General features: G+C 74.3%; 52 protein-coding genes and 2 pseudogenes (2 of these 54 only partly in view). 14 read left to right on the top strand and 40 right to left on the bottom strand.

Annotated elements, in window-relative coordinates; genetic code table 11:
- On the bottom strand, positions 1–2,291 hold the 5' portion of the coding sequence (locus ACTWQH_RS13150) for an ATP-binding protein (RefSeq protein ID WP_443286650.1). 238 nt of this gene lie to the left of the window's left edge; only the first 2,291 of its 2,529 coding nucleotides appear in the window; it begins with the start codon at positions 2,289–2,291; the stop codon falls past the left edge of the window.
- Positions 2,292–2,528: 237 nt separating this feature from the next.
- Here ACTWQH_RS13150 and ACTWQH_RS13145 point away from each other — a divergent pair, with 237 nt between their 5' ends.
- A complete protein-coding gene (locus tag ACTWQH_RS13145; RefSeq protein WP_443286649.1) occupies positions 2,529–3,902 on the top strand; it encodes an ABC transporter ATP-binding protein in 1,374 nt (457 codons plus the stop codon).
- Positions 3,903–3,920: 18 nt separating this feature from the next.
- Here ACTWQH_RS13145 and ACTWQH_RS13140 read toward each other — a convergent pair whose 3' ends face one another.
- Both ACTWQH_RS13140 and ACTWQH_RS13135 read right to left on the bottom strand, forming a co-directional pair.
- Positions 3,921–4,796 (bottom strand): hypothetical protein, encoded by an 876-nt coding sequence (locus ACTWQH_RS13140; RefSeq protein WP_443286648.1) that lies wholly within the window; start codon positions 4,794–4,796, stop codon positions 3,921–3,923.
- Positions 4,797–4,809: 13 nt separating this feature from the next.
- Positions 4,810–5,217: a hypothetical protein gene (locus ACTWQH_RS13135; RefSeq protein ID WP_443286647.1), complete on the bottom strand. Its 408-nt coding sequence runs from the start codon at positions 5,215–5,217 to the stop codon at positions 4,810–4,812.
- Positions 5,218–5,318: 101 nt separating this feature from the next.
- On the opposite strand from ACTWQH_RS13135, the gene ACTWQH_RS13130 reads away from it, so the two are divergent.
- Positions 5,319–5,828, top strand: a complete 510-nt coding sequence (locus tag ACTWQH_RS13130) for a protein-tyrosine phosphatase family protein (RefSeq protein ID WP_443286646.1) — start codon at positions 5,319–5,321, stop codon at positions 5,826–5,828.
- On the opposite strand, the gene ACTWQH_RS13125 is transcribed toward ACTWQH_RS13130, so the two are convergent.
- Positions 5,825–6,556: a vWA domain-containing protein gene (locus tag ACTWQH_RS13125; protein WP_443286645.1), complete on the bottom strand. Its 732-nt coding sequence runs from the start codon at positions 6,554–6,556 to the stop codon at positions 5,825–5,827. The two genes, ACTWQH_RS13130 and ACTWQH_RS13125, sit on opposite strands and share 4 nt — an antisense overlap.
- A gap of 89 nt (positions 6,557–6,645) precedes the next feature.
- Between ACTWQH_RS13125 and ACTWQH_RS13120 the strand changes: the two genes are divergently transcribed.
- On the top strand, positions 6,646–7,761 hold the full coding sequence (locus ACTWQH_RS13120) for a hypothetical protein (protein ID WP_443286644.1): 1,116 nt from the start codon (positions 6,646–6,648) through the stop codon (positions 7,759–7,761).
- Here ACTWQH_RS13120 and ACTWQH_RS13115 read toward each other — a convergent pair.
- Positions 7,685–8,482, bottom strand: a complete 798-nt coding sequence (locus ACTWQH_RS13115; RefSeq protein WP_443286643.1) for a hypothetical protein — start codon at positions 8,480–8,482, stop codon at positions 7,685–7,687. The genes ACTWQH_RS13120 and ACTWQH_RS13115 overlap by 77 nt on opposite strands.
- A 186-nt stretch (positions 8,483–8,668) precedes the next feature.
- Here ACTWQH_RS13115 and gabT point away from each other — a divergent pair, with 186 nt between their 5' ends.
- Positions 8,669–10,018 (top strand): 4-aminobutyrate--2-oxoglutarate transaminase, encoded by a 1,350-nt coding sequence (gene gabT / locus ACTWQH_RS13110; RefSeq protein WP_443286665.1) that lies wholly within the window; start codon positions 8,669–8,671, stop codon positions 10,016–10,018.
- A gap of 230 nt (positions 10,019–10,248) precedes the next feature.
- Here the strand turns inward: gabT and ACTWQH_RS13105 are convergent.
- Both ACTWQH_RS13105 and ACTWQH_RS13100 read right to left on the bottom strand, forming a co-directional pair.
- Positions 10,249–10,633: pseudogene (locus tag ACTWQH_RS13105) on the bottom strand (hypothetical protein); the annotation flags it as partial.
- 135 nt (positions 10,634–10,768) lie between these two features.
- Complete coding sequence (locus ACTWQH_RS13100; RefSeq protein ID WP_443286642.1) at positions 10,769–11,596, bottom strand: hypothetical protein; 828 nt, start codon at positions 11,594–11,596, stop codon at positions 10,769–10,771.
- Between the two features lie 171 nt (positions 11,597–11,767).
- Between ACTWQH_RS13100 and ACTWQH_RS13095 the strand changes: the two genes are divergently transcribed.
- The gene (locus ACTWQH_RS13095) at positions 11,768–12,835 is read left to right on the top strand and encodes an adenosine deaminase (RefSeq protein ID WP_443286641.1); all 1,068 of its coding nucleotides are present in this window, start codon (positions 11,768–11,770) and stop codon (positions 12,833–12,835) included.
- Positions 12,823–13,527, top strand: coding sequence for a glycerophosphodiester phosphodiesterase (locus ACTWQH_RS13090; RefSeq protein WP_443286640.1), 705 nt, complete (start codon positions 12,823–12,825; stop codon positions 13,525–13,527). The genes ACTWQH_RS13095 and ACTWQH_RS13090 overlap by 13 nt, the downstream gene beginning before the upstream one ends.
- Before the next feature lie 137 nt (positions 13,528–13,664).
- Here the strand turns inward: ACTWQH_RS13090 and ACTWQH_RS13085 are convergent, their stop codons facing one another.
- The gene (locus ACTWQH_RS13085) at positions 13,665–15,098 is read right to left on the bottom strand and encodes a gamma-aminobutyraldehyde dehydrogenase (RefSeq protein WP_443286639.1); all 1,434 of its coding nucleotides are present in this window, start codon (positions 15,096–15,098) and stop codon (positions 13,665–13,667) included.
- A 475-nt stretch (positions 15,099–15,573) separates the two neighbouring features.
- On the opposite strand from ACTWQH_RS13085, the gene ACTWQH_RS13080 reads away from it, so the two are divergent.
- Together ACTWQH_RS13080 and ACTWQH_RS13075 are read left to right on the top strand one after the other, a co-directional pair.
- Positions 15,574–16,335, top strand: coding sequence for an ABC transporter ATP-binding protein (locus ACTWQH_RS13080; protein WP_443286638.1), 762 nt, complete (start codon positions 15,574–15,576; stop codon positions 16,333–16,335).
- Positions 16,317–17,531 carry a hypothetical protein gene (locus tag ACTWQH_RS13075; protein ID WP_443286637.1) on the top strand — a complete coding sequence of 405 codons (1,215 nt, stop codon included), beginning with the start codon at positions 16,317–16,319 and terminating at the stop codon, positions 17,529–17,531. Before ACTWQH_RS13080 ends, ACTWQH_RS13075 begins: the two co-directional genes overlap by 19 nt.
- A 43-nt stretch (positions 17,532–17,574) precedes the next feature.
- Here ACTWQH_RS13075 and ACTWQH_RS13070 read toward each other — a convergent pair whose 3' ends face one another.
- From ACTWQH_RS13070 to rpsB, 13 genes are all read right to left on the bottom strand, one after another.
- Entirely contained in the window at positions 17,575–18,276 is a 702-nt protein-coding gene (locus tag ACTWQH_RS13070; RefSeq protein ID WP_443286636.1) for a response regulator, read from the bottom strand.
- A 40-nt stretch (positions 18,277–18,316) separates the two neighbouring features.
- Positions 18,317–19,582, bottom strand: coding sequence for a sensor histidine kinase (locus ACTWQH_RS13065; RefSeq protein ID WP_443286635.1), 1,266 nt, complete (start codon positions 19,580–19,582; stop codon positions 18,317–18,319).
- A 28-nt stretch (positions 19,583–19,610) separates the two neighbouring features.
- On the bottom strand, positions 19,611–20,441 hold the full coding sequence (locus tag ACTWQH_RS13060; protein ID WP_443286634.1) for an ABC transporter permease: 831 nt from the start codon (positions 20,439–20,441) through the stop codon (positions 19,611–19,613).
- Entirely contained in the window at positions 20,438–21,454 is a 1,017-nt protein-coding gene (locus tag ACTWQH_RS13055; RefSeq protein WP_443286633.1) for an ATP-binding cassette domain-containing protein, read from the bottom strand. Before ACTWQH_RS13055 ends, ACTWQH_RS13060 begins: the two co-directional genes overlap by 4 nt.
- Positions 21,455–21,648: 194 nt before the next feature.
- A complete protein-coding gene (locus tag ACTWQH_RS13050; RefSeq protein WP_443286664.1) occupies positions 21,649–22,680 on the bottom strand; it encodes an ABC transporter ATP-binding protein in 1,032 nt (343 codons plus the stop codon).
- A gap of 56 nt (positions 22,681–22,736) precedes the next feature.
- Complete coding sequence (locus tag ACTWQH_RS13045; RefSeq protein ID WP_443286632.1) at positions 22,737–24,416, bottom strand: ABC transporter permease; 1,680 nt, start codon at positions 24,414–24,416, stop codon at positions 22,737–22,739.
- On the bottom strand, positions 24,392–25,492 hold the full coding sequence (locus ACTWQH_RS13040) for a thiamine ABC transporter substrate-binding protein (protein ID WP_443286631.1): 1,101 nt from the start codon (positions 25,490–25,492) through the stop codon (positions 24,392–24,394). The genes ACTWQH_RS13045 and ACTWQH_RS13040 overlap by 25 nt, the downstream gene beginning before the upstream one ends.
- Positions 25,493–25,671: 179 nt before the next feature.
- Positions 25,672–26,799 carry a 23S rRNA (adenine(2503)-C(2))-methyltransferase RlmN gene (rlmN, locus tag ACTWQH_RS13035; protein WP_443286630.1) on the bottom strand — a complete coding sequence of 376 codons (1,128 nt, stop codon included), beginning with the start codon at positions 26,797–26,799 and terminating at the stop codon, positions 25,672–25,674.
- Between the two features lie 39 nt (positions 26,800–26,838).
- Complete coding sequence (locus ACTWQH_RS13030) at positions 26,839–27,843, bottom strand: phosphatidate cytidylyltransferase (RefSeq protein WP_443286663.1); 1,005 nt, start codon at positions 27,841–27,843, stop codon at positions 26,839–26,841.
- A gap of 55 nt (positions 27,844–27,898) precedes the next feature.
- Positions 27,899–28,456 (bottom strand): ribosome recycling factor, encoded by a 558-nt coding sequence (gene frr, locus ACTWQH_RS13025; protein WP_443286629.1) that lies wholly within the window; start codon positions 28,454–28,456, stop codon positions 27,899–27,901.
- 46 nt (positions 28,457–28,502) lie between these two features.
- Positions 28,503–29,240 (bottom strand): UMP kinase, encoded by a 738-nt coding sequence (gene pyrH / locus ACTWQH_RS13020; RefSeq protein ID WP_443286628.1) that lies wholly within the window; start codon positions 29,238–29,240, stop codon positions 28,503–28,505.
- Between the two features lie 235 nt (positions 29,241–29,475).
- Complete coding sequence (gene tsf / locus ACTWQH_RS13015) at positions 29,476–30,312, bottom strand: translation elongation factor Ts (RefSeq protein ID WP_443286627.1); 837 nt, start codon at positions 30,310–30,312, stop codon at positions 29,476–29,478.
- Positions 30,313–30,363: 51 nt separating this feature from the next.
- Positions 30,364–31,314 (bottom strand): 30S ribosomal protein S2, encoded by a 951-nt coding sequence (gene rpsB / locus ACTWQH_RS13010; protein ID WP_443286626.1) that lies wholly within the window; start codon positions 31,312–31,314, stop codon positions 30,364–30,366.
- A gap of 403 nt (positions 31,315–31,717) precedes the next feature.
- Here rpsB and ACTWQH_RS13005 point away from each other — a divergent pair, with 403 nt between their 5' ends.
- The 5 genes from ACTWQH_RS13005 (at position 31,718) to ACTWQH_RS12985 (ending at position 36,809) form a co-directional block, all read left to right on the top strand.
- A complete protein-coding gene (locus tag ACTWQH_RS13005) occupies positions 31,718–32,101 on the top strand; it encodes a YraN family protein (RefSeq protein WP_443286625.1) in 384 nt (127 codons plus the stop codon).
- On the top strand, positions 32,101–33,729 hold the full coding sequence (locus ACTWQH_RS13000) for a YifB family Mg chelatase-like AAA ATPase (protein ID WP_443286662.1): 1,629 nt from the start codon (positions 32,101–32,103) through the stop codon (positions 33,727–33,729). Before ACTWQH_RS13005 ends, ACTWQH_RS13000 begins: the two co-directional genes overlap by 1 nt.
- Positions 33,726–34,886, top strand: a complete 1,161-nt coding sequence (gene dprA / locus ACTWQH_RS12995) for a DNA-processing protein DprA (RefSeq protein WP_443286624.1) — start codon at positions 33,726–33,728, stop codon at positions 34,884–34,886. The genes ACTWQH_RS13000 and dprA overlap by 4 nt, the downstream gene beginning before the upstream one ends.
- A 223-nt stretch (positions 34,887–35,109) precedes the next feature.
- Positions 35,110–35,946 carry an RNA polymerase sigma factor WhiG gene (gene whiG / locus ACTWQH_RS12990; protein ID WP_443286623.1) on the top strand — a complete coding sequence of 279 codons (837 nt, stop codon included), beginning with the start codon at positions 35,110–35,112 and terminating at the stop codon, positions 35,944–35,946.
- Between the two features lie 224 nt (positions 35,947–36,170).
- Positions 36,171–36,809 (top strand): TetR/AcrR family transcriptional regulator, encoded by a 639-nt coding sequence (locus tag ACTWQH_RS12985; protein WP_443286622.1) that lies wholly within the window; start codon positions 36,171–36,173, stop codon positions 36,807–36,809.
- An 84-nt stretch (positions 36,810–36,893) separates the two neighbouring features.
- Here the strand turns inward: ACTWQH_RS12985 and ACTWQH_RS12980 are convergent.
- The 18 genes and pseudogenes from ACTWQH_RS12980 to nsdA all read right to left on the bottom strand — a co-directional run.
- Positions 36,894–37,358 (bottom strand): annotated as a pseudogene (locus ACTWQH_RS12980) (peptidoglycan DD-metalloendopeptidase family protein); the annotation flags it as partial.
- A gap of 122 nt (positions 37,359–37,480) precedes the next feature.
- Positions 37,481–37,813 carry a DUF2469 domain-containing protein gene (locus ACTWQH_RS12975; RefSeq protein ID WP_443286621.1) on the bottom strand — a complete coding sequence of 111 codons (333 nt, stop codon included), beginning with the start codon at positions 37,811–37,813 and terminating at the stop codon, positions 37,481–37,483.
- Between the two features lie 28 nt (positions 37,814–37,841).
- Positions 37,842–38,594 (bottom strand): signal peptidase I, encoded by a 753-nt coding sequence (gene lepB / locus ACTWQH_RS12970; protein ID WP_443286620.1) that lies wholly within the window; start codon positions 38,592–38,594, stop codon positions 37,842–37,844.
- A gap of 35 nt (positions 38,595–38,629) precedes the next feature.
- A complete protein-coding gene (lepB, locus tag ACTWQH_RS12965) occupies positions 38,630–39,574 on the bottom strand; it encodes a signal peptidase I (RefSeq protein ID WP_443286619.1) in 945 nt (314 codons plus the stop codon).
- A complete protein-coding gene (gene lepB / locus ACTWQH_RS12960) occupies positions 39,474–40,703 on the bottom strand; it encodes a signal peptidase I (RefSeq protein ID WP_443286618.1) in 1,230 nt (409 codons plus the stop codon). Before lepB (ACTWQH_RS12960) ends, lepB (ACTWQH_RS12965) begins: the two co-directional genes overlap by 101 nt.
- Positions 40,696–41,445, bottom strand: coding sequence for a signal peptidase I (lepB, locus tag ACTWQH_RS12955; RefSeq protein ID WP_443286617.1), 750 nt, complete (start codon positions 41,443–41,445; stop codon positions 40,696–40,698). Before lepB (ACTWQH_RS12955) ends, lepB (ACTWQH_RS12960) begins: the two co-directional genes overlap by 8 nt.
- Positions 41,446–41,479: 34 nt before the next feature.
- Positions 41,480–41,827 carry a 50S ribosomal protein L19 gene (gene rplS, locus ACTWQH_RS12950; protein WP_443286616.1) on the bottom strand — a complete coding sequence of 116 codons (348 nt, stop codon included), beginning with the start codon at positions 41,825–41,827 and terminating at the stop codon, positions 41,480–41,482.
- Positions 41,828–41,976: 149 nt separating this feature from the next.
- The gene (gene trmD, locus ACTWQH_RS12945; RefSeq protein ID WP_443286615.1) at positions 41,977–42,807 is read right to left on the bottom strand and encodes a tRNA (guanosine(37)-N1)-methyltransferase TrmD; all 831 of its coding nucleotides are present in this window, start codon (positions 42,805–42,807) and stop codon (positions 41,977–41,979) included.
- 25 nt (positions 42,808–42,832) lie between these two features.
- Positions 42,833–43,360, bottom strand: coding sequence for a ribosome maturation factor RimM (gene rimM / locus ACTWQH_RS12940; RefSeq protein ID WP_443286614.1), 528 nt, complete (start codon positions 43,358–43,360; stop codon positions 42,833–42,835).
- Between the two features lie 120 nt (positions 43,361–43,480).
- Entirely contained in the window at positions 43,481–43,720 is a 240-nt protein-coding gene (locus ACTWQH_RS12935) for an RNA-binding protein (protein ID WP_443286613.1), read from the bottom strand.
- Between the two features lie 3 nt (positions 43,721–43,723).
- Positions 43,724–44,203, bottom strand: a complete 480-nt coding sequence (gene rpsP, locus ACTWQH_RS12930; protein WP_443286612.1) for a 30S ribosomal protein S16 — start codon at positions 44,201–44,203, stop codon at positions 43,724–43,726.
- A 229-nt stretch (positions 44,204–44,432) separates the two neighbouring features.
- Positions 44,433–45,026 (bottom strand): hypothetical protein, encoded by a 594-nt coding sequence (locus ACTWQH_RS12925; protein WP_443286611.1) that lies wholly within the window; start codon positions 45,024–45,026, stop codon positions 44,433–44,435.
- 190 nt (positions 45,027–45,216) lie between these two features.
- A complete protein-coding gene (proS, locus tag ACTWQH_RS12920) occupies positions 45,217–46,632 on the bottom strand; it encodes a proline--tRNA ligase (RefSeq protein ID WP_443286610.1) in 1,416 nt (471 codons plus the stop codon).
- A 57-nt stretch (positions 46,633–46,689) separates the two neighbouring features.
- Entirely contained in the window at positions 46,690–48,231 is a 1,542-nt protein-coding gene (gene ffh / locus ACTWQH_RS12915; RefSeq protein WP_443286609.1) for a signal recognition particle protein, read from the bottom strand.
- A gap of 161 nt (positions 48,232–48,392) precedes the next feature.
- Positions 48,393–50,969, bottom strand: coding sequence for a [protein-PII] uridylyltransferase (locus ACTWQH_RS12910; RefSeq protein WP_443286608.1), 2,577 nt, complete (start codon positions 50,967–50,969; stop codon positions 48,393–48,395).
- Between the two features lie 68 nt (positions 50,970–51,037).
- Positions 51,038–51,376, bottom strand: a complete 339-nt coding sequence (locus ACTWQH_RS12905; RefSeq protein ID WP_443286607.1) for a P-II family nitrogen regulator — start codon at positions 51,374–51,376, stop codon at positions 51,038–51,040.
- On the bottom strand, positions 51,373–52,635 hold the full coding sequence (locus tag ACTWQH_RS12900) for an ammonium transporter (protein WP_443286661.1): 1,263 nt from the start codon (positions 52,633–52,635) through the stop codon (positions 51,373–51,375). Before ACTWQH_RS12900 ends, ACTWQH_RS12905 begins: the two co-directional genes overlap by 4 nt.
- A 386-nt stretch (positions 52,636–53,021) precedes the next feature.
- Positions 53,022–54,587 carry a transcriptional repressor NsdA gene (gene nsdA, locus ACTWQH_RS12895; RefSeq protein WP_443286606.1) on the bottom strand — a complete coding sequence of 522 codons (1,566 nt, stop codon included), beginning with the start codon at positions 54,585–54,587 and terminating at the stop codon, positions 53,022–53,024.
- Between the two features lie 266 nt (positions 54,588–54,853).
- On the opposite strand from nsdA, the gene ACTWQH_RS12890 reads away from it, so the two are divergent.
- Positions 54,854–55,534 carry a bifunctional DNA primase/polymerase gene (locus tag ACTWQH_RS12890; RefSeq protein ID WP_443286605.1) on the top strand — a complete coding sequence of 227 codons (681 nt, stop codon included), beginning with the start codon at positions 54,854–54,856 and terminating at the stop codon, positions 55,532–55,534.
- A gap of 67 nt (positions 55,535–55,601) precedes the next feature.
- Here ACTWQH_RS12890 and ftsY read toward each other — a convergent pair whose 3' ends face one another.
- Positions 55,602–56,247 carry the 3' portion of a signal recognition particle-docking protein FtsY gene (gene ftsY, locus ACTWQH_RS12885; RefSeq protein WP_443286604.1) on the bottom strand. It continues 569 nt past the right edge of the window, so 646 of the gene's 1,215 nt are visible here — the last part of the coding sequence; its start codon lies beyond the right edge, outside the window; the stop codon is at positions 55,602–55,604.

The raw sequence follows: 56,247 nt of genomic DNA, 5'->3' as shown, positions 1-56,247 counted from the left end.
GTGTCCTCGGTCCACTCCGTGCCCCAGGCGCGGGCGAAGTGCTCGGCGTCCCAGGTGGTGATGCCGGAGAACGCCATCCGGCAGCCGACCGCGCCCAGCAGCCCGGTGCGCAGCTCCTTCGGCACGTCGTCGAGGGTGCGCAGCGCCAGCACCGCCCCGGCGTTGTTCGGGCGCAGCTGGGTGAGGCCGCGCACCGTGCCGCGGGTGACGGCGGAGGTGGCGTCGTCGAGGATCAGGCAGACGAACCGGGAGCGGTCGGGACGGGTGACGGCGGCGGCGGTGAACTGGGCCAGCAGCAGCCGGGTGACGATGCGGGCCGCCTCGGTGTGCCCGGTGGGCGGCAGGTCCACGCGCACCCGCATGGGGTGGGCCAGGGCGTCGGCCAGCGAGAACGGCCGGCCGCGGCGCGCGCCTTCGCCGCCGGAGAACCCGGCGCGGTCCAGCAGCGCGAGGAGGTCGGCGAGGTGCGGGCCGAGGTCGTCGGGCCGCTCGGTCTGGCGGGCGCGGGCGTCCAGCTCCCGCTCCTGGTCGAACGCCCCGGCCAGGCGCAGGTCCTCGCGCAGCGTGGCCAGTATGGCCGGGGCGCCGTCCAGCATGGCGCGCAGCTCGGGAACGCCGGGGAGCTGTCGGTAGGCAGCGTGGTAGGGGCCGATGAGCTGCACGAGGACGGCGGCGGCCTCGCGCGGCTCGACGCGGCTGCCGCCGACCAGGGACTCGGCCAGCAGGCGCGCGGCCTCGTCGGTGTCGGTGGCGCCGCCGTACGGGTCGAGGTGGTAGCCGGGCCCGCGGGCGCCGTCCGGGTCGCCGATGTGCAGGACGACGTCGAAGGCGTCGTCGGGCCCGAGCGCGCTGCGGGCGGTGCCGACGGCGACGACGGCGGCCTGGCCGGTCAGCGCCTGCAGGCACATCGCCTCGGTGACGGGCCGGATGACGCGGCCCGTCTTGCCCGATCCGGGCGGGCCGACGGCCAGCAGCGAGGTGCCGAGCACGGCCGGGTCGAGGGCGATCTCCTCGCCGCGGTAGGCGTAGGGGTTGCGCTCCTCGTCGGGCGCCTGGCCGATCCTGACCTGGCGGGTGAGCAGGTCGTGCTGGGCGGTGCGCGCCGCCAGGTCCCGGGACCCCGAGGGGTGGGGGAACGCCGCGGCGCCGCTGGCGGCGGCCTCCTCCGCGAAGCGGTCCAGCTCGGTGGGGCGGGCGCGCACCTCCTGCCAGCGGCGGTCGATGCGGGCGTAGTCGAGGTCGCTCATGCGGCCCTCGCGCAGTTCCTCGGCGAGCCGGGCGGCGGCCTCGGGGTGGCCGACGGCGTTCAGGTCGGCGACCTCGAACGGCGGAGCCGCGGGGGCGGATCCGCCGGGAGGCACGGCCGAGAGGCCGGCGTCGTCGCCGTGGCGGCGCCGGCGCAGCTCGGCGCGGAACTCCAGCCACGCGGGCCGCCACCGGCCGGCCCAGGCGGCGAGGGCAGCGAGCAGGGCGGTGTAGAGGAGGTAGTAGAGGTTGTAGGTGACGGTGTACTGGGTGGTGTCCTCGGGCTTCCACCAGGTGTCGGGGACGACGGCATACAGCGGTTCCAGCCAGAAGGTCCAGTTGCCGTTGAAGCACGCCGTCCAGACGACGCCGCCGGCGAGCAGAGCCAGCAGCGGGCGGCGGTGGCGGCCCACCCACCAGAAGCGGTCGAGGACGCTCCGCACGATCCGCCGCGCGGGCGCGGGGGCGTAGCGGCGCCAGACCTCGTCCCAGTGGCCGAGCCTGCCGGTGACGCAGGCCAGGACGACGGCGAAGAGCACGGTGTAGACGTCCTCGGCCCGGCGGCGGGCGACGAAGAGGTCGTCGGTGGGCATGCCGGGGCGCCAGTCGTCGGGCAGCTTGCCCCAGCTCGGCGGGGTCACCCAGTCCAGCGGCCTGATCCACCATTCGAAGAACAGGACGTTGTTCCGGCACAGCCACCACACCAGCCAGCCCAGCAGCGCCGCGAGCACCGCGCCGCCGACGAGTTCGCGGTCGCCGAGCCGGTCGGGGTCCTCGGGCGGCTTCGGCACGTGGTTCTGCCGCCAAACGCCGGGGCTGGCGGGCGGGCGCGGCGCGCCGAGCCAGCGGACCAGGGGCGGCGTGTCGGGGGCCGTCTCGGGGGCCGTCTCGGGTGACCGCCGGGGCATCGGCGGCACGTCACCGGGCCGCGGCACCGGCTGTGCGCCCTCGCGCCCCTCACGCGCTCCCCGCGCACCATCCCAGCTCATCTCCGCCCCATCCGCGCCGCGTTCGCGCTCTGCCACGTCCTGACGTGCCGTCTTCACCGCCGCCACCTGCCCTTCTGACCAGGCCGGGGGCGGCGCGTCCGGTCCCGCTCAATCTAGTGCAGCGGCACGCCGGTTGCCCCGATCGGGCGGCCCGGCGGGGGCGCCCGGGGGCGTGCTTGTCGAACGTGATCGAATATGCAGTCCAGCAACCTGTGCATACCCGTTCCCCTGGGACATCTGGTGCGCTACGTTCCTTCGCACCGCTGGCTCAAAGGGGACCCTGGGCAGAACGTCATGACTCGTGCCATCTCATTGCGAGAAGTCACCAAGATTTACCCACGAAACGTGGTCGCCGTCGACCGGCTGTCGCTGGACATCGAGCCGGGCGAGTTCGTCGTGCTGCTCGGACCCTCCGGCTGCGGAAAATCGACGGTGCTGCGGATGATCGCGGGGCTGGAGGACATCACCTCGGGTGAGCTCTATCTGGACGGCGAGTACGCCAACCTCGCCCCGCCCGGGGAGCGCGAACTGGCCATGGTCTTCCAGCACTACGCCCTCTACCCCAACATGACGGGCCGTCAGAACATCGGCTTCCCGCTGCGCATCGAGTCGCCGCACGAGGACAACAGCCCGCGCGTGGACGAGGCCGCCCGGATGCTCGGCATCGAGGAGCTGCTGGACCGCTACCCGGCGCAGCTCTCCGGCGGCGAGCGGCAGCGCGTGGCCATGGGGCGGGCCATCGTCCGGCGGCCCAAGGCGTTCCTGCTGGACGAGCCGCTGTCCAACCTGGACGCCAAGCTCCGCAACCGGCTGCGCGCCGAGATCGCCACCCTCACCCGGCACCTGGGCGTGACGACGGTCTACGTCACGCACGACCAGGCGGAGGCGATGTCGCTGGGCGAGCGGGTGGCGGTCATGCGGGACGGCGTGCTCCTCCAGACCGGCACCGCCCGCGACGTCTACCGGCTGCCCGACAACCTCTTCGTGGCGGCGTTCGTCGGCACCCCGCGCATCAACCTGCTGCGCGCCACCGTGCACGCCCCTCTCGGCGGCAGGCTCAGCATCGACTTCGGGAAGCAGCGGATGGAGCTGCCGGAGCCGCTGAGTCCGGACCACCAGCTGCTGCGGATCCAGATGGGGCGGCAGATCACGGTGGGGCTGCGCTCGGAGGCGGCGCGGATCGCCTCCCCGCAGGAGATGCGGTCGAGCGAGGCGCTGGTCAACGGGGTGGTGCAGCACGTGGAGTTCCAGGGCCACGAGTCGCTGGTGCACGTGAGCACCGGCGCCCACCCGGCCGACGTGGAGGGCCTGGAGTCGCCGCGGCCGCCCACCCGCCGGGCGCGCTCGCGCCGCAACGGGCGCAACGGCACCGGCGGGCGCCTGGGCCGCCTGTTCGGCTGGGCCTCCTTCGACCGCTCCGCCGAGAACGGCCACTCCGACGCGACCGTCTCCACGCTGGAACGCCCGTCCTCGCCGCAGCTTCCGCCGCCCGCGCCCACCCCGGGCCGCATCACCGACGGGCTGGTGCTGCGCGCCCCCACCGACCTGCACCTGCGGCTCGGGGAGCGGGTGCCGCTGCTGCTGGACCTTGACCAGCTGTACGTCTTCGACAGCGACGGGGACCGCATCTGCCCGGCGCCGGAGCACTCCCCCACCCTGCACGGGTGAGGCCGCCCGCCCCCGCGGTCACGCCCCCTTGCGCGTGCGGGCGGTGATCCCCCGCCCCCGCCGCCTGGGCCACTCGCCGCCCAGGCGACGGCCCAGCCGGTCCAGGTTCACGTCCACCGTCGCCTCGACGAGGTCGGCGTAGACCTCGGCGGCGACGCGGCCGCGCCGGTGGGACGCCAGCCCCGCGCCCAGGCCGATCAGCGCGGCGGGCCACCAGACGACGCCGAGCGCCAGGTACAGCACGGCCCACCCGCCCAGCGTCATCGCCTCGTCAAGACGACGCCTGCTCTCCGCGAGGGTGCCCCGGGTCTCCTCCGGCAGGATCAGCCACAACCGGGACCACAGGGACGGCAGATCGAGCCCGTACTCGGCGTCGATCCGCACGCCGGGCGCGAGGAGGCGGTCCCCCATCCAGGTGGGGCGGCGCGGGCTCATCAGCGCGATGGCGTTGCGGCGGGCGGCGGCCTCCGCCACCGCCTCGTCGTGGCCCGCCGGGTCGCGCTCGGCGTCCTCGTACGCCGTGTGCGCCGCACGCCACCGCTCGGCGCGGCGCTCGGTCAGCCGGGTCGCGAGGCCGGCCAGGGGGCGTGGCCACTCGCCGCTCATGGCCCGCTCCACCGGCCCGGCCAGGCCCTGCGCGAGCAGGCCGAGCGCCGTCGACAGCGGCAGCAGTGCCACGAGCACGAGGGCGGTGCGCGCGCCGACGTTCTGGCCCTCGGTCTGGGTGGTCAGCTCGTTGACGCCGTCCCAGACCGCCTGCCAGTCCGCCCAGTTCCGCTGCCGGAGGGTGAGGGCGACGGCGGCGACGCCGGCGTAGAACAGCCCCGGCAGCACCAGGAGCGCGAACCACCGGTCGGCGAACTTCCGCCCCAGCTCGGCCAGGAACCCGTTCATGGCGCTCCCCGGCTCAGTCGTCGGCCATGAGCCGCAGCGCCCTCCGGTGAACCTCGCACTCCGGCACCGGCTCGCTGGGGCCGCGCCGCTCCACGCGGCTGCACCCGCCGTCGGGGCAGACGTAGTCGCCGGAGACGGGCCGGCCGGGGCCGCCGACGGCGGTGGGCAGCGGGAACCGCGAGCCGCTCCGCTCCGAGTCGTGGGGCGGGGCGCCGGCGGCGAGGAGCGCGTCCTCGTCGTCCGGCACCAGCAGTCCGGCCGCCACGAGCAGCGGCGTGATGTCCTCGCCCTGCCGGGCCGCCCGCGCGATCCGCTCCAACTCGGCCCGCCGCCGCTGCCCGGCCGCGCCCCGGGTGAGCCGCCGCAGCGCCGGCAAGTCCGCGCAGAACTGGGCCCGTAGGTCCTCTGGTGTCAGCTCCACCCGGTGATGGTACGGGTTCGCGGGGACGGGGAACGGCAAGGGGAACAGCAGCGGGCCGGTGGCCGTTTGACCACAGGGGCCAGCGGAGCGAAGGAGCGTGGGTGAGGGCACGCAACAGGGGGCGCGACGCGCCCGAGCCGCGGGCGCCGTGGGACGAGATCACGCCGGGGCTGTGGATGGGTGGGCATCGGTGGGCGGACGACGACGGCGGGGTGCGGCCCGTGGTGGTGAGGGCCGAGTTCGACCTGGTGATCAGCCTGTTCACGCGTCCGGGGCACGGGCCGCCCGACGGCGTGGAGCACCTGGTGGCCGAGATGCCCGACGACCCGCTGACGGCCCGGCAGATAGACCGCGTGCGGGAGCTGGCGCGCACGGCGGCGAGCGCCTCGCGGGCGGGCCGCGTCACGCTGGTGCGCTGCCAGTACGGGTACAACCGCTCCGGCCTGGTGGTCGCGCAGACCCTCATCGAGCTGGGCATGGACGCCGCCTCGGCGATCGACCTGATCAGGCGCCGCCGCTCCCCGTGGGCGCTGCACAACCTCATCTTCGAGCAGTACCTGCGCACCGGTCTCGACATCGCCGCGCTGCTGGCGGGGCTGGAGGAGCGCTAGGCGGGCGCTTGCGCGGGCTTGGCGACGCCGAGCCGCCTGGCCTCGCGCAGCCACTCGGGGAACTCCGCCATCAGCCGGTCGTACAGCTCGGCGTCGGGGATGGCGCGCGGCTCGTCTCCGGCGGCGAAGAAGCCGGCGTTGTCCAGCGTGCGGCCGGTGAGGGTGTCGAGCCTGCGGAGGTAGGCGAAGCTGTCGTCGCCGAAGCCCACGAACTGCCAGAACAGCGGCAGCCGGGAGGCCTCGGTCAGCAGCCGGGTGGTGGCCGACCGGTTGTCGGGGGAGCCGTCGGTCTGGAAGACGACGAGGGCGGGGGTGGAGGCGCCGGAGGCCTGGAAGTGGTCGATGACGGCGCGCATCGCCTTCTCGTAGAACGTGCGGCCCATGTGGCCGAGGGAGTCGTGGAGGGCGCTGATCCGGCCCTCGTGGCGGCCGAGTTCGACCTGGTGGGTGTCGACCTCCGTGGAGAAGAAGACGACGGGGACGACGCCGTCGTCGTCGAAGTGCGCGGCCAGGCCCAGGACTTGCTCCGCCAGACGCTGGACCGTGCCGTCGCGGTAGAAGCGGCGCATGGAGCCGGAGCGGTCGAGCACGAGGTAGACGGCGGCGCGCTCGCCGCGCATGCCGTGCTTGTCGAGGGTGGTCCCGGCCGACTTGTAGAGGCTGACGAGCCCCGGCGCGGTGGCCGCGACCTTTTCCAGGGTGATCGCCGAGGCGGCCGGGTTGTCCATGGCGCAAGCCTGTCACGAATCGGGCCGGGGGTGTCAGTGCCGGGTGGCAGAGTGGAACCCGTACGGTCGATGTGTTGATGGGGGCGGCGATGCGCGTCTTGTTCAAGGGCGAACTCTGGGTGCACTACGGGCAGTTCTATGTCGAGAGCCGAGGCGGCCGGTGCGGCACGGACCTCCCGGAGTCCTTCGCCGGCCAGCGCAACGGGCTGTGCGGCGCGGCCGCGCCCGGTCTGCTCTTCCTCATCACCGGGCTGCACACGGGCAAGGTCGGTCTCGCCGTCGAGCTGCACGAGCAGGCGCCGCCGGTGGACGAGGCGTTGGAGGAGTGGGAGGAGGTCGTCGAGGCGACCTTCACGCCCGGGTCGGGGCGGGTCGGGCTCCAGGCGTGGGGCGGCCAGGAGCACTGGCCGCTGGGCATCGACGCCGTCCGCCACCGCGTGCGGTACTGCGGCAGCGGCATGGCGCGGGGGCGCAAGGCGGACACGCGGACGACGGGGCAGCCGCAACTCGACCGCTATCTCCTGCAGTTCTGGCCAGCGCCCGCCACGGCGGAGCCGGACGGCGTGGTGAAGCAGACGAGCACGGTCGCGGCGTACTGGCACCGGTACGCCAGCAGGCTGGCGCCGCCCGCGCTGCCTCGCCGGTCGCCGCCGGAGGAGCAGGGGCCGTCGCGGGACACCGCCGGGCGGGCGCGCCGGGCGGCGCCGTGGCCGGGGCACCCGGACCGGGACCGGCTCCGGGAGGTCATGGGCGCGGTGCCGGGCATGGCCGAGCTGGACGCCGAGCTGTGCTGGGCCATGGCCGAGGCGGCCCCGGCCGCGCAGCGGGCGGTCGCGCGCTGGACGGCGCGCCGGGCGTGCGCACGGGCGGGCATAGCCGGGATCGACTGGGTGGCCCCGGCGCTGGCCGCCCTCGACGAGGGCCTCCCCCTGCCGTCGCCGTTCGACGACACCGAGCGCACCTGGCGGCTGCTGTGGGCCGACGAGCGCGTGCCCCACACCACCGTGACGCACTGCAACGGCCTGCTGGAGAACGTCTCGCAGCAGGCGGCGGCCCTGCCCGCGCTGTGGGGCGCCGCCGAGCCCGATCCGCTGCGGGCGGCGCTGGAGGCGCTGCTCGCGGCGGCGGTCACCTTCGGCGCCGACTACCCGGTGCTGCTGGAGGAGGTGAGGCGGGCGTTTCCGGCGGCGACACGGCGGCGGTGAGGGCCGGGGCCAGGGTCTCGGCGAGGGCCGGGTCGGTGGCGCGCAGCTCGCGCAGCAGGGCGGCGGTCGCGGCGCGCAGGGCGCGGCGCAGCTCGTTGGCGTCGAGATCGCGCACCAGGGTCTCGCGGAGCGGGGCGGTGACCTCCGCCGGGAGCCGGTCCGCGCCCTTGGCGTAGGCGGCGGGCAGGCCCAGGCGCAGACAGGCCAGGCTCAGGGTGTGGGCGCGGACGGCGCCGATCCAGTGCTCGGCCTGCCAGGGGGTGCCGCGCTCGATGGCGGTGCGGGCGTGGATCACGTGGTGCCAGGCCAGGCCGATCAGGTGACCGGGGTCGGGGGCCGACGCGCGGCGGGGCGCCGCCTCGCCGAAGACGACGCGGAAGCCGCCCTCGCCCCGGGGCCCGAAGTCGGCGGCGGGGGCGAAGCCGAGGTCGATCTCCAGCAGGTCGCCGAGCAGGAACGCGCGGTAGACGGCTGTGCCGGCGTGGAGGTCGAAGTGGTGGAGCGCGCCGAGCTCGCGGTAGGCGGCGTCGGTGAAGTCGCCGAGCACCTCGGCGACGCTCACGCCGTCGGCCACGCCGAGGAAGAGGTCGACGTCCGACCACCGGTCCTCGCGCCCGGCGGCGGCCGAGCCGGTCACCGCGGCCCCCGCCACGCGCGGGTCGGCGGCGGCCCGCTCCAGCAGCGTGTGCCGCACGTCCTCGCGGCGTTCCGGGGTGAACACGCGCCCGACGCTATCGCGGAGCCCGCCGGCCCCGGCACGCCGGTCGCCGTCTGCCTCGGCGGCCAAGACGGCGGCGGGTTTTGCTCCGTGGCGGAGCGTGCTCAGGGCACGACGCGCGCCCTAGCCTGCTGGCGTACCCGTGACGCAACCAGCCTCTCTCGCCGAGGAGACCCGCTCATGACGACCATGACAGAACAGTCCGGAGGACCGTCCCTGCCGCAGGAGCGGCGGCTCGTCACCGAGATCCCGGGGCCGAGGTCGCGGGAGCTGGCGGCGCGCAAGCAGGCCGCCGTCGCCGCCGGGGTGCCGACCGTCATGCCCGTCTTCGCGCAGGCGGCCGGGGGCGGCGTGGTTCTCGACGTCGACGGGAACTCGTTCATCGACTTCGGCTCGGGCATCGCGGTGACCTCGGTCGGCAACAGCGCCGAGGCGGTGGTGCGGCGCGCCGGCGAGCAGCTCGCGCGCTTCACCCACACCTGCGCGATGATCGCGCCGTACGAGGGCTACGTCGAGGTCTGCGAGGAGCTGGCGCGCCTCACCCCCGGCGACCACGCCAAGAAGTCGGTCCTGCTCAACTCGGGCGCCGAGGCCGTCGAGAACGCCGTGAAGATCGCCCGCTACGCGACCGGGCGGCAGGCGGTCGTGGTCTTCGAGCACGGCTACCACGGGCGCACCAACCTCACCATGGCGCTGACGGCGAAGGACATGCCGTACAAGCACGGCTTCGGGCCGTTCGCGCCGGAGATCTACCGCGTCCCCATGGCGTATCCCTTCCGCTGGCTGACCGGCCCGGAGAACTGCGCGGAGCAGGCGGCGGCCCAGGTCATCGAGAAGATCACCAAGGAGATCGGGACGGAGAACACGGCGGCGATCGTCTTCGAGCCGCTGCAGGGCGAGGGCGGGTTCATCGAGCCCGCCAAGGGCTTCCTGCCCCGGATCGCGGAGTTCGCCGCCGCGCACGGGATCGTCCTGGTCGCCGACGAGATCCAGTCGGGGTTCTGCCGCACCGGGCAGTGGTTCGCCTGCGAGGACGAGGGCGTGGTGCCGGACCTGGTGACGACGGCGAAGGGCATCGCGGGCGGGCTGCCGCTGGCCGCCGTGACCGGGCGCGCGGAGCTCATGGACGCCGCGCACGTGGGCGGGCTCGGCGGCACCTACGGCGGAAACCCGGTGGCCTGCGCGGCCGCGCTCGGCGCGATCGAGACCATGCGCACGCTGGACCTGCCCGCGCGGGCCCGGCGCATCGAGGAGGTCATGAAGCCCCGGCTGCGCGCCATGGCCGAGCGGTTCCCGGTGATCGGCGAGGTGCGCGGGCGCGGCGCCATGCTGGCGGTCGAGCTGGTCAAGCCCGGCACGAAGGACCCGGACGCCGCCACCACCTCGGCGGTGCTGGCGGCCTGTCACCGCGCCGGGCTGCTGGTGCTCAGCTGCGGCACGTACGGCAACGTGCTGCGTTTCCTGCCGCCGCTCGTCATCGGCGAGCCGCTGCTGGAGGAGGGCCTTGACGTGCTGGAGGAGGCGTTCGCCGGGGTCTAAACCCACTTCCGACGAGATCCCGCCGGAATGCTGTGCGCTCCTTGGAGAAGGTGCGGGGATGTGATGCGGATCCGGGGGCACCCCGCCCGGCGTGGCTGATCCTGCCGTACGGTCGGGAGCGGTAGCGGGAGCTGCCAGACTCCTGCCGCCGCGCAGTTCTCCTCACGGACCGGACCGCCCGCCCCACACCCCCCGGGGCGTGCGGCCGTCCGGTCGGCGTTGCCCCTCCGGCCCCGGCCCCCTCTGGCTCCGTTCCAGCTCCGTCCCGCCGCCGCCTGGTGCATGGCGACGTCGAGCACATCCGGGTCGGTGAGCGTCCCGGAGCGCTCCGGCTGGATCAGCCACCGCACCGCGCGCCGCTGCTCCGCCCGGGATGCGGCGCGACGATCCAGCTCCCCCGCCGCCCGCGCCGCGCACGCCCGTCCCGAGCCAGCCGGCGATCGTGCCGGGCGGCACGAAGAAGCCGAGGCGGCCGGCGGGCAGCAACGCCACGCCCTGCGGGTGGCGTTCCCACTCGCGGCGGCACGCCTCCGGGTACGGCGCGGCCGAGGGCAGCCAGCCCGCCGCCGGTGCCGCCGCCGAGGTGTCCGAGTGATCGCCGCTGAGTGTCGCCATGGGCGGTGCCTCCCCATGCGTCGCGCTGGTGTCGTGCCGTCTGCTCGCCGGCCCATGAGGAGGGAGCGGCCGGGCGGCCGTTCATTACGCCGCTTCAGCGGGTATTTCCGCCCGGAGGTCCGCGGCCTTGCGGGGTCAGGCGTCGATGCCGGAGGGCTCGCCGCCGCCGGCCGCGCCGTCGAGGGTGAACACCCAGTAGGAGTAGTCGTGGTCGCCGCTCGGCGCCAGGTCGACGCCGAGCTCGGCCGTGCCGCCGGGGACGGCGACGGTGAAGCTGACGTCCTGCGTCTCGCCGGGTTCCAGGCCGCCGGGCGCGGGATCGGTGCGGCGCACCTGGCCGGCGTCGAGCTCGCGGTCGTCGGCGTACGCCACGAGTTCGGCGCCGTCGAGGCCGACGCCGTCGTCGCCGTCGTTGGTCAGGCGGGCGGTGACGGTGACGAACGCGCCGTCCGCCGACGCCACCGGCTGGGAGATCGCCAGCAGCAGGCCGTCCTCGTAGGAGACGGTGTCGTCGGCCTCGGCCAGGTAAGCCGAGCCCGCCTCGGAGTCCACCTCGACCGGCCGCATGCCCAGGATCACCAGCAGCACGACGTGGACCACCGCGATCGCGACCGAGCCCGCGCCGGTCCACAGGCCGCCGAGGGCCGCCGTGCGGTTGGTGGCACCGCCGCCGCGGGCGCGGCGGGCGCCGACGATGCCGAAGATCAACGCCAGGACGCCGAGGACCAGCACGACGGGGCTGAGCACGAAGGTCCAGCTCAGGCAGGCGGCGATGACGCCCAGCACGAGGGCGGCCGTGCCCAGGCCGTTGCGGTGGCCGGCCGGGCCCACCACGGGCCAGCCGGGGGCACCGGGGTAGGCGCCGGACGGTACGGCGTAGCCCGTGGCGCTGAGCGGGCCGGTGGCGGGATACCCGTAGCCCTGCGCGGGCGTCGCCTGCGGCTGCGGCGGATACGGCGGCACAGCCTGCGGCTGCGCGGTCCCGTCCGGCGGCCGATGGGGGCCCCTCGCAGGCCCTCCGGGGCCTGGGGGAGGGTTGTCGTGCTGCTCAGCGCTCACCGGACCTCGGACCTCCACAATCGTTGGCCCTCACCTTACGGGCCGCCCCTGGTTCGTGTGCCGCCCTTGCCTACCATGGGCGGGCACCGACTCCCACCGGAGGTCCCCGTGTCGCACACCACGGATCTGACGGCGTTCATCGCCGGGCTGCCCAAGGCCGAACTGCACGTCCACCACGTCGGCTCCGCCTCGCCCCGCATCGTGGCCGAACTGGCCGCCCGTCACCCGGACTCGCCCGTCCCGAAGGACCCCGAGGAGCTGGCCGCCTACTTCACCTTCCGGGACTTCGCGCACTTCATCGAGGTCTACCTCTCCGTCGTGGACCTCATCCGCGACGCCGAGGACGTGCGTCTGCTGACCTTCGAGATCGCCCGCGACATGGCCCGGCAGCGGATCCGCTACGCCGAACTGACGGTCACCCCCTACTCCTCGACGCGGCGCGGCGTACCGGACGTGGCGTTCATGGAGGCCATCGAGGACGCCCGCCGGGCCGCCGAGGGCGAGCTCGGGGTGGTGCTGCGCTGGTGCTTCGACATCCCCGGCGAGGTGGAGGGCGACATCGCGGCCGAGGAGACGACGCGGATGGCCTGCGACCTGGCGCCGGAGGGGCTGGTCGCGTTCGGCCTGGGCGGGCCGGAGATCGGCGTGGCGCGGCCGCGCTTCAAGCCGTACTTCGACCGGGCCATCGCGGCCGGGCTGCACAGCGTGCCGCACGCCGGGGAGACCACCGGGCCGGGCACGGTCTGGGACGCGCTGCGCGAGCTGCGCGCCGAGCGCATCGGGCACGGCACCAGCGCCGCCCTGGACCCGGCGCTGCTGGAGCACCTGGCCGAGCACCGCGTCCCGCTGGAGGTGTGCCCCACCTCCAACCTCGCGACCCGGGCCGTCGCCACGCTGGAGGAGCACCCGCTGGCCGCGATGGTGGCGGCGGGGGTGCCGGTGACGATCGGCAGCGACGACCCGCCGATGTTCGGCACCGACCTGAACACCGAGTACGCCGTCGCCGCCCGGCTGCTGGACCTGGACGCGGCGGGCGTGGCGGGCCTGGCGAGGAGCGGGGTCGAGGCGTCCTTCCTCGAACCCGCCGCGAAGGCCCGGCTGACCGGCGAGATCGACGCCTACCTGGCCGCATGGCAGGGGTAGCGGCGGTGGTCGGCCACCGCGGCGACCCCTACCAGGCACGCGAGAACACCCTGGCCTCCTTCCGCGCCGCCATCGCCGCCGGGGCCGACGCCGTCGAGCTGGACGTGCGCACCACGCGGGACGGGGTGCCGGTGGTGCTGCACGACCCCACGCTGCGGCGGCTGTGGGGATACGACCGGCCCGTGGCCGAGCTGACGGCCCGCCAGGTGGCCGTGGCGACCGGCGGCTGGGTCCCGACGCTGGCCGAGGCGCTGGCCGTCACCGCACCGGTGCGCACTCTGATCGACCTGCCCGAGCCCTCGCCGTCCGCCGCGCGGGCGGCGGTCGCGGCGGTACGCGGGGCGGGGGCGGCCGGCCGCGTCTACTACTGCGGCGACGCGGCGGCGCTGCGCGCGGTGCGCTCCGCCGAGGAGTCGGCGGAGATCGCGCTCACCTGGAAGCGCGCCTGCCGGCCGCGCGCCTCGCTGCTGGCCGAGTTGCGGCCGCGCTGGCTGAACTACCGCTTCGGCCTCATCGACCGCCCGACCGTGGAGCTCGCCCGCGCCGGCGGGTACTGGATCTCGGCCTGGACCGCCGACAGCCCGCCGGCCATGCGGCGGCTGCTGCGCCTGGGGGTGGACGCGATCACCACCAACCGGCCCCTGGTGCTGCGCGGGCTCCTTACGGGCGACGGGCCGCGCGGGGCGGCGTAAGGCGCGGGGCGCGGGGATACGGCGGCTGATCGAGCCTCAGTCGCCGCCGAAGTGCGCAGAATCGCCGCCGAACCGCCGCCGAGCCGTCCCGCGCCCGGCCCGCCGGGTCACGGCCTCAGGGCGTACGGCATACGGCGTCACAGCGCCGTCATGACGTGCTTCACCCGCGTGTAGTCCTCCAGCCCGTAGGAGGACAGGTCCTTGCCGTACCCGGACTTCTTGAAGCCGCCGTGGGGCATCTCGCCGACCAGCGGGATGTGGGTGTTGATCCACACGCAGCCGAAGTCGAGCGCCTTCGACATCCGCATCGCGCGGCCGTGGTCGGTGGTCCACACCGAGGAGGACAGGCCGTACTCGACGCCGTTGGCCAGGGCCACGGCCTCGGCCTCGTCGGCGAAGGTCTGCACGGTGATGACCGGGCCGAAGACCTCCTGCTGGACGATCTCGTCGTCCTGGCGGCAGCCGGTCACCACGGTCGGGGCGTAGAAGTACCCGGCCTCCCCCACGCGGCGGCCGCCGGTGGCGACGGTGGCGTGGGCGGGGAGGCGTTCGACGTAGCCGGAGACCTTCGCGAGCTGGTCGGGGTTGTTCAGCGGGCCGTAGAAGCAGTCGGGGTCGGTGACGTCCCCGGTCTTCACGGCCGCCGCGGCCTTGGTGAGGGCCGAGACGAACTCGTCGTGCACCGAGGCGTGCACCAGCACGCGGGTGGCTGCCGTGCAGTCCTGCCCGGCGTTGAAGAAGCCCGCGTCGCGGATGCCCTCCACCGCCGCGCCGAGGTCGGCGTCGTCGAAGACCACGCAGGGCGCCTTGCCGCCCAGCTCCAGGTGGACCCGCTTGAGGTCCTGCGCCGCGCTGACGGCCACCTCCATGCCGGCGCGGACCGAGCCGGTGACGGAGACCATGGCGGGCGTGGGGTGGGCGAACATCAGCCGGCCGGTCTCGCGGTCGCCGCAGATGACGTTGAAGACGCCGGGCGGCAGGACGTCGCGCAACAGCCCGGCGACGTAGACCACGGAGGCGGGCGTGGTGCCGGCGGGCTTGAGGACGACCGTGTTCCCGGCGGCGAGCGCGGGGGCGAACTTCCAGACCGCCATCATGATCGGGTAGTTCCAGGGGACGACCTGGGCGCAGACGCCGACCGGCTCACGCCGCAGGAAGGACGTCATGCCCGCCAGGTACTCGCCGGCGGACTTGCCCTCCAGCATGCGCGCGGCGCCCGCGAAGAACCGGATCTGCTCCAGCATCATCGGCAGCTCCTCCTGCCGGGTCAGCTCCAGGGGCTTGCCGGTGTTCTCGCACTCGACGGCGAGCAACTCGTCGGCGTTCTTCTCGAAGGCGTCGGCGACGCGCAGCAGGGCGAGCTGGCGGTCGGCGGGCGTGGCCTCGCGCCAGGCGGGGAAGGCGGCCTGGGCGGCGGCCATGGCGGCGTCGACCTCGGCGGTGCGGGAGAGCGGGGCGGTGGCGTACGCCCGGCCGGTGGTGGGGTCGACGATCTCGGTGGTCTGCCCCTCGGGGGCGTCACGGAACTCCCCGTTGATGAAGTTGCGCAGCCGACGCAGTTCGCTGGTCACGGCAGCCTCCCGCCTGACGGTCCGGTTCGGTCCTGCCCACCCTATGCCCAGGGGGACGCCGGGCAACACGGCCGGAGACCGGAGATCGATTGCCGAGCACGTGCGAACGCGGGAAGAACGCCGTGCAAGCCGTGTATCGCCAGGATGTTTTCCCGTGGCCGGGCGGGGCGTGCCCCCGTCCGGAGGAACCTGCGGCACAACTGGCCGAGTCGGGCGGGCGCGGCCGTGAGGGCTGTGCCAGCTTGGCTCTCGTGGGACAAAACGGAAACCCGACAATCGGCTGCCCGACAAGCCGACAACCGCGCACGGCGCAGTGACCCGACTCCCCCGCGGCTCGTTCACCCGGCCGGGGGATGGGCCACGGGGAAGAACAAAGAACAGCGAAAACAGCGCAGAACAGCGAAGCACGAGGACGAACGAGGAAGCGTCGACGCGGGGGAACGACCGGCGAGACGAGCGGAGGTGCCCGACGACGATGGCTCCAGCCGAGAACAGGGCTGACAACCGGGCGGGAGGGTCGCCACCCCCCGACGCCCCGCCCGACAACGACGTGCTCTGGGCGCGCGGCCTGCACTACGCCCACGAGGGCTCGCCCGCGCTGCTCGGGGCCTCCGTCGGCGTGCGGCAGGGCGAGATCCTCACCGTCACGGGGCCGCGCGGCTGCGGCAAGACCACCCTGCTGGGGTGCCTGTCCGGGCAGCTGCTGCCGCAGCGCGGCGAGGTGTGGTTCAACAGCGTCCCGGTGCACACCCTGACGGCCGAGTCCCGCGAGCGGCTGCGCCGCGAGAAGTTCGGCTGGGTCGGCGACTCGCCGCGCCTGGTGCCCGAGCTGGCGGTCTGGGAGAACGCCGCGCTGCCGCTGCTGCTCGCCGGCGCCGGGCACCGGGCGGCGAAGCAGGCGGCGCTGGAGTGGCTGGAACGCCTCGACGTCGGGGAGTGCGCCCGCCAACGGCCCGCCGTGCTGGTGCAGGCGCAGCGGCAGCGGGTGGCCATCGCGCGGGCGCTGGTCCACTCCCCCGAGGTGCTCTTCGCCGACGAACCGACGGCGCCGCTGCACCAGGCCGACCGGGCGCAGGTGCTGCGCACGCTCACCACGGCCGGGCGCTCCCACGGCATCACCGTGGTGCTGGCCACCCACGACGCCGAGGTGGCCACCCTGGCGGACCGCACCCTGACCATCGTCGACGGCCGCACCACCGGCGCACCGGCGGCAGCCACATGCTCGCTCTCCGCCTAGCGCGCGGCTCCGCACCAGGGGCGCTCGTCCGCCGGCTGCTGCTGGCCGGGGCGGCGGCGGGCGTCGGCTTCCTGCTGCTCGCCGCCCTCGGACACGCCCTCGCCAACCCCGGCAGCGGCGGCGCCTCGGCGCTGCGTCTGGCGTGCTGCGCGCTGCCGCTGGCCGCGACCCTGCAGCTGGCGGGGGCGGTGGCGCGGGCCGACCCCTCGATGCGCGCGCGGTCCGGGCTGGACGCCGCGGGGCTGGGCCCGGTGCGGGTGCCGGTGCTGGCGGCGGCGTCGGCGGCCCTGGCCGGGCTGCTGGGCAGCGTGCTGGCGCTCCTGCTCTTTTTGCACCTGCGCGGCGATGCCACGGGGATCGCCGCGCTGGGCGGCGGGCTGCCGCTCCGGGGCGCGGCGGCGGAGCGGCTGTCCGCGGGCGAGCCGCTGCCGGTGGCCGCGGCCCTCACGCTGCTCGCGGTGGTGCCGGGGGCGGCGGCGGCCGTCAGCGCCCTGGCGCTGCGGCACCGTCCCGCGCCGCCGCAGGCGCCGTTGCCCGCGCAGCCGCACCAGCGCCGGAGCGAGCCGGAGCCCGCCGAGCCGCCGGTGCCGGCGCCTGGCGGGCTGCCGTGGGGCATGGTGCTGATCATGTCGGGCATCGCGCTCGGCGCGCACACGGGCTCCCGGGACCTGTCCGGCGAGGCGGGCAACACCCTCGCGCTGCCGGGCGTGCTGGGCGAGGTGACGCCGGGCGTGGTGCTCGGGTGGCTGATGATCGCCGTCGGGATCGTGCTGGCGGCGCCGGGCCTGACCCACCTGTGCGGGCAGGTGCTGGCGGCCGGGCGGCCGGGCGTGCTGCGGCTGCTGGCCGGGCGGGCGTTGCAACGGGAGGCGTCCCGGCTTGGCTGCCCGCTGGGTGCGCTGTGCGCGGCCTCGGCGGCGCTGCTGGCGGCGCTGCGGCTGGAGGGGCCCGGGCTGTTCGGGCCGCTGGGGGTGCTGGGCACGGTGGTCGTGCTGGCCTCCGTGCTCGGCACGATCGCGGCGGTCTCGGCCCAGGTGCGGGCGGAGCGCGGCGAGACCCGCGCGGCGCTGCTGCGGCTCGGCGCCTCGCAGCGGCTGCTGCGCGGTGTGGCGGGGCTGCGGGCCGGCACGGCGCTGACCGTCTTCGGGCTGCTGAGCTGGCTCGCCGGCGAACTGCTCCTGCTGCCCGTGGCCTGAACGGGGCCAGTCCGGGGCAGTCCGGTCAGTCCTGTCAGTCCTGTCAGTCCTGGTCGGAGGGGCGGACCAGGCCCGTGCGGTAGGCGAGGATCACCGCCTGGACGCGGTCGCGGGAGCCAGTCTTGGCCAGCACCCGGCCCACGTGGGTCTTGACGGTCGACGGCGCGAGGACGAGGCGTTCGGCGATCTCGGCGTTGGTCCAGCCCCGGCCGATGGCGGTGAGCACCTCCCGCTCCCGGCCCGTCAGCCCGGCCAGCCGGGGATCGTCGGGCGACGGCCCGTCGCCGCCCGGCGTCGGCTGGCCGTCCGGGCCCGTCTCCGGCAGGTGGCGGGCGTACCGGTCGAGCAGCCGCCGGGTCAGGGTGGGCGCCACCACCGCGTCGCCGCTGGCGACGGCGCGGATCCCCGACAGCAGCTCCTCGGGGGAGGCGTCCTTGATGAGGAAGCCGCTGGCCCCCGCCCGCAGCCCGGCGTAGGCGTACTCGTCGAGGTCGAAGGTGGTGAGGATGAGCACGCGGGTGCGGCCGCCGGAGGCGACGATGCGGCGGGTGGCCTCGATGCCGTCGAGGCCGGGCATCCGCACGTCCATCAGCAGCACGTCCGGGCTCAGCTCGGCGGCCTGCCGCACCGCCTCGGCGCCGTTCGCGGCCTCGCCGAGCACCGCGAGGTCGTCCTGGCTCTCCAGCAGCATGCGAAAGCCGAGGCGCTGCAACGCCTGGTCGTCCGCGATCACCACCGTGGTCACGTCGCTCCGCCCGTCATCCCGCCCGTCGTCACGCCCGTCGTCACGCCGCTTGCCGCGCGGGGAGCCGGAGCCGGACCTGCCAGCCGCCGCCCGGCCGTGGGCCCGCCTCCAGGGTGCCGTCGTAGACCGCGGCCCGCTCCCGCATGCCGTTGACGCCCTGACCGCCGGCGGGGGCGGAAGCCGCCTCCCCTCCCCGGCCGTCGTCGCTCACCGTCACCTCGATGCCGTCCGCCGCGTGCTCGATCCTCAGCTCCGCGCGGGCCCCGGGCCCGCCGTGCCTCAGCGTATTGGTCAGTGCCTCCTGCACCACGCGGTACACCGTCAACTCCTCCCCCGCCGACAGCTCGCGCCCGCCGAGCGCGCCGGTGACCGTGCACCGCACCGGCAGCCCGGCCTCCCGCACGCGGGCCAGCAGCCGGTCCAGCTCGGCCAGCCCCGGCTGCGGCGCCAGCTCGGCCGAGACGACCGGCTCGTGCCGCATCACCTCCAGCAGCCGCCGCAGCTCGCTCAGGGCGTGCCTGCTGGTGGCGCCGATCGCGTCGAGCGCCTGCGCGGCCCGCTCGGGCGTCTTGCGGGCGGCGTACGAGCCGCCGTCGGCCAGGCCGGTGATCACCGCCAGGTTGTGCCCGATGATGTCGTGCATCTCCCGGGCGATGCGGGCCCGTTCGGCGGCCGCGGCCAGCTGCTCGCGCTGGTCGCGCTCGATCTCCAGCCGGGCGGCCCGGTCGATGAGCGCCACCACGTAGTCCCGGCGGATGCGGATGACGAAGCCGGCCAGCACGAACACCAGGGCCTGGATCAGAAAGGCGACGAACGCCCTGCCGGGGTTCTCGGGGGGCCAGCGCGCCAGCCAGGCCAGGCTGCCCAGCACCACGAGCGCCACCGACGACGCCAGCCGGGGCATCGAGGAGCGCAGTGCCACGCCGAACAGCGAGACGTACACGCAGGCGGTGGTGCCCGACATCAGGCCCGACCAGATCGCGATCGCCGTGGGCAGCCCCATCGCCAGCAGCGTCGCGAACGGATACCGGCGGCGCCACATCAGCGGCAGCGTGAACGACGCGGCCTGGATCCACGGCACGACGGACGGCACGCCGCCGTCGAGCTGCACCTGCTCCCGCCAGTCGTCCCCGCGGAGCTCGCCCCACGCGATCAGCGCGACCAGGAACACCGGCACCAGGTCCCAGAAGAATGGGTACCGGGCGTCGAGGGCCCGCACCCACCGCATGACGGCCCGCACCGGCCGGGTGGGCGACGCGTGCAGCGCCTCCCACCCGGCGTCCGGGTTCGCCGGGGGCGTGCTCAACGGGGCTCCCATTCCCACCCGTGCATCGTCACACGTCCCGGCGCCTGATCAGCAGTGCCGCGGTGGCGAGGCCGATGGCCGCCCAGGCCGCCAGGACCAGATACGCGGCCGTCGTGGACAGGGCCTCGGGGCCGGGCTCCGCCCGGCCCAGCTCGTCTCCGGAGTAGAACGGCAGGAACCGCACCGCGTCGTTCACCCAGTCCCAGGGCAGCAGCATCGCCAGCTCGGGCAGGATCATCGCCACGCCGGCGTAGACGGCTATCGCGCCCGGGGACCGCCGCAGTATCGCGCCGATGGCCAGGCCCATCACGCTGCCGTAGGCGGTGAACGCCGCCGCGCCGAGGATGCCCCGCGCGACGCCGGGGTCGGTCAGGGACCGGTCCAGCTCCGTGCCGGAGAGGAAGGGCTGGCCGAGGAGGAAGGTGAGGAACGCCAGGGGGACCGATATCGCCAGCACGACGCCGCCGAAGACGGCCGCCTTGGCCCACAGCACCGGCAGCCGCCGGGGCACGGCCGCCAGGGTGGAGCGGATCATGCCGGTGGAGTGCTCGCCGGTGAAGGCCAGGATGCCGAGGACGGTAACGGCGAGCTGGGCGAAGTTCAGCCCGAAGAGGGGCAGTGCGACCGGGTCGAAGTCCGCGTCGCGGGCGTCGTCGGGCTCGTAGGCGCCGGCGATGATCAGCCCGAGGCCGAGGGTGAGGACCACGACGCCGCCCAGCGTGTACCAGGTCGAGCGCAGCGACCACAGCTTGGTCCACTCGGCGCGGAGGATGCCGCGGGTGCTGAGGCGGTACGCGGGCGCGCCGGGGCGCCCGTGGGCGGGCGCGGTCGCGGTCACGGTGTCGGTGGCGGTGCTCATCGGCGTGCGGCTCCTTCCGTGGTCGTGACGGTCGTTGCGGTCGTGACGGCGGTGCCCGCGGCGACCGCGGCGCCCGTGGCCTCCGCGATGTCCGTGATGTGCGCAGCGGGTGCGTCCGAGTGGTACTCGACGGCCTGGCGGGTGAGGTCCATGTAGGCGTCCTCGAGGGACGCCTGGCGCGGGGTCAGCTCGACCAGCGGTATGCCGTGCTCGGCGGCGGCCACGCCGATCCGCCGGCTGCTGATCCCGGCGACCTCCAGGGTGTCGGCCGCGGTGACGGCGATCTCGGCGCCCGGACCGGCGAGCAGCTCGCGCAGCCGTCCGGCCTGCGGGGAGACGACCCTCACCGTGTCGACGCCGGCCGCGCGCAGGAAGTCCGACACCGATGTGTCCGCCAGCAGCCTGCCCCGGCCGACGATGATCAGGTGGTCGGCGGTCTGGGCCATCTCGCTCATCAGATGCGAGGAGAGGAAGACCGTGCGGCCCTCGGCGGCGAGGCCGCGCAGCAGGCCGCGTATCCAGCGCACGCCCTCGGGGTCCAGCCCGTTGACCGGCTCGTCGAGCATCACGACGGCGGGGTCGGCGAGCAGCGCGGCGGCCAGGCCGAGGCGTTGGCCCATGCCGAGGGAGAAGCCGCCGGCGCGCTTGCCCGCGACCTCGCTCAGCCCCGCCATGCCGATGACCTCGTCGACGCGGCGGCGCGGTATGCCGTGGGTGTGGGCCAGGGCCAGGAGGTGCTTGAGGGCGGAGCGGCCGGTGTGGACGGCCCTGGCCTCCAGCAGGGTGCCGATCTCGGCCAGCGGCGCCGGGTGGTCGGCGTACCGCCGCCCGCCGACCGTGACGCTGCCGCCGGTGGGCGCGTCCAGGCCGACGATCATGCGCATGGTGGTGGACTTTCCGGCGCCGTTGGGCCCCAGGAAGCCGGTGACCCTGCCGGGCCGGACGGTGAAGCTCAGCCGGTCGACGGCGGTCTTCTCGCCGTACCGCTTGGTGAGCTCGTGTGCCTCGATCATCTCGGTCGCTTTCGCCTGCGTGGGTGAGACGGAATCTGTGCTCTCCACGAAAGCGCGCCGCCGCCGCGGACTCGTCGGACCACGGCCGGACCTTTGGGGACGGGGCGTAGTACCACGGTCCGATGCCCCGGCCGGGCAGGCCAGACCTGAGGCGGACGGGGAAGGACGGGGAGGCGGCGAGACGGAGAGGTGCGTCAGCCCGGCAGGGCGACGACGTCGGCCGGGTCGAAGACCACGCCGACGCGCGCGCCCTCGGCCGGGGCGCCGCGCAGCGGGCAGGTGGCCTCCAGCTCCGGTCCGCGCTCCGGCTCCAGATGCAGGACGACGTGGTCGCCGCGGAAGGTGCGGGCCCACACCGCGCACCGCGGGGCGTCGGCGTCGCCGGGCCCGGTCAGGCCGACGCCGGAAGGGCGGATCAGCAGCAGGCACGGCCCGGGCGGCGTGCCCTCGGGCACCGGCACCGGACCCCACGCGGTGTCGGCCACGCCGTCGCGCACCACCGCCTCGGCGAGGTTGCGGAAGCCGAGGAAGCGCGCGGTGAACTCGTCGGCCGGGCGCTGCCACACCTCGGCGGGCGTGCCGGCCTGGGCGATCCGGCCCTCGCGCATCACCACCACCCGGTCGGCCAGCGCGAACGCCTCGCCCTGGTCGTGGGTGACGGCGAGCACGGTGGTGCCCAGCCGCCGGAACAGCTGCCGCAGCTCGACCACGAGGCGTTCACGCAGCGTGCGGTCGAGGGCTCCCAGCGGCTCGTCGAGCATGAGCAGCCGCGGCCCCGGGGCCAGGGCGCGGGCGAGGGCGACCCGCTGCTGCTCGCCGCCGGAGAGGGTGTCCACGGCGCGGCGCTCGGCGCCCGCCATGCCGACCAAGTCGAGCAGCTCGGCGACGCGCCGGCCGGCCTCGGCCCGGCGTACGCGGCGCATCCGCAGCCCGAACGCGATGTTGCCGCCGACGTCGTGCTGCGGGAAGAGCTGGTGGTCCTGGAACATCAGCCCCACGCCGCGGCGGTGGGCGGGGACGCCCGCCTGGTCGCGGCCGGCGAGGCGCATCGCACCGGCGTCGACGGGCGTCAGGCCCGCGATCGCCCGCAGCAGCGTGGACTTGCCGCTGCCGCTGGGGCCGAGCACGCAGACGGTCTGGTGCGCGGCGACGGCGAGGTCCAGGGCGTCGAGCGCGGTGTGGCGGGGGCGTTCGAAGCGGACGGTGACGCCGTCCAGTTCCAGCATGGCCTCCTCCGGCGCGGGCTCTTCCAGCGTGGCCTCGGCCTCGATCCCGGACACGGTCACACCAGCTCCCCGGAGCGGAGGGGGCGCAGGCGTTCCAGCACCAGCAGGGTCACGGCGCACAGCAGCATCAGGACGGTGGACAACGCCATGGCCTGCCCGTAGTTGAGCTCGCCGGCGCGGCCCAGCAGCCGGGCCACGGCGACGGGCAGGGACGGGGCGTCGGCGCGGGCTATGAAGACGGTGGCGCCGAACTCGCCGAGGGAGACGGCGAAGGCGAAGCCGGCCGCGACCAGCAGCCCGCGCCGCGCCAGCGGCAGGTCCACCTCGCGCCAGGTGCGCGCCGGGGAGGCGCCGAGCACGGCGGCGGCCTGCCGCAGCCGGTCGTCGATGGAGCGCAGCACCGGCAGCATGGTGCGCACCACGAACGGCACCGCCACCAGCGCCTGCGCCAGCGGCACCAGCAGCCACCAGGAGCGCAGGTCCAGCGGCGGCTCGTCGAGGGCGATGAGGAAGCCGAAGCCGACGGTCACGGCCGAGGTGCCGAGCGGCAGCATCAGCAGCGCGTCGAAGCCCCGCACGAGGCGGCCGGCGCGCCGGGTGAGCGCGGCGGCGGCGAGCGTGCCGACGGCGACGGCGATGACGGTGGCGACGGCGGCGTAGCGCAGCGAGGTGCCGATCGCCTCCCAGGGCGCGACGAGGAAGGTGCCGCCCTCGGTGGAGGCCAGCGCGCGGTAGTTGCCCAGGCCGTAGCCGCCGGGGACGGACAGGGAGCGCTCGATCAGGACCGCGAGCGGCAGCAGGAGCAGCAGCGCGATGACGGCGAGGACGGCCGCGAGCGCGCCCCACTGGGCCGCGCCGCGCGGGCGGTGGGCGGTGCGCGCGGCGCTGGTCAGCCGGTGGGCGGCCTCGGTACGGCGCACGATCAGCGCGTGGGCGGCGAGCAGGGCGGTGACGGCGGCGAGCTGGAGGAGGCTGAGGACGGCGGCGGTCGGCAGGTCCAGCAGCTGCGCGGTCTGCCGGTATATCTCGACCTCCAGGGTGGCGTAGCGCGGGCCGCCGAGGATCTGGATGGTGCCGAAGGAGGTGAAGGTGAAGAGGAAGACCAGCAGCGCGGCGGCGGCGACGGCGGGCTGAAGCGCGGGGAGGGTGACGCGCCGCCAGGCGGCGAACGGGCCCGCGCCGAGCAGCCGCGCGGCCTCCTCCTGGCGTGGGTCGAGCTGGGCCCACAGGCCGCCGACGACGCGGACGACGACGGCGTAGTTGAAGAAGGCGTGGGCCAGCAGGATCGCCCAGACGCTGGTGTCCAGGCGTATGCCCCAGAGGTCCTCGAGGAGGCCGCCGCGCCCGAGGAGGGCGAGGAAGGCGGCGCCGGTCACCACGGTGGGCAGCACGAACGGCACGGTGACGACGGCGTGGAGGAGGCGTTTGCCGGGGAAGTCCAGGCGGGCGAAGGCGTAGGCGCCGGGGAGGGCGAGGGCCAGGGTCAGGGCGGTGGAGGCGGCGGCCTGCCAGACGGTGAACCACAGCACGCCGAGGGTGTCGGCGTCGGTGATCACCTCGGCGGCGCGGCCGAACTGCCAGGCGCCGTCCTCGCGCAGGCCGCGGCCGGTGATGGTGGCGACGGGGTAGGCGAAGAAGAGCGCGAAGAACGCCAGGGGCGGGGCGAGCAGGGCCAGCCGCGCCAGGGTGGCGCGCGAGGGGCGGCGCCGCGCTATCGCAGGACGAGAGAGGTCCACTCGTCGATCCACTGCTCGCGGTTGTCGGCGATCGTCTGCGGCGCGACGGTCGGGGGGTCCTCGGCCCGCCCGGCGTAGCGGGTGATCTCCTCGGGCAGGGCGGCGTCGGCGCGCACCGGGTTGACGAACATCGTCAGCGGCACGTCCTCCTGGAACGCCCGGCTGAGGAGGAAGTCCAGCAGGGCGCGGCCGCCCTCGGGGTTGGCGGCGCCGGTCAGCAGCCCGGCGAACTCGACCTGGCGGAAGCAGGTGCCGGTGGCCACGCCGGTCGGGGCCTGGTCGGGCCACTCGCCCTCGGGGATCTCGGCGAGCGGCGGGTCGCCGTAGACGAGCCCGGCGGGCGGGCTGGTGGCGTAGGAGACGACCAGCGGCTTGTCGCCGCCGTTGCCGGCTCCGGAGAAGCGCTCGTTGTACGCCTGCTCCCAGCCGTCCACGACCTCGACGCCGTTGTCGGCGAGGCGCTCCCAGTAGTCCTGCCAGCCGTCCTCGCCGTGGGCGGCGACGGTGGCGAGGAGGAAGGCGAGGCCGGGCGAGGAGGTGGCGGCGTTCTCGACCACCAGCAGGTCGCGGTAGGCGGGGTCGGCCAGGTCGTCGAGGGTCCGGGGCGGGGCGAGGCCGCGGTCGTCGAAGTAGGCGCGGTCGTAGTTGACGCAGACGTCGCCGGTGTCGACGGGGGTGACGCGGTGTTCGCCGGCGTCGAGCTGCACCTCCTCGGGCACCTGGTCGAGTCCGGCGGCCCGGTGGGGGGTGAACAGGCCCTCGTCCAGGGCGCGGGAGAGGAGGGTGTTGTCCACGCCGAAGAGGACGTCGCCCTGCGGGTTGTCCTTGGAGAGGATCGCCTGGTTGACCATGACGCCGGCGTCGCCGCCGCGCAGCACGTTCACCCTGTAGCCGGTCTCGCGGGTGAAGCCGTCGAGCACGGCGTCGGATACGGCGAAGGAGTCGTGGGTGACGAGGGTGACCTCGCGGTCGCCGCCGGAGCCGTCGTCGTCGCCCCGGTCGTCGGAGCCGTCGCAGGCGGTGAGGGCGAGGAGGGCGGCGAGGGCCGCGGCCAGCGTCGTGGTGGTGCGCTTCATGGTGGCATCGACTTCCTACCCAGCATGACCTGGGCGAGGTTCGAGGGTCTGCGGCCTGCTGCCGCACTCTCAGCGCTGCGAGCGCTCCCCTGTCGGAATGGTGTTCGACTCACGATACCAGCGCGCCCACGGGGCACCGCGGGCGGACGGCGGGCGGACCGCGGACGGGCCGATTCCGCTCAGCGCGCCGACGCCGCGAGCTGGCCGCAGGCGCCGTCGATCTCCTGCCCGCGTGTGTCGCGCACCGTCACCGGAACGCCGTGGGCCTGAAGCGCCGCCACGAACGCGCGCTCGTCCTCGGGGCGGGAGGCGGTCCACTTCGAGCCCGGGGTGGGGTTGAGCGGGATGAGGTTGACGTGCGCGCCGCGCCCCCTGACGAGGCGGCCGAGCCGATCGGCCCGCCACGCCTGGTCGTTGACGTCCCGGATCAGGGCGTACTCGATGGAGATGCGACGGCCGGACGCGTCGGCGTACGCCCACGCCGCGTCGAGCACCTCGCGGACGGGCCAGCGGGTGTTGACGGGCACGAGCGTGTCGCGCAGCTCGTCGTCGGGCGCGTGGAGCGAGACCGCGAGGCGGCAGGCCAGACCCTCGGCGGCGAGGCGGCGCATGGCGGGGACGAGGCCCACGGTGGAGACGGTGACGCCGCGCTGGGAGAGGCCCAGGCCGTCGGGGGCGGCGTCGGTGAGGCGTCGGATCGCGCCGACGACGCGCGTGTAGTTGGCCAGCGGCTCGCCCATGCCCATGAAGACGACGTTGCTCAGGCGGGCCGGGCCGCCGGGCAGCTCGCCGTCGCGCAGGGCGCGTGCGCCGTCCACGATCTGGTGGACGATCTCGGCGGCCGACAGGTTGCGGTCCAGGCCGGCCTGGCCGGTGGCGCAGAACGGGCAGTTCATGCCGCAGCCCGCCTGGGAGGAGACGCACATGGTGACCCGGTCCGGGTACCGCATCAGCACCGACTCCACCAGCGTGCCGTCGTGCAGCCGCCACAGCGTCTTGCGGGTGGCGCCCTCGTCGCAGCTCGCGTGCCGCACCACGGTCATCAGGCGCGGCAGCAGCCGGTCGGCGAGCTGCCCGCGGGTGGCGGCCGGGATGTCGGTGAACGCCGCCGGGTCGTCCGTGAGCCGCGCGAAGTAGTGCCGCGACAGCTGCCGGGCGCGGAACGGCTTCTCGCCCAGCTCGGCCACGGCCTCGCCGCGCTCGGCGGGGGTGAGGTCGGCGAGGTGGCGCGGCGGGAGGGAGGCACCGCGCGGCGCGGCGAAGGTGAGCTCGCCCGGCCTCGGGCGGGGGCGTTGCGGAGTAGGCATGATGAAGCAAGTCTCGCAGATCGCGGGTCAGCTCGCGGGTCAGCCGGATCCGACGAAGGCCAGGAAGAGCAGCCAGGCCACGGGCGCCGTCGGCAGCAGCGAGTCGAGGCGGTCCATGATCCCGCCGTGGCCCGGCAGCAGGGAGCCCATGTCCTTGATCCCGAGATCGCGCTTGATCATGGACTCGCCCAGGTCCCCGAGGGTGGCGCTGACGGCGACGGCGAGGCCGAGCAGCAGGCCCTGCCACCAGGTGCCGTCGTCGACGAGGAACCGCATGCACAGCGCCCCGGCGAGCATCGCGAAGAGCACCGCCCCGGCCAGCCCTTCGCGGGTCTTGCCGGGGCTGATGCGGGGGGCCAGCTTGTGCCGCCCCAGCCGCCAGCCCACGGCGTAGGCGCCGGTGTCGCTGACGACGGTCAGCAGCAGGAAGGTGAAGACGCGCCAGGGCCCGTCGTCGGCGGCGAGCATCAGGGCCACGAAGGTGGCGAGGAAGGGGACGTAGAACGCCGCGAAGACGCCGGCGGTCACGTCGCGCAGGTAGTTCTCGGGCGGGCCGGCCATGCGCCACACGAGCACGCCGAGGGCGGTCAGCGCGGTGGCGGTCCAGGCGGCCTCGGCGCCCTCCAGGTATCCGCTCACGACCATGGCGGCGCCGCCCAGCGCCAGCGGGGGCAGGGGCAGCCGGATGCGCTTGCGCTCCGCCAGGCGGGAGGACAGCTCCCACAGGCCGACGACCACCGCCGCCGCTATGACGCCCAGGAAGACCGGCTTGTAGACGAAGAGGGAGACGAGGATCACGGCTCCGAGGCCGAGTCCGACGCCCACGGCGGCGGGCAGGTCACGGCCCGCGCGCCTGCCACGGCCCGAGCTGCCGGACCTGCCGGACTGCGCGGGTGGCGGGTCGGCGTCCTCGGGTCGGGGTTCGCGTTCCTCGGGGGGCACAGTCCGAGTCTCCGACGCCATGCCGGGATCGCGCAGGGGACCCGCCGGGGCGGTGCGCAGGTGCTCCGCAGGCCCCCAGGGTGATTCGTTCACAGGTGACAGCGTCCTTCGGCGAGAAGGCTCTGAGGGCTCTCGGGGCTCGGAAGCCCTGGGAGCCTCAGACCTCGAGCAGCTCGGCTTCCTTGTGCTTGAGCAGCTCGTCCACCTGGGCGACGTACTTGGAGGTGGTGTCGTCCAGCTCCTTCTCGCCGCGGCGGCCCTCGTCCTCGCCGACCTCGCCGTCCTTGATGGCCTTGTCGATGGCCTCCTTGGCCTTGCGGCGTACGCCGCGGATCGCGATCTTGGCGTCCTCGCCCTTGCTGCGGGCCACCTTGATGAACTCCCGGCGGCGCTCCTCGGTCAGCTCGGGGAAGACCACCCGGATGACGTTCCCGTCGTTGGTGGGGTTGACGCCGAGGTCGGAGTCGCGGATCGCCTGCTCGATGTTGCGCAGCGAGCTCTTGTCGAACGGGGTCACCACGGCCATGCGGGCCTCGGGGACCGCGAAGGACGCCAGCTGGTTGATCGGGGTCTGGGTGCCGTAGTACTCGGCCGTGATCTTGTTGAACATCGCCGGGTGCGCACGGCCGGTGCGGATGGCGGCCAGATCCTCCTTGGCCACCACGACCGTCTTCTCCATCTTCTCCTCAGCTTCGAGGAGGGTTTCTTCGATCACCACGTGCTCCTGGTTCGATGTGTGTGACGGGCGGTCATCCGAGGGGTCACGCCCGACGCCCCTGGTTGTTCACGAGTGTGCCGATCTTCTCACCCTTTACCGCACGGGCGATATTGCCCTCCGCGAGCAGCTCGAACACGAGGATGGGCAGGCCGTTGTCCCGGCACAGGGTGATCGCCGTGGAGTCCGCCACCTTCAGGTCCCGGGTGATGACCTCCCCGTAGTCGAGCGCGTCGAACCGCACCGCGTCCGGGTTGGAGGCCGGGTCGGAGTCGTACACGCCGTCCACGCCGTTCTTGCCCATCAGCAGCGCCTCGGCGTCGATCTCCAGCGCGCGCTGGGCGGCCGTGGTGTCGGTGGAGAAGTACGGCAGGCCCATGCCGGCGCCGAAGATGACGACGCGGCCCTTCTCCAGGTGGCGCACGGCCCGCAGCGGGATGTACGGCTCGGCGACCTGCCCCATGGTGATCGCCGTCTGCACCCGGGTCTCGATGCCCTCCTTCTCCAGGAAGTCCTGGAGGGCGAGGCAGTTCATGACCGTGCCGAGCATGCCCATGTAGTCGGAGCGGGCCCGGTCCATGCCGCGCTGCTGCAGCTCGGCGCCGCGGAAGAAGTTGCCGCCGCCGATGACGACGGCCAGCTGGGCGCCGTCGCGTACGACGGCGGAGATCTCGCGGGCCATCTTGTGCACGACGTCGGGATCGACACCGAGCCCACCACCGCCCGCGAAGGCCTCTCCCGACAGCTTCAGCAGGAAGCGCCGGCGCTTGTCGTCATGATCCATGGTGATCTCCTGGTGCTCTCCTCGTGCACACACGAAAGAGGCCACTGCCCTGGGCACCGGCGTGACCGGCACGTCCGTGCGGTTCCCTGCTCGGCAGTGGCCTCCTCGTCACAACTGCGGCCGCCGGGTCGTTCATGCCGCGGCCCGGTGCCCCGCGCCCCGACAATAGCGGGGCCGCGCCTGATCCGCCCCCGAAGGCGCGGAACGGGTCACAGGGTCACCGGGCCGAGCGGCGTCACGCCCCGACGCGGAAGCGCGCGAAGCGCGTGAGAGTGACTCCGGCCTCGTCGAGCACCTTCTTCACGGTCTTCTTGTTGTCCTTGGCGAAGGGCTGGTCGAGCAGCACGTGCTCCTTGAAGAAGCCGTTGACCCGGCCCTCGACGATCCGGGGCAGGGCCGCCTCGGGCTTGCCCTCCTCCCTGGCGGTCGCCTCGGCGATGCGGCGCTCGTTCTCCACCACGTCGGCCGGGACGTCCTCGCGGCTGAGGTACCTCGGGCCGAAGGCGGCGATGTGCTGCGCCACGTCCTTGGCGGCCTCGGCGTTCTCCTCCGACAGCTCGACCAGCACGCCGACCTGCGGCGGCAGGTCGGGCATGGTGCGGTGCAGGTACGAGGCGACGTACCCGCCGGAGAAGCTGGCGAAGCGGTCGAGGACGATCTTCTCGCCGAGCGTGGCGTTCGCCTCGTTGACGAACTCCTGGACGGTCGTGCCGGACTCGATCTCGGAGGCGAGCAGCGTCGCGAGGTCGGCGGGGGCGGTGGCGTAGACGTGCTCGGCCACGGCGGCGGCGGCGGCCTGGAACCGGTCGCCCTTGGCCACGAAGTCGGTCTCGCACTTGAGCTCGACCAGCACGCCCGAGGCGTTGTCCTCGGCGATCCGGGAGATCACCGCGCCGTTGGAGGCGGTGCGGCTCTCCCGCTTGGCCACGCCCTTCTGGCCCTTGACCCGCAGGATCTCGACGGCCTTGGTGACGTCGCCCCCGGCCTCGTCCAGCGCCTTCTTGCAGTCCATCATGCCGGCGCCGGTCAGCTCCCGGAGCTTCTTGACGTCGGCGGCGGTGAAGTTCGCCATGGTTTCGTGATTCTCTTCCCGAATTCGTGGTGGCGTGGTGGCCTGTGCGCGTCAGCCCTGCTCGGTTGGGGTGTCCTGCCCGGCGGCCGGCTCGGCGTCGGACTCGGCGTCGGACTCGGCGGCGGCCGGCTGCTCCGCGGCCGGCTCGGCGGGGGCGGCCTCGGCGGCCGGCTGCTCCGTGGCCGGCTCGGCGGGGGCGGCCTCCGCGGCCTTCGCCTCGGCGCCCTGAAGCAGCTCGCGCTCCCACTCCGGCAGCGGCTCGGCCGCGGCGGCGACGGCCGGCTTCTCGCCCTCCTTCGCCTCGGCGGCGCCCGAGCGGGCGATGAGGCCCTCCGCGACGGCGTCCGCGATCACGCGCGTCAGGAGCGTGACGGAGCGGATGGCGTCGTCGTTGCCCGGGATCTTGTAGTCGACCTCGTCGGGGTCGCAGTTGGTGTCCAGGATCGCGACGACCGGGATGCTGAGCTTGCGGGCCTCGCCGACGGCGATGTGCTCCTTCTTGGTGTCCACGATCCAGACCGCGCTGGGCACCTTCTGCATGTCCCGGATGCCGCCCAGGGTCTTCTCCAGCTTGGCCTTCTCGCGGGAGAGGACCAGCAGCTCCTTCTTCGTCAGGCCGGAGGCCGCCACGTCGTCGAAGTCGATCTGCTCCAGCTCCTTCAGGCGCTGGAGGCGCTTGTGGACGGTGGAGAAGTTGGTGAGCATGCCGCCCAGCCACCGCTGGTTGACGTACGGCATGCCGACGCGGGTCGCCTGCTCGGCGATGGCCTGCTGCGCCTGCTTCTTGGTGCCGACGAACATGACGGAGCCGCCGTGCGCGACGGTCTCCTTGACGAACTCGTAGGCGCGGTCGATGTACGACAGCGACTGGAGCAGGTCGATGATGTAGATGCCGTTGCGCTCGGTGAAGATGAAGCGCTTCATCTTCGGGTTCCAGCGGCGGGTTTGGTGCCCGAAGTGGACACCGCTCTCCAGCAGCTCCCGCATCGTGACGACGGCCATGGCCGTTCTCCTCGTTGACGCTCGGTTGTCAGCGCCGCCCGGGTGGGCGGCGCTCCTGACGCCCCTGCGCGCCCTACCGTGGAAGCCGTCCCGGACAGCCGCTCCATGGACCGAGTGACGCGGCCACTGCGGCGACGCGGCGGAGCCGTGTGCCGGAGTGGCGGGGCATGCGAGGTCGATCCGGGTCCGGATCGCCACCGGCAAGTGTAAGGGACCGGGCGCTCGGCGGGCGACCGGGCGCGAACGCCGGGAGCCGGTCCCGGCCGGCCGCGCCGGGGCACGCACGGGGTCACTCACACGAGTGACGGAGTTGTACACAGTCTCCGGGTTGTCCACAGGTTGTCCGGGGGGCACTGCGAACACGCCGCAGTTCCGTCACGCTGTGTGACGGAGGTGATGCGGCATGAACGAGCGCGGGGCGCTCGGGCGCTTCGGAGAGGACCTGGCCGCTCGGTGGCTCGGCGGCGTGGGCCTCGCCGTCCTGGAGCGGAACTGGCGCTGCCGGGCGGGCGAGATCGACATCGTGGCACGGGAGGAGGGCGAGGCCGGGGCGCTGGTGGTGTGCGAGGTGAAGACGCGGCGTGCCGGGCGGTACCAGCACCCGATGGCGGGGCTGACGCCCGGCAAGGCGGTGCGGCTGCGGGAGCTGGCGCAGCGGTGGCTGTGCGAGCGCTGGCTCGCGGTGTACGCCGCACCGCCGGCCGGCGGGGTGCGGATCGACCTGGTGGGGGTGCTGCTGCCGCGGCGCGGCGCCCCGGTGGTGGAGCACGTGAAGGGGGTGGCGTGATGGGGTTCGCCCGCACCTGCGCGGTCGCCCTGGTCGGGGTCGAGGGCGTGGTGGTCGAGGTCCAGGCCGACCTGGAGCCGGGGGTCGCGGCGTTCTCGCTCGTGGGGCTGGCCGACAAGTCGCTGAGCGAGAGCCGGGACCGGGTCAGGGCCGCGGTCATCAACTCGGGCGCGGAGTGGCCGCAGAAGAAGCTCACGGTGGGGCTGAGCCCGGCGGCGGTGCCCAAGTGCGGCAGCGGCTTCGACCTGGCGGTCGCCTGCAGCGTGCTCGCCGCCGCCGAGCGCATCGACCCACGCGCGATCGAGGAGCTGATGATGATCGGCGAGCTGGGCCTCGACGGCCGGGTCCGGCCGGTGCGCGGGGTGCTGCCCGCCGTGCTGACGGCGGCCGACGCCGGGTACCGGCAGGTGGTCGTCCCCGAGCCGGCGGCGGCGGAGGCGGCGCTCGTGCCGGAGGTGTCCGTGCTCGGGGTGCGCAGCCTGCGGCAGCTCATCGCGCTACTGACGGACGAGCCGGTGCCGGAGGAGCCGGGCGCGGCGGGGGCGGGCGGCGAGGCCGGGGACGGCCGGCCCTCGCCGCTGGGCGCGGCCTGGGGGTATCCGCAGCCGGGCGGCCTGTACCAGGCGGTGCGCGCCGACGAGCCGCCGCCCGACATGGCCGAGGTGTCGGGGCAGCGGGTGGCGCGGCGGGCGCTGGAGGTGGCGGCGGCCGGCCGGCACCACCTGCTGCTCAAGGGCGCGCCGGGTGCGGGGAAGACGATGCTCGCCGAGCGGCTGCCGGGGCTGCTGCCGCCGCTGACGCGGCAGGAGTCCCTCGAGGTCACCGCGGTGCACTCGGTGGGCGGCACCCTGCCGCCGGGCAGGCCGCTGGTCGACCGCCCGCCGTACTGCGCGCCGCACCACTCCGCCTCCATGGCGGCGGTGGTCGGCGGCGGCAGCGGGCTGCCCCGGCCGGGTGCGGTGTCGCTGGCCCATCACGGGGTGCTGTTCCTGGACGAGGCGGCGGAGATGAGCGGCCAGGTGCTGGACGCGCTGCGCCAGCCGCTGGAGTGCGGTCATGTGGTGGTGGCCAGGGCCGCGGGCACGGTGCGGATGCCCGCGCGGGTGCTGCTGGTGCTGGCGGCCAACCCCTGCCCGTGCGGGCGGCACGGTTCGCCCGGCGGCGAGTGCGAGTGCCTGCCGAGCACGGTGCGGCGGTACCGCGCCCGGCTGTCGGGCCCGCTGCTCGACCGCATCGACCTGCGGGTGCCGGTGGAGCCGGTGAGCCGGGCCGAGCTGATCGCGGGGGGCGCCGGTGAGCCGACGGCCGCGGTGGCGCAGCGGGTGCTCGCCGCCCGGGAGCGGGCGGCGGCGCGGTACGCGGGCACGCCGTGGGCCACCAACGGCGAGGTTCCCGGGCACGAGCTGCGCGGCCGCTGGGCGCCGGCTCCCGGGGCCACGGCCCGCGCCGAGCAGGACATGGACCGGGGCCTGCTGACGGCCCGGGGGCTGGACCGGGTGCTGCGGGTGGCCTGGACCGTGGCCGACCTTGCGGGCAGGGCGCGGCCCACGGCCGAGGACGTGGACGCGGCGCTGGAGCTGCGCACGGGGGTGCGGCGCGGCGCCGGCCTGCTGGGGAGCCTGCCGTGACGGGGCCGGAGGGCGCCGACGCGGACGGCGCCACGGCCGCGGCGGGGCCCGGGCGGGAGCGGCAGCGGCGGCTGGCGCGTGCGGCGCTGGCGCGGGTGGCGGAGCCCGGCGACGAGCTGGTGGGCCGGTGGGTGGACGAGCTCGGCCCGGAGGAGACCTGGCGGGCGCTGCGGGAGGACCGGAGACCGGCGGGCGCGACGCCGGAGCGCTGGGCGGGGCTGCGACTGCGGGCGGAGCGGGCCGCGCCCGAGCGGGACCTGTCGGTCATCGCCGCGCTGGGCGGGCGGTTCGTGTGCCCGGGCGACCGGGAGTGGCCCAGCCAGCTGGACGATCTCGGGTGGGCGAGGCCCGTCGGGCTGTGGGTGCGCGGGCGGTGCTCGCTGCGTTTCGTCGCGCTGCGCTCGGTCGCCCTGGTCGGCGCCCGCGCCTGCTCGGAGTACGGGGCGCACGTGGCGGCCGAGCTCGGCATGGCCCTGGCCGAGCGCGGCTGGACGGTGGTCTCCGGCGCGGCGTACGGCATCGACGGCGCCGCGCACCGGGGGGCGCTCGCGGTCGGCGGGGCCACCATCGCGGTGCTGGCCTGCGGGGTGGACGTCAGCTATCCGGCGGCGCACCGCGAACTGCTGGGCCGGATCGCCGAGTCCGGGCTGGTCGTCGCCGAGCTGGCGCCCGGGGACCATCCGACACGCGCGAGGTTCGTGCAGCGGAACCGGGTGATCGCTGCGTTGACGCGCGGCACGGTGGTGGTGGAGGCGGCCCGGCGCAGCGGTGCGCTCATCACCGCACGGCATGCGGGGCGGCTGGGCCGGCATCTGATGGCGGTGCCGGGGCCGGTGACCTCGGGGCTGTCGGCGGGGGCGCACCGGCTGATCCGGGAGGACGCCACCCTGGTCGGCGGTGCCGGGGACATCATCGAACTCGTGGGAGAGATGGGGGAGCTGGCCCGGGAGGAGAGCGGGCCCGTGGTCTCGCGCGACCTGCTGGCGCCGCAGGCGGCGCGGGTGCTCGACGCGGTGCCCGCGGTCGGCGCGGCCGACGCGGAGGAGCTGGCGCGTGGCGCGTGCACCAGCAGGGAGGCCGCGATCGCCCGGCTGCACGAGCTCAGTTCGCTCGGCTTCGTCGAACGGGTGGGCGACCGCTGGCAGTTGTGCCGCTAGGCCTCGTCCGGACAGGGCCTCGCCCCGGGCACAGGCGGCCGGCCGGGCGCGACACGCGGGCGCGCATGACACCGGCGTGCGTGCAGCGGAACGTATCTGCGCATGTCCGCATGCCCGTCACATGCGCAAAGCGACACTCCAGTCACGCTACGCTCACAGGGTTCTGACACCAGAACCCGCACGAGAAGCATGTAACCACTGGCAGAACGGCTCAAGACGACGCATGCCACAGCACTCCTCCGGGCCTCAGCACGCGGTGACACGGCCGGCCGCGGCGGAGCGCGCCACCAGCCCGCCGCCGCCCACCTCCCTCGACGAGCTGTGGCGCTCCTACAAGACCACCGGCGACGACCGGCTGCGCGAGCAGCTCATCCTGCACTACTCGCCCCTGGTGAAGTACGTGGCGGGCCGGGTCAGCGTGGGGCTGCCGCCCAACGTGGAGCAGGCGGACTTCGTCTCCTCCGGGGTGTTCGGCCTCATCGACGCCATCGAGAAGTTCGACCCGGACCGGTCGATCAAGTTCGAGACCTACGCCATCACCCGAATCCGCGGCGCGATGATCGACGAGCTCAGGGCGCTGGACTGGATCCCGCGCTCGGTGCGGCAGAAGGCGCGGGCGATCGAGCGCGCCTACGCCACGCTGGAGGCGTCGCTGCGGCGTACCCCCTCGGAGTCCGAGGTCGCCGAGGAGATGGGCGTCACCCTGGAGGAGCTTCACGGCGTCTTCAGCCAGCTCTCCCTGGCGAACGTCGTGGCCCTGGAGGAACTGCTGCACGCCGGCGGCGAGGGCGGCGACCGGCTGAGCCTGATGGACACCCTGGAGGACACCGCCGCCGACAACCCGGTGGAGGTGGCCGAGGACCGCGAGCTGCGGCGGCTGCTGGCCCGCGCCGTCAACACCCTGCCGGAGCGGGAGAAGACCGTGGTGACGCTCTACTACTACGAGGGGCTGACGCTGGCGGAGATCGGCCAGGTGCTGGGCGTCACGGAGAGCAGGGTCAGCCAGATCCACACCAAGTCCGTGCTGCAGCTGCGCGCCAAGCTGTCGGACGTGGGCTAGTCAGGGCCTGTCCGGTGGATCTCCCCGGATCGGCCCGCGGCGTCGGACGCGGTCGGTCGCACGGCGGAGGGTCGCCCTCGTACGCATGGGGGGCGCCTTCCCTGGCCGCCAAGGCCGGGGGGTATGTGGGCAATTCCGGCAACGCCGCGTGTGGCCGCAGCCGGCGTCGCGGGCCCGGGAAGAGCCGCCGGACAGGCCCTGGGGCCAGCCCTTACAGTGTGGGCGTGCCGAGGATCCAGGCGGCCTCCGTGGCCGAGCACCGCAGAATGCAGCGCGCCGCCCTGCTCGATGCCGCCCGGTCCCTGCTGGCCGAGGGCGGGGTGGCGGCCCTGACCTTCCCGGCCCTCGCCGAACGCACCGGTCTGGCGCGGTCCTCGGTCTACGAGTACTTCGGCTCCCGGGCCGCCGTGGTCGAGGAGCTGTGCGCCGTCGACTTCCCGCGGTGGGCGGCCGAGGTCGAGGCCGCGATGGCGGCCCCGCGGACGCCGGCGGCGCGGATCGAGGCGTATGTGCGCCAGCAGCTGACGCTGGCGGCCGACCGGCACCACCGCGCCGTCGTGGCGATCTCGGCCGGCGAGCTGAGCGAGACGGCCAGGGAGCGGATCCGGGCGGCCCACACCGAGCTGATGGAGCTGGTCGTCGGGGTGCTGCGGGAGCTCGGACACGCCGAGCCGCGCGTGACGGCCCTGCTGCTCCAGGGCGTCGTGGACGCCGCCGTCCGCAGTGCCGACGGGCCCGCCGACGGCGTCGTCGACGCGGCCGTCCGGCTCGCCCTCCACGGTGTCGCCGGCCCAGGAGCCACCGCCGTCGCCGGGGACGGGCACGCCGTCGACCGGCAGCAGCCGGGAGGGCCCACGGCGTAGCAGGCGGGCGGGGAGCAGGGACAGCGGATCGCGGTAGCGCTCGCCGCGCAGCAGGCCCCAGTGGAGGCACGGACCCGGGCAGTGGAACGGGCCGGGCGCGAGCTCGCCGACCACCTCCCCCGCCGCCATCCGGTCGCCTTCGGCCACGGCGGGCCGCACCGGCTCGTAGGTGATGCGCAGCGGCGGCGACCCGGTGCCGTCCAGCTCGATGCTGACCACGCCCCGGCCCGCGACCGGCCCGGCGAAGACCACGCGGCCCGCGGCGGCCGCGCGCACCGGCGCCCGGGGCGCGGTGGCCAGGTCGACGCCCCGGTGCCCCGCCGCCCAGGGGCTCGGCGGCGGCTCCCACAGCCGGGCCACCAGCGGCCGGGCCCCGCCGTCGGAGCCCGGCACGGGCCAGGCCCGCCCGCCGGGCGGGCCGCCCCCGGGGTCAGGCCCCGCATCCCCCACCGACACCGGGAGCCGGGTCACCGCGGGCGGCGGCCCGGCCACGGGCGCGGACGTGAGCACCACGATCGCGGAGAGCACCGCCGAGAACACCGAGAGCATCGCCATGCCCCCAGCCTGCCCCGCGTCGGCCGCCCTTTCGGGCCGCGCGCGGAATCTGTGGATGACCCGGGCGATGTGGACAACGCCGCCACACGTCCGGGTGAAGACGGCCCGGCCGGGGCTCAGCCGCCGCGGCCGCCGAAGCCGGAGTCCTCCGGCAGGTCCAGCTCGCTGCGGTTGAGCTCCTCGATATTCACGTCCTTGAACGTCAGGACCCGCACCCGCTTGACGAAACGCGCCGGGCGGTACATGTCCCACACCCAGGCGTCGGCCATCGTGACCTCGAAGAACACCTCGCCTTGCACCGAGTGCACCTGCATCTCGTAGTCGTTGGTGAGGTAGAAGCGCCGTTCGGTCTCGATCACATACGTGAACAGCCCGACGACATCCCGGTACTCCCGGTAGAGCTTCAGCTCCATCTCGGTCTCGTACTTTTCGAGGTCCTCGGCGCTCATGGCGTGATCCCCTTCAGCCGTGCTTCCCTCATTGTGCGTCACCCGCGACGCCAGCACGCTGCGGCGTCCGCCGGGTGGCACGGCGGCGGGCCACCGGCCCGTGGAGCGCGCCGCCGATGATCAGCAGCGCCCCGCCCGCGGTCGCGAAGAACAGCGGCACCAGCGGCCCCGACCCCGAGGTTCCCCCGGGCAGCGCGTCGAAGCCTCCGGCCCCGGCCAGCGGTCCGAACCGGCCCAGCGGCCACACCGTCGCCTCGACCCGCGCCGTGACCGCGTCGCGCGGCACCGTGCCCGGGTCGGAGTCGGTCAGCATCGACCGCGAGTCCAGCGAGTCCAGACGGTGGTCGCCGATGAGGAACAGCTCCCCCTCCGGCACGTCGGCGGAGAACTCCGTGGGAGAGCGGCGCGACTCCTCGTCCAGGTACGGCTCCTCGATGGGCTCGCCGTTCACCGTCAGCAGGCCCTCGTCGGTGCAGCAGACGACGCTGTCGCCACCGATGCCGACGACCCGCTTGACCATCGGCGCGTTGCCCCAGAGCTCGTCGCGGAAGACCACGACGTCGCCGCGCCGCACCTCCTCCCCGTCGATCCGCTCCGCCAGCACCCGGTCCCCGGCCGAGACGGACGGGGCCATGGAGTCGGTGGGCACGGCGTACGGCTGGTACAGGACGGCGCCCAGCGCGAAACCGCCGAGGAAGAGCACCAGCCCCACGGCCAACGCCGCCCCGGCCAGCGCCCTTCCCCGTCGCGTCCCGGCCTCACGGCGCGGCGAGCCGCTCATGGTCCCCTCCCTGCCCTCCCTCTGCGGTGTGACGGTCAGGAGGTGACCCTACCCGGCGTCACCTCGCCCTCGTCCATCAGCCTGCGCCGACGCCACAGCACCAGCGGGACCGCGCCGACGAGCCCCAGCGCCATCGGCGCCACGGCGGCAGCGGCGGCGCTGTCGACCCGCCCGAACGCGTCCGGGGCCGGCAGCGTGGACCACCGCGTCACCGGCCACGCCACGACGATGGCCCGCCCCACCACGTCGTCCACAGAGACCGTGCCGTTGCCCTTCAGGTTCTGGTGGTAGCGCGAGTCGAGCGAGTCCTGCCGGTTGTCGCCCATCACCCACAGCCGGTCCTCCGGCACGGTGATGGGCCCGAAGGGCCGGTCGCCGCACGGCGTGCTGCCGGGCTTGAGATACGAGCTCTCGTCCAGCGCGACCCCGTTGACCGTCACCGGGCCGCCCTCCTCGCACTCCACCGTGTCCCCGCCGACCGCGATGACCCGCTTGATCAGGTCCTGGTCCTCGGCCGAGGGCATCAGCCCGATGAAGCTGAGCACGTCCTGCACGGCCGCGCCGAAGCCGCCGTCGTCCGTCGGGGCCTCCCCCAGCCAGCCGCCCGGGTCGTGGAAGACGACGACGTCGCCGCGCTCCGGATCGGCGCCGAACCACGGCGTGAGCTTGTCCACCAGCACCCGGTCGCCGCGCTGCAGCGTGTCCCGCATGGAGTCCGAGGGGATGGAGAACGCCTGCACGAGGAAGGTCTTGATCAGCAGCGCCAGCACGATGGCGATGCCGATCAGGATCGGCAGCTCCTTCCAGAAGGAGCGCTGCTTTCCGGCCTTCTTCCCCTCCCGGGGCCCCTCGGGCCCGGCCGCCCCCTGGTCACCGCCCTCACCGCCCGCGCCACCCGCGCCGTTGTCGGCGCCGGCGTCGGCGCCTCCCGACGAGGCGCCGGGCAGCCCGTAGCCGGGGACGGCCCCGGCACCGCCCACCCGGCCATTGCCGGCCGCACCGGGGGGTCTCCCGTCGGACGCTCCGCCAGCCGGCGGCGGGACCGGACGTCCCTCCGGTTCCTCCGCGCCGGACCGTGCACCGACCGCTACATCCCCCACAACCACTCCTCACGCTGCGCTCTTGCCTGCCGGGGATCCGCAACAGGCTCACCACTCCCATAACGAGCGGGAGTTCCGCAGGAGTCGGGAGTCGCCCAATTTCGTTCCCTGTTTGAGTCCGCCCGGTGACGCCCTGCGCGTCGAGCGACTCGGACGAGGGATCGGGCACCGCCGAGAAGGTCTCCTCCCCGTCCAGTCGTTGCCAGTGCCCGAACGGCCAGGCGATCACCACGGCCCGGCCGACCACCCGGTCGACCGGCACCGTGCCGTGGCCCGGATCCTGGAGGTGGTACCGGGAGTCGGCGGAGTTCGACCGGTGGTCACCCATCACGAAGATCCGCCCCTCCGGGACCTTCACCTCGAACTCGATCTGCGAGGGCGGGTTGCCGGGGAAGAGGTAGGGCTCGTCCAGCGGGGCGCCGTTCACCGTGACGCGGCCCTGCCTGTCGCAGCAGGCCACCGTGTCCCCGCCGACGCCGATGACCCGCTTGATCAGGTCGTCGTCCTCGCTCGGCAGCAGCCCGATCCAGGTGAGGAAGTCCTTGACCTGCTTGATCACCACCGGGTCCTCGCCGCCCGTGTCGGCCTGCGGGTCCTGCTCCAGCCAGCCGCCCGGGTCGTTGAAGACGACCACGTCGCCGCGCTGCGGCTCCCACCCGAACCAGGGCGTCAGCTTGTCCACCAGCACCCGGTCGTCGATGCGAATCGTTTCCTCCATCGACCCGGAGGGGATGACGAACGCCTGGACCAGGAAGGTCTTCAGCACCAGGGCGATCAGCAGCGCGACGCCTATGAGTATCGGGATCTCCCGGGTGGCGCGCAGCCGCCGCCGGCGCTTGATGCGCTTGGCGGCCCGCCGCCGGTCCGCCCGGCCCTCGCCCGGTCCGCGCAGCGGCGGCACGGGCTCGCGCTCCTCGGGCGCCCGCGGCTGGTCCCTGGGCGCCGCGTGTCGATGTGCCTGGCCCTCGCCGCCGCGGCGTCCGCGACGGGGGCGTCCTCGCTCACCCATGGTCCGACCGCACGGAGCTCCAGCGGCTGGGGGGCCAGCCGATCCACTCGACGCGACCGATGACCTGGTCCTCGGGGACGGTGCCGCCTCCCGGGGAGCCGAGGTACTCCCGGGAGTCCGCCGAGTCGGAACGGTGGTCACCCATCACCCACAACCGTCCCTCAGGCACCTCGATATCAAACCTGACGTTCGAAGGCATGTCCCCCGGATACAGGTACCGCTCGTCCAGCGGCTCGCCGTTGACCTCGATCCGCCCCTGGCTGTCGCAGCAGCTCACGCGGTCTCCGCCGATGCCGATGACGCGCTTGACGTAGTCGGTCTCCGACGACTGCGTGAGGCCGACGGCGGCGCCCGCGGTGCGCAACAGGCCGGTCAGGAACCCGGAATCGGACCGCTCGGCCGCGAAGGAGCCGGCCCCGTCGAAGACGATGACGTCGCCGCGCCCCACCTCGCCGCCGAATCGGTACGCCAGCTTGTTGACCAGCACCCGGTCGCCGACCCGCAGGGTGCCCTCCATGGAGCCGCTCGGGATGAGGAACGGCTGGACGACGAACGCGCTCGTCAGCATGGCGAGGACCACGGCGGCCGCCACACCGGTCAGCCATCGACGCGCCGAACGCGACCGCCACCACGGACCCTTGGCGGAGTCGGCGGGGTGGCCGCGTTCGGGCTCGTGTGCGTCGAACGGGGGGTCGGCCGGTGGCTCGGACGGAGGTTCGGCCGGGGAGTCGGAAGCGGTCACGCGGTGATGGTAACCGGCGGGTGCCCCGTCACCCTCAGCTCTCGCGCCGCTCCTTGATCTTGGCGGCCTTGCCGCGGAGGTTGCGCAGGTAGTAGAGCTTGGCGCGGCGGACGGCGCCGCGGGTGACGACCTCGATCTTCTCCACGACCGGGGTGTGCACCGGGAAGGTGCGCTCCACACCGACGCCGAAGCTGACCTTACGGACGGTGAAGCTCTCGCGGATCCCGGAGCCCTGGCGACGGATGACGACGCCCTTGAACTGCTGCACGCGGGAGCGGTTGCCCTCGATCACGCGCACGTGGACGTTGACGGTGTCCCCGGGACGGAACGCCGGGACGTCCTGGCGCAGGGAGGCGGCGTCGACGCTGTCGAGGAGGTTCATGGCCTGCTGCTCTCTTCGCTGATGCCACAGGTCATCAGCGGAAACGAAGTGACGGTGAGTGGTTGCGGACCCGTGGGCCCCGGCCGCGGCGCCCCGGCGGGCTGCGCTCCCCCTGTGGCAGGGGCGCGCGCCGGGCGCGGGCCGACCGCCTATTCTTCCACGTTGGGGGAGCCGCGCCCAAATCGGCCGTCGGCGCCCAGCCGCCAGCCGAGTTCCTCCAGCGTCCGCCGGTCCTGGCGGTCGAACGCCGCCGGGTCGCAGCCCTCGATCAGCTCGGGCCGCGCGGTGCTGGTGCGGCGCAGCGCCTCGTCCCGCCGCCAGCGGGCGATCCGGCCGTGGTGGCCGCTGACCAGCACCTCCGGCACCTCCCGGCCACGCCAGCGCGGCGGCTTGGTGTAGACCGGGCCCTCCAGCAGGCCGGCCATGGCGCCGGGGGCGAAGGAGTCGTCGCGGTGGGAGTCGGCGTTGCCGAGCACGCCGGGCAGCAGGCGGGCCACGGCCTCGACCATGACCAGCACCGGGGCCTCGCCGCCGGCGAGCACGTAGTCGCCGATGGAGAGCTCGCGCAGCTCGTGGCGTTCGGCGTACTCGTCGATGACGCGGCGGTCGATGCCCTCATACCGGGCGGGCGTGAAGACCAGCCAGGGCCGGGCCGAGAGCTCCTCGGCGATGGCCTGGGTGAAGGGCGTGCCGCTCGGGGTGGGGACCACGATCAGCGGCTCGCCGGGCGAGCCGGGGCCGCCGGGGCCGCCGGAGGCGAGCACCGCGTCCAGCGCCTCGCCCCACGGCTCGGGCTTCATCACCATGCCGGGGCCGCCGCCGTAGGGGGTGTCGTCGACGGTGTGGTGCCGGTCGTGCGTCCATTCCCGCAGGTCGTGGAGGCGCACGTCGAGCCGGCCGCGGGCGCGTGCCTTGCCGACGAGCGAGACGTCCAGCGGCGCCAGGTACTCGGGGAAGATCGTGATGACGTCGATCCTCATGGGACGGCCGTCCTCGTGGGCCGCCTCACGGGCCGGCCGCCCCGCCCTCGTCGAGCAGCCCGGGAGGCGGCGAGACGACGACGCGGCCCGCGGCGGGCTCGACCGCGGGGACGAACTCGCTGACGAACGGGATCATCGCCTCCCCGCCGTCCGGGCGGGCCACGATGAGCAGGTCCTGCCCCGGCAGGTGCGCGATGTCGCCGATCTCGCCGACGGGGGTGCCGTCGGTGGTGACCACGCGCAGGCCGAGCAGCTGGTGGTCGTAGAACTCCTCGGGGTCCTCGGGGCGTACCCCCGGGTCCACCTCGGCGAGGAGCAGGATGTTGCGCAACGCCTCGGCGGCGGTGCGGTCGGCTACGCCGGCGAAGCGGAGCAGCAGCCGCCCGCTGTGCTCCCTCGCGGCCTCGATGGTCAGCGGGCCGGCCTCGGGCGGGTCGGTGGCGAGCACGGCGCCGGGCGACAGCCGCAGCCCGGGCTCGTCCGTGCGCACCTCCACCGAGACCTCGCCCCGGATGCCGTGGGCGCGGCCGATGCGCGCGACGACGAGTTGCACTGTGCTTCCGTGCCCTTGTGCCTTCGTGTGTGCGGTGCTCCGGGTGCCGGGGGCGGGCGCCGCCCCCGGCACCGGTGCGTGTCAGGGTCCGTGAGGATCCTCAGCGGTTCGTGGCGGTCGTCAGCGGACCTCGTCCGCGTCGACGAGGTCGACGCGGACTCCCTTGCCGCCGAGCGCGCTCACGACCGTGCGCAGCGAGCGGGCGGTGCGGCCGTTGCGGCCGATCACCTTGCCGAGGTCGTCGGGGTGGACCCGGACCTCCAGCACCCGCCCCCGGCGCAGGGTGCGCGAAGCGACCTGCACCTCGTCGGGGTGGTCGACGATGCCCTTGACCAGGTGCTCCAGGGCCTCTTCCAGCATCCGTTAGCCCTCGGACGGTTCGGACGCGGCCTCGGCGTCGGCCTTCTTCTCGCCGGACTTCTCCGCCTTCTCGCCCTTCTCGGACTTGTCGGCCTTCTGCGACTTCTTCGCCTTGGGCGTGATGGCCTCGCCCTTCGGCTCGCCACCCGACTCCTTGGCCGCGGCCTCGAAGACGGCGCGCCTGTCGGGGCGGGCCTCGGCGACCTTCATCGGCGGCGGCGCGGGCAGTCCCTTGAACTTCTGCCAGTCGCCGGTGACCTGGAGGATGGCCTTGACCGGCTCCGTGGGCTGCGCGCCCACGGTGAGCCAGTGCTGCACGCGCTCGGAGTCGACCTCGATGCGCGAGGGGTTCTGCACCGGGTGGTACAGCCCGATCTCCTCGATGGCCCGGCCGTCCCGGCGGGTCCGGGCGTCGGCGACGACGATGCGATAGTGCGGCGACCGGATCTTGCCCAGCCGCTTCAGCTTGATCTTGACTGCCACTGCTGTGGTGTCTCCTGGTGTTGACGGGTGGACCGCAGCGAGCTGCCGCGTGGGGAGTGCGGCGCCGGGGGCCCGATGGACGCGCTGGCCGGAGGAGAGAGGGGTCCTGTGCGACCGGCGAGTTCAGCGGTCCATTGTGCCACACGGCGTGATCGCCCCGGACCACGCGGCCGGGCCCGCGGGACGCCCGGACGCCGCCGGGCGCGGCCCGGACTCGGGCCCGCCGCGCTCAGGAGGCCACCACCAGGCTCTCGGCGATGCGGAAGGGCTTCTTGCAGGCGCCGCAGACGATCGGCGCCTGTTCCAGGACCGAGGGGACGACCCGCACGTTCCGGCCGCACTCGCAGACGGCCTTGACGCGGACGCCCCCGCCCGAGGAGCCGTGACGGGCGGCCGGCCCCCGGAAGCTGCGTTTGGTGTCGGTGGAGGTCGCCGCCAGATGTGCCCGTACGGCTCGCTGGAGCCGCTCGGCGGTGGCGCGGTACCGGCGGCGGGTCTCGCCGTTCATCGTGACCAGCGAGAAGCCGCTGCTGGGGTGCGGATCCTCGGCGTGGTCGAGGCCCAGCTCCTCGGCGATCGCGAGGAAGCGGCGGTTGTGGTAACGCCCGGCGCGGGAGGTGTCCCGCACCCCGCGGGCGGCGGCGATGCCGTGCACGGCCTCGTGCAGCAGCCGCTCGAAGGAGAGCTCCGCGCCACAGGCGGACGAGGACTCCCCGATCAAGGATTCCGGCGCGGCCAGGTCCGGCAGCTCGGGGTGGTGCCGTTGAATGTCGGCCCACGCGAGTGCCAGCTCGGCGGCGAGAACTGGTGGTGTCGTGCTCACGTCGTACCTAACGAGCAACTCCCCCCGGGTGTTCCGATTCCGGGTCAAGTCCGCGAATTTGCACCTACCAGTCAGTTTGCCCGGGGAACGCCGGGAAACCCGCGAACGCCGGGGACGCCGAGGAACGCCTCGGCCCGGCGCGTGGGGGGTGTGGGGGGTAGGTGAAGAGCCCGGGTGGGCTGAGTGAAGCTTAGTAGGCTCGGCCCACGACGGCCACCGTGCCGGGGGCGTCTTCCGACTCCGGCACCGAGCCGTCCTCGGCCACCAGGCAGCGCACGGACACGGCGTCCTCGGCCAGCCGGGCCTCGCCCTCGGGCCCGAGCAGCGCCCACGGGATGCGGGCCCAGCCGCCCGCGGCGGCGGCCTCGACCGCCTCCTCGACGGTGCGCACGTCCGCGGTGCTCGCCTCGCGGCGCTCGCGGGACTGGCGCAGCAGCAGGGCCTGGTCCTCCTCCAGCAGCCCCGGCAGGAGCTTCGGCAGCGCGTCGAGCGCGACGGGCTCCTTGCCGCCGGGGATGCGGCGCGCCAGCATGGCGGAGCCGTTCGCCACGTCGCGCGGGCCGATCTCGACGCGGACCGGGACGCCCTTGAGCTCCCAGTCCACGGCGCGGCGGCCGAAGGGCACGTCGCCGTGGTCGTCGATCTCACATCGCACGCCGGCCTCGGTCAGCGCGGCGGCGACCTGCCGCACGGTCTCCAGCACGGCGGGGTCGTCCTTCACGGCCAGCACCACGGCCTGCACGGGCGCCAGCCGGGGCGGGACGCGCAGCCCGTTGTCGTCGCCGTGGGACATGATGAGGCCGCCGACCATGCGCGTGGAGGTGCCCCAGGAGGTCTGCCAGACCAGCTCGCGGCTGCCGTCGCGCGACAGGAAGCGGGTGTCGAAGGCGCGGGCGAAGTTCTGTCCGAGCTCGTGGCTGGTGCCCATCTGCAGCGCCTTGCCGTCGCGCATCATGCCCTCCAGGGTGAGGGTGTTGATGGCGCCGGCGAAGCGCTCGGCGGCGGTCTTGCGGCCCAGCACCACGTCCATGGCGAGGAAGTTGATCATGAAGTCGCCGTAGACCTCGCGGTGGATGAGGGCGGCGTAGTCGCGGGCATCCTCGCGCGTGGCGTGGGCGGTGTGGCCCTCCTGCCAGAGGAACTCGGAGGTGCGCAGGAACGCGCGGGTGCGCATCTCCCAGCGGACGACGTTGGCCCACTGGTTGATCAGCAGCGGCAGGTCGCGGTAGCTCTGCACCCACTTCGCGAAGTACTCGTTGATGATCATCTCGGAGGTGGGCCGGATCACGGCCGGCTCCTCCAGCTGCTTGCCGCCGCCGTGGGTGACCACCGCCAGCTCGGGGGCGAAGCCCTCGACGTGCTCGGCCTCCTTCGCCATGTGCGACTGCGGCAGCAGCAGCGGGAAGTAGGCGTTGCGGGCGCCCGCGGCCTTGATGCGGGCGTCCATCTCCTGCTGCATCCGCTCCCAGAGCCCGTACCCGTACGGTCGGATGACCATGGTGCCGCGCACCGGGCCGTTGTCGGCCAGCTCGGCCTTGTTGATCACGTCCTGGTACCAGCGGGGGAAGTCCTCCGCCTGGGGGGTGAGTACGGATGCCTTAGCCATGGCGGGCATGGTACGGCTCCGAGGGCCCCGAGCGTGAATCGGATTGTCGTGATCGGGCTACTGCGGCGGCAGCATGTCCTTGAACTCGGGGGGCAGTTCGAAGTCCGAGGGGTCGATCTGGCCGTCCTCGCCGCTCCGGCGCAGCGCGGCGGCCCGCTCCTCGGCCTGGCGCTTCATGGGGTTGCCCGACCTGCGGGCGCCCTTGCCCTTCTTCTGCTTGCCGCCCTTGCGCCGGACACCGCCGCCGCCCATGCCGGGCATGCCCGGGACGCCCGGCATGGCGGGCATGCCGCCGCCCTGGGCCATCTTCGACATCATCTTGCGGGCCTCGAAGAAGCGCTCGACCAGGTTCTTCACGGCCGAGACCTCGACGCCGGAGCCGCGGGCGATGCGGGCGCGGCGGGAGCCGTTGATGATCTTGGGGTCGGTGCGCTCGCCCGGGGTCATCGACTTGATGATGGCGGCGGTGCGGTCCACCTCGCGCTCGTCGAGGTTGTTGATCTGCTCCCGGATCTGGCCCATGCCGGGCATCATGCTCAGCAGCTTGGAGATGGAGCCCATCTTGCGGACCTGCTCCATCTGCGCCAGGAAGTCGTCGAGGGTGAACTCCTTGGGCCCCTTGGCGAGCTTGCTGGCGAGCTGCTCGGCCTCCTGCTGGCTGAAGGTCCGCTCGGCCTGCTCGATGAGGGTGAGCATGTCGCCCATGCCGAGGATGCGGGACGCCATCCGGTCGGGGTGGAAGGCGTCGAAGTCCTCCAGCTTCTCGCCGTTGGAGGCGAACATGATCTGCCGGCCGGTGACGTGCGCGATCGACAGCGCGGCGCCGCCGCGGGCGTCGCCGTCGAGCTTGGCGAGGACGACGCCGTCGAAGCCGACGCCGTCGCGGAACGCCTCGGCGGTGCTGACCGCGTCCTGTCCGATCATGGCGTCCACGACGAAGAGCACCTCGTCGGGGCTGACGGCGTCCCGGATGTCGGCGGCCTGCCGCATCATCTCCTCGTCGATGCCGAGGCGTCCGGCGGTGTCGACGATGACGACGTCGTGCTGCTTGTCGCGGGCGTGGGTGAGGGAGTCCTCGGCCACCTTGACCGGGTCGCCCACGCCGTTGCCCGGCTCGGGGGCGAAGACGGCGACGCCAGCCCGCTCGGCCACGACGGAGAGCTGGTTGACGGCGTTGGGGCGCTGCAGGTCGCAGGCGACGAGCAGCGGCGTGTGGCCCTGGGAGGCCAGCCAGCGGCCCAGCTTGCCGGCGAGGGTGGTCTTGCCGGCGCCCTGGAGGCCGGCGAGGAGGATGACGGTCGGGGGCGTCTTCGCGAAGCGCAGCCGACGGGTCTCGCCGCCGAGGATGCCGACCAGCTCCTCGTTGACGATCTTGATGACCTGCTGGGCGGGGTTGAGGGCGCGCGACACCTCTGCGCCCTGGGCGCGCTCCTTGATCTGCTTGATGAAGGAGCGGACGACCGGCAGCGCCACGTCCGCCTCCAGCAGCGCGACGCGGATCTCGCGCGCCGTGGCGTCGATGTCGGCCTCGCTGAGGCGGCCCTTGCCGCGGAGGTTACGGAATGTGTTCGCAAGGCGATCGGAGAGGGTGTCGAACACGGCGCTGAAATGCCTCCTGTGCCACGCGCTCCGCGCGCAAGTGGTATCGGCGTGCTAGGCGCAGCCAGGCCCTGGGCCCGGCGCTTGACCTCTGGCCTTCCGCGCACTCCGCGCGCAAGTCAGTCCAGGGTACTTAAGCCTACGCCCGCGCGTCCCGGGGATCAGTCCGCGGTCGCGGCGGTCCCGTTCGCCAGCGTCCGCTCCAGCCGTCGTGTGAGGTCCGCGGCCTCCTTCGCCGGGAGCGGGGCACCCTCCGGGCCGGTGACGTAGAAGGCGTCGACGGCGTTGGCGCCCAGGGTGCTGACGTGGGCGCTGCGCACCATGACGCCCGCGTCCTCCAGGGCGTGGCCGATGCGGTAGAGCAGCCCGGGAGCGTCCTGGGCGCGGACCTCGATGACCGTGGCGAGCTGGGAGCCGAGGGGAGCGACGGTGACCCGCGGCGGCGGGGCGTCGCGCGGCCTGCGGCGGGGGCGGCGGTAGGCGGCCTCGCGCTCGGCGAGGCGGGCGCCGATGTCGAGCGAGCCGTCGAGGGCGCGCACCAGGTCGGCGCGCAGCAGCTCGGCCTGGGGCAGGGAGCCGTACTGCGCGGCGACCCGCCAGTCCAGCAGCAGCACCGGGCCCTGGCCGGCCGGGTCGACGCTGCGCAGCTCGGCGGAGCGGACGGTGAGGCGGTGCAGGGCGAGCACGCCGGCCATGGCGGGAAGCACGCCGGGCCGCTCGGGCAGGGCGACGACCAGCTCGACGCCGACGGGCTCGGGCTCGGCGGCGTGGCCGTGGGGGTCGTGGTCGTCCCAGTCCTCCTCGGGCCCGCCCGCTCCCTCCGCGGGCGCGGCGGCGTCGGCGGGCCGGGTGTGCAGGGTGAGCACCGCGGCCTGGGTGCGGAACGCCTCGATGGCGAGCCGTTCGGCGGCGACGGTGGGCTGCGCGGCGGCGGCGTCCGGGGGCTCGCCGCCGTCGCCGAGCATGGCCGCGACGCGCGTGACCAGGTCGGCGACGAGCGAGGCGCGCCAGGACGACCAGGCGGCGGGCCCGGTGGCCAGGGCGTCGGCCTCGGTCAGGGCGTGCAGCAGCTCCAGGGTGCCGGCGCTGCCGACGGCCTCGGCGACGTGCTTGACGGTGGCGGGGTCCTCCAGGTCGCGCCGGGTCGCGGTCTCGACCAGCAGCAGGTGGTGGCGTACGAGGGTGGCCAGCACCTCGGTGTCGGCCGGGCCGAAGCCGATGCGGGCGGCCATGTCGCGGGCGATGGTCTCCCCCGCCACGCTGTGGTCGCCGGGCCAGCCCTTGCCGATGTCGTGCAGCAGCGCGGCGACGAGCAGCAGGTCGGGGCGGCCGACGCGGCGGGTGAGGGCGGAGGCGCGCACGGCGGTCTCCACCAGGTGCCGGTCGACGGTCCAGCGGTGGACGGGGTTGCGCTGCGGGCGGCAGCGGACGCGCTCCCAGTCCGGCAGCAGGCGGGTGATGAGCCCGGCCGCCTCCAGCGCCTCCCAGACGGGGACCGTGTCGCGCCCGGCGCCGAGCAGGGTGAGGAACTGCTCGCGGGCCTCGGCGGGCCAGGGCACGGGCAGCGGGTTGTCGGCGGCGGCCAGGGCGTGCACGGCCGGCAGCGCGAGCGGCAGCCCGGCCTGGGCGGCCGCGGCGGCGGCGCGCAGTGGCAGCACCGGGTCGCGGTCGGGGCGGGCGGAGCGGGCGAGCACCACCTCGCCCTCCTGCTCGACGACGCCCTCGGCGAGCGGGGTGCGCTCCTGCTCGGGGACGCGGCGGACGCTGCGGCTGCCGCGGGTGCCCCGGGAGCCGAGGAGCCCCCGGAGGCGGCTGCGGGCGGAGCGGGCGCGCAGCACGCGGCCGACCTCGCGCCAGGTGACGTCGGAGGCGTAGCTGATGGTGCGGGCGGCCTCGTAGACGTGGCGCAGCAGGGCGTCGGCGTCGAGCAGCCCCAGGGCCGCGGCGACCTGGTCCTGGTCCTCGAGGGCGAGGCGGTCGGTGGCGCGCCCGGTGGCCAGGTGGAGGGCGTCGCGCACGTCGAGGAGGTCGTTGCGGGCGGCCTCCAGGCCCTGGCGTGGGGCGTCGGCGACCCAGGAGGCGGCGACGGCGCGCAGCGCGGTGGCGTCGCGGAGGCCGCCGCGGGCCTCCTTGAGGTCGGGTTCGAGGAGGAAGGGCAGCTCTCCCTGGCGGCGGGCGCGTTCGCGGCCCAGCTCGTGCAGCTGCGGCAGGCGGGCGGGGGCCTGGGCGCGCCACTGGGCGAGCAGGGCGGTGCGCAGCTCGGCGGTGAGGGCGGCGTCGCCGGCGATGTGCCGGGCGTCCAGCAGGCCGAGGTGGACCTTGAGGTCCTCGGCGGCGGTGGCGTGCGCCTGCTCGAGGGTGCGCACGGAGTGGTCGAGGGCGATGCCGAGGTCCCACACGGGGTACCACAGGCGGTTGGCGAGGGCGGCGATCTCCTCGTCGGGGGCGCCGCCGTCGTGGAGCAGCAGCACGTCGAGGTCGCTGCGGGGGGAGAGTTCGCCGCGTCCGTAGCCGCCGACGGCGACGAGGGCGACGCGGGTGGGGCGCTGCCCGTCGCCGAGCAGCCCGGCCAGCCAGCCGTCGGTGAGCCGGGCGAGCTCGGCACGGCGCGGCGGCCCGGTCCGCGCCCGCTGACCGTCGCCGTCGTCCGGCTGGGTCAGCAGGCGCAGCCGGGCCGCCGCGTAACTGCCGCTGGGTCCCGTCTGCTCGCCGGGGGTCGGTGTCGTCTCCGCCGTCATGCGGTCCCCAACTCCTGGTGTTTCCGTGTGCGTCGTGCGGTGTGCGGGTGAGCTGTGCGGTCGGTCTCCTACAGGGCGTCCGGGCCGCGTTCGCCGGTGCGCACCCGCACGGCCGTGTCCACCGGCAGGCTCCAGACCTTCCCGTCGCCGATCTTGCCGGTGCGGGCCGCCTTGACGACGGCGTCGATGATCGGCTCGGCGTCGGAGTCCTCGGCGAGGATCTCGACACGGACCTTCGGCACCAGGTCGACGGTGTACTCCGCGCCCCGGTAGACCTCGGTGTGGCCGCGCTGCCGCCCGTACCCGCTGGCCTCGGTGACGGTCATGCCGTGAACGCCGAAGGCCTGGAGCGCTTCCTTGACCTCGTCCAGACGGTGCGGCTTGATCACCGCGGTGATGAGCTTCATGCGTCCACCTTCTTCTGAGCCGCCCCGGCCTGGGCCGAAACGCTGCCGTTGCCGCCGACGGTACCGCTGCCGGCCTGTGAGAAGTCGTACCCGGTCTCCGCGTGGAATACCTGGTCAAGGCCGCCGGCCTCGTCCTCCTCGTTGGCACGGAAGCCGATGGTGCGCTGGATCACCGTGGCCAGGATGTAGCTGACGACGAAGGAGTAGGCCATGACCGTGAAGGCGCCCAGGGCCTGCTTGCCGAACTGCTCGAAGCTGCCCTCGTTGCCGCGGATGCCCTCGGAGGCGAGGAAGCCGACCATCAGGGTGCCGACGACGCCGCCGAAGAGGTGGACGCCCACGACGTCGAGGGAGTCGTCGTAGCCGAGCTTGTACTTCAGGCTGACGGCCCAGGCGCAGACCGCGCCGGCCACGAGGCCGATGAGGACGGCGCCGAGCGGGGTGACGTCCGCGCCGGACGGGGTGATGGCCACCAGACCCGCGACCGCGCCGGAGGCGGCGCCGAGGGTGGTGAACGCGCCGTGGCGGATGCGCTCGTACACCAGCCAGCCGATCATGGCGGAGCCGGTGGCGATCTGGGTGTTGAAGCCCATGATCGCGGCGACGCCGTCGGCGGCCAGCTCGGAGCCGGCGTTGAAGCCGAACCAGCCGAACCACAGCAGGGCCGCGCCGAGCAGCACCATCGGCAGGTTGTGCGGGCGCATCGGCTCCTTCTTGAAGCCGATCCGCTTGCCGATCACCAGGACCGCGCCGAGGGCGCCGGCTCCGGCGTTGATGTGGACGGCGGTGCCTCCGGCGAAGTCGATCACGCCCTGGTTGAACAGCCAGCCCTCGTCGACGGCCCACACCCAGTGCGCGACCGGGAAGTAGACAATGGTGACCCACAGCGCGATGAAGATGGCCCAGCTGCTGAACTTCACGCGGTCGGCCAGCGCGCCGCTCATCAGGGCGGGCGTGATGATCGCGAACATCAGCTGGAACAGGGCGAAGGCGATCAGCGTGCCGTCCAGTTCGCCGCCGGGGCTGATCGTGTCCAGGGGGAGGCCGGCGGCGTCGAGGTCGCCGATGATGGGGCTGGTCCCCTCAAAAGCGAGGCTGAAGCCGTACAGCACCCACAGGACGCTGACGATGCCGAGGGAGATGAATGACATCATCAGCATGTTGAGGGCGCTCTTGACCCGGACCATGCCGCCGTAGAAGAAGGCGAGACCCGGGGTCATGAGCATGACCAGAGCGGACATGATCAGGACGAACGCGATGTTCGTTGATGTGAGAGCCTCACCAAGAGCGTCTTCTGGACTCAAGTGAACGTCTCCTTCGTGTGCGACCCGTGCGGGCAGGATCTTGGGCGGGTCAGGAATTCGCCACAGGCTCCCCGAGAGCGGTTTCCTTCGATGGCCACCCATGTTTCCGACATGTGACGAAGGCTCGCCGGGCGTTACGCCCAGGTGACGTTTATCGATTCTTTACCAAACTGGCGTTACGGTGTCGCCGCACCGCCGCCGACTCTCCGCGTGGTCGGCCGTTCGCGACAGGCCCGGGCGGCGGACCGGCCGTGGCGGGCGCCCGGTGACCTGGCCTGGGGGAGCCGAGTCGGGCTGTCCGGGGTGGCCGGCACGGCCGGCGATCGTGGGTGGCGAGGGCGTCAGACCGCCTGGCTCGCGGGGCCGTGACCCGGGCCGTGCCGATCGCTGCGGCGCAGCCCCGCCGCGAGGCGTTCGGACAGCTCGGCGATCGCGGGCACCTGCCCGTACTCCCGCCGCGCCGTGGCGTGGGTCCTGCGCAGCCGGTTGCCGACCCGCTCCGAGCGCAGCCTGCCCGCCAGGCCGATCGCCTCGCCCATCGGAACGGCGCCCGCCTCGGGTTCGCCCGCCAGCAGGTGCACGGTCGCCATGCCGATGAGGTTGAGTGCATACGACCGCAGGTGGCCGCTGCCCTCCGCCGAGACGCACTCGGCGGCGAAGAGCTCCACCGCGCGCTCCATCAGCGGGCGGGCGCGGGCGACGTACATCGGGCTGCGCCCGGCCACGTACGCCAGGTCCCGGTAGGAGTGGGCGTTCTCGGCGTTCAGCTCGGCCTCGGAGAAGAAGCCGATCCAGTTCGGCTCCGCCTCGCCGGGCTCGATCTCCTCGAACGCCTCCTGCGCCATCCGCACGGCGCGGTGGCACTTGGGCGGCTGGCCGAGGGTGGCGTAGGCGCGGGCCTCCATCGCGTGCAGCATCGAGCGCGTGCGGGCGGTGGCCCCCTCCCGGCTGCCGTACTGCGCGAGGTGGATCAGCTCCAGCGCGTCCTCCCCCCGCCCCAGGTGGATCATCTGGCGGCTCATCTGGGCGAGGATGAACGCCCCGAGCGGCCGGTCGCCGGCCTCCTTGGCGGCGTGCAGCGCGAGCACGAAGTACTTCTGGGCGGTGGGCTGCAGGCCGATGTCGTAGCTCATCCAGCCGGCGAGCTCGGACAGCTCGGCGGTGATCCTGAACAGCCTGCGGCGCACCCGCTCCGGGTGCGTCTCCTGCAGCAGGTCGGTCACCTCGTGGAGCTGGCCGACGACCGCCTTGCGGCGCAGCCCGCCGCCTGACTGGGCGTCCCAGGCACGGAACTCGGCGGTGGTGCGCTCCAGCATCTCCAGCTCCGGCACCGAGAGCCTGCCCTGGCGCCGCCCGGCGTCGCGGCTCTGGGCGGGCAACGCCATCAGCCGCCCGGTGTCGGGCCCGTCGGGCTGCTCCGGCTCCGCGGCCGACGGGACGAGCCAGCGCTGCATCGGCTCGATCAGGCCGGGCCCGGCCGACATCGTCAGCGAGCTGCCGAGGAAGCCGCGCCGGCCCAGCATCAGGTCGCTGCGGGAGAACTCGTTGATCAGCGCGACGGTCTGCGCGCCCGCCCAGGGCAGGTCGATGCCGGAGACCGCCGCGCACTGGCGGCCCGAGCGCAGTCCGAGGTCCTCGATGCTGACGACGCATCCGAAGCGCTCGGAGAACAGCTCGGAGAGAATGCGCGGTATCGGCTCGCGCGGCTGCTCGCCGTCCAGCCAGCGCCGCACGCGGGAGGTGTCGGTGCTGATGTGGTGGGCGCCGAGCTGCCGCGCGCGGCGGTTCACCTGCCGGGCGAGCTCGCCCTTGGACCAGCCGCTGCGCTGAAACCACGACATCAGGCGCTCGTTGGGCCGCTTGGCCGAAATGCCCGCGCCGGCGCCACCGTTGCCGCTCACTGTCACGCCCCCATGCCATGCTGACAAGCCGTCAAAGCCTACACCGAAAGTAATCCTATGATCACTGGCGTGGCGAGTGGCAAGTCTCAATCGCCACCATTCGCCACCCCTTCGAAGGAACCTCATGCCCCCCGCACGCGCTTCACTTGTACCCAGGATGTTCGACACCGGGCGGAGCGAAGCATTTTGGGGGCGCAGACCGTCGAACGCACTCCCCCAAGGCCACCGCCACCCGCCGTAACCCCCGGCACACGGCACCCGTTGGAGAGGGCATGGGTTTCACGATCGGCGGCTTGCGGCGCACCTCCCGCCGCTCCCCGGTCGGCACGGCCGTCGCGGAGTACACCGGCCTGTGGGGCTGGGACGTGATGCCGGGCGCGAGCGCCCGGCGCGCACCGGGGCAGGCGCGGCCCGGCTGTTCCTGCGGCAGCGCCGACTGCGGCGCGCCCGGCGCCCACCCGCTCGACCCCGGGCTCGTCATCCCGGCGGGCACGCCCCTGGAGCGGGCGCTCGCCGCGTGGTCGGACGCGGCCACCCACTGGCCGGGGGCGACGGTGCTGCTGCCGACCGGGGCCGCCTTCGACGTGATCGAGGTTGCCGCGGCGGCCGGGCGGCTGGCGCTGCCGCGGCTTGAGCGGATGGGGCTGCCGCTGGGGCCGGTGGCGCTGGCGCCGCACGGGCGGGCATGGTTCCTGGTGGCGCCCGGCGCCGCCGCCGCGCTGCCCGAGCTGCTGTACCGCACGGGCTGGGACGGCGCCTCGCTGGACCTGCGGGGCCTGGGCCCGGGCGGGCACATCACCGCGCCGCCCTCGGACCACGGCGGGCGCGGCGCGGTGCGGTGGCTGCGCGCGCCCGACCTGGAGACGGCCGCCGCGCCGCCGCAGGCGCGGCTGCTGCTCGGCACGCTGGCGTACGTCTGCCACCGTGCGGCGCAGGTCGCCTCCGGGGGTTGAAGGCCGCTCCCGGGCACCCCCGAGGGATCAGGCGGCGGCGGCCGGGCGGAGCCCGCGCGGCGAGCAGCTACGCGAGCAGCGCGTCCACGAACGCCTCCGGCTCGAAGGGCGCCAGGTCGTCCGAGCCCTCGCCGAGCCCGACGAGCTTGACCGGCACGCTCAGCTCGCGCTGCACGGCCACCACGATGCCGCCCTTGGCGGTGCCGTCCAGCTTGGTGAGCGCGATGCCGGTGATGTCGACCACCTCGGCGAACACCCGGGCCTGCACCAGGCCGTTCTGCCCGGTCGTGGCGTCGAGGACCAGCAGCACCTCGCTGACCGGGCCGTGCTTCTCCACCACCCGCTTGACCTTGCCCAGCTCGTCCATGAGGCCGGTCTTGGTGTGCAGCCGACCGGCGGTGTCCACCAGCACCACGTCGGCGCCCTCCGAGATGCCCTCGCGCACCGCCTCGAAGGCGACGGAGGCGGGGTCGCCGCCCTCCGGGCCGCGCACGGTGCGCGCGCCGACGCGCTCGCCCCAGGTCTGGAGCTGGTCGACGGCGGCGGCGCGGAAGGTGTCGGCGGCGCCGAGCACTACCGACCGGCCGTCGGCGACCAGGACGCGGGCGAGCTTGCCGGTGGTAGTGGTCTTGCCGGCGCCGTTGACGCCGACGACGAGGATGACGGCCGGGCGCTCCTCGCCGTCCGCCGACACGCCGCCCTCGGTGTGGACG

Origin of the sequence: Streptomyces sp. 6N223 (assembly GCF_052246635.1) — a bacterium.
Classification (GTDB): Bacteria; Actinomycetota; Actinomycetes; order Streptomycetales; family Streptomycetaceae; genus Streptomyces.
This window is presented reverse-complemented; position numbering and strand designations above follow the sequence as displayed.

Coding starts and splice junctions, on each gene's coding strand:
- rlmN (WP_443286630.1), bottom strand. CDS start 26,799: ATGCCTACTCCGCAACGCCCCCGCCCGAGGCCGGGCGAGCTCACCTTC.
- ACTWQH_RS13140 (WP_443286648.1), bottom strand. CDS start 4,796: ATGAACGGGTTCCTGGCCGAGCTGGGGCGGAAGTTCGCCGACCGGTGG.
- whiG (WP_443286623.1), top strand. CDS start 35,110: ATGCCACAGCACTCCTCCGGGCCTCAGCACGCGGTGACACGGCCGGCC.
- ACTWQH_RS12910 (WP_443286608.1), bottom strand. CDS start 50,969: ATGACGGCGGAGACGACACCGACCCCCGGCGAGCAGACGGGACCCAGC.
- rplS (WP_443286616.1), bottom strand. CDS start 41,827: ATGAACCTCCTCGACAGCGTCGACGCCGCCTCCCTGCGCCAGGACGTC.
- pyrH (WP_443286628.1), bottom strand. CDS start 29,240: ATGGATCATGACGACAAGCGCCGGCGCTTCCTGCTGAAGCTGTCGGGA.
- lepB (WP_443286620.1), bottom strand. CDS start 38,594: ATGAGCGGCTCGCCGCGCCGTGAGGCCGGGACGCGACGGGGAAGGGCG.
- ACTWQH_RS13005 (WP_443286625.1), top strand. CDS start 31,718: ATGAACGAGCGCGGGGCGCTCGGGCGCTTCGGAGAGGACCTGGCCGCT.
- ACTWQH_RS13040 (WP_443286631.1), bottom strand. CDS start 25,492: ATGAAGCGCACCACCACGACGCTGGCCGCGGCCCTCGCCGCCCTCCTC.
- ACTWQH_RS12935 (WP_443286613.1), bottom strand. CDS start 43,720: ATGCTGGAAGAGGCCCTGGAGCACCTGGTCAAGGGCATCGTCGACCAC.
- trmD (WP_443286615.1), bottom strand. CDS start 42,807: ATGAGGATCGACGTCATCACGATCTTCCCCGAGTACCTGGCGCCGCTG.
- ACTWQH_RS12975 (WP_443286621.1), bottom strand. CDS start 37,813: ATGAGCGCCGAGGACCTCGAAAAGTACGAGACCGAGATGGAGCTGAAG.
- proS (WP_443286610.1), bottom strand. CDS start 46,632: ATGGCTAAGGCATCCGTACTCACCCCCCAGGCGGAGGACTTCCCCCGC.
- ACTWQH_RS13145 (WP_443286649.1), top strand. CDS start 2,529: ATGACTCGTGCCATCTCATTGCGAGAAGTCACCAAGATTTACCCACGA.
- ACTWQH_RS13080 (WP_443286638.1), top strand. CDS start 15,574: ATGGCTCCAGCCGAGAACAGGGCTGACAACCGGGCGGGAGGGTCGCCA.
- ACTWQH_RS12905 (WP_443286607.1), bottom strand. CDS start 51,376: ATGAAGCTCATCACCGCGGTGATCAAGCCGCACCGTCTGGACGAGGTC.
- lepB (WP_443286618.1), bottom strand. CDS start 40,703: ATGGGTGAGCGAGGACGCCCCCGTCGCGGACGCCGCGGCGGCGAGGGC.
- tsf (WP_443286627.1), bottom strand. CDS start 30,312: ATGGCGAACTTCACCGCCGCCGACGTCAAGAAGCTCCGGGAGCTGACC.
- ACTWQH_RS13090 (WP_443286640.1), top strand. CDS start 12,823: ATGGCAGGGGTAGCGGCGGTGGTCGGCCACCGCGGCGACCCCTACCAG.
- ACTWQH_RS13050 (WP_443286664.1), bottom strand. CDS start 22,680: ATGCTGGAACTGGACGGCGTCACCGTCCGCTTCGAACGCCCCCGCCAC.
- ACTWQH_RS13095 (WP_443286641.1), top strand. CDS start 11,768: ATGGGCGGGCACCGACTCCCACCGGAGGTCCCCGTGTCGCACACCACG.
- ACTWQH_RS13075 (WP_443286637.1), top strand. CDS start 16,317: ATGCTCGCTCTCCGCCTAGCGCGCGGCTCCGCACCAGGGGCGCTCGTC.
- ACTWQH_RS13120 (WP_443286644.1), top strand. CDS start 6,646: ATGCGCGTCTTGTTCAAGGGCGAACTCTGGGTGCACTACGGGCAGTTC.
- ACTWQH_RS13000 (WP_443286662.1), top strand. CDS start 32,101: ATGGGGTTCGCCCGCACCTGCGCGGTCGCCCTGGTCGGGGTCGAGGGC.
- ACTWQH_RS13060 (WP_443286634.1), bottom strand. CDS start 20,441: ATGAGCACCGCCACCGACACCGTGACCGCGACCGCGCCCGCCCACGGG.
- ACTWQH_RS13125 (WP_443286645.1), bottom strand. CDS start 6,556: ATGGACAACCCGGCCGCCTCGGCGATCACCCTGGAAAAGGTCGCGGCC.
- ACTWQH_RS12890 (WP_443286605.1), top strand. CDS start 54,854: ATGGGTTTCACGATCGGCGGCTTGCGGCGCACCTCCCGCCGCTCCCCG.
- rpsB (WP_443286626.1), bottom strand. CDS start 31,314: ATGGCCGTCGTCACGATGCGGGAGCTGCTGGAGAGCGGTGTCCACTTC.
- ACTWQH_RS13055 (WP_443286633.1), bottom strand. CDS start 21,454: ATGATCGAGGCACACGAGCTCACCAAGCGGTACGGCGAGAAGACCGCC.
- gabT (WP_443286665.1), top strand. CDS start 8,669: ATGACAGAACAGTCCGGAGGACCGTCCCTGCCGCAGGAGCGGCGGCTC.